Below are 56,588 nucleotides of genomic sequence, written 5' to 3'. Positions count from 1 at the left end.
GGGCCTGTGCAAAGGCCGCCACGGCGGCATCGCCGGGCGCGCGCAGCGTGACCGGCCAGCAGCGCCAGTCAGGCGCGGGGTTGTGGTTCATGCCGTTGGCGCTGTCGGCCAGGCGCCGGGCCTGGATCGCCTCGTAGCATGCGTGCGCGTGCAACGCGGTGCCGCCGCGCGCGCGAAAGGCGGCGCAGTCATCGAGCGCCGCGCGCGGCAGCAGCGCATCGCTGCGCTCCCATAGCCACCGCAGGATGGCGTAGCGCAGCGGCGTCAGCTTGACCCAGTCGATCTCGCTGCGGGCTTCCAGCGCTTGCAGCGACTCGCCCGCGCCGAGCGCGGCGACGGCCCAGTCTACCGCGGCCTGCCCGAATTGCACGGCGGGGTCGGCATAAAGCGGATTCAGGAACAGGCGGCTGGACGGCGCATACGGGCTATAGCGCTCGGGTAGGGCGGCAAAGCCGGCGTGCAGCGGGTTGATGGCGACGGCGTCGGCGCTGGCGCCGGCTGCGCTGATGCAGCACTGGGTCAGCGCGCTCAGGTCGCCCAGGCCGCAGGGCGCGCCGCGGCGCAGGCCGTAGAGCTGCACTGCCAGGCCCCAGGGCCGGGTCAGTTCGCCCGCGCGGCCGGCGTGCCGCAGCGCATCGGCAACGCCGTAGCAGCGCGGCGGCGCGATTGCCAGCACGGTGTGCGCATCGCCGAGTTCCAGGCGGTGGTAGCCGCATACGTCGATGGCGGGCAGCAGCATGGTGCCGTCGCTGTCGCGCGCGCTGCCATCGTTGCCACGCTCCGCGGTGCCGGTGACGATGGCGCCGTCTTCCAGCGTCAGCCGGTAGGACCGCTGCGGCAGGGTATGTGGCCACGGCACCGCCACCGGCTTGCCGCGCTCGGCGGTGACCAGCGGCGGCAGTGCATGCGCGGCGTCATCGGAGGCAAGCCATGCGCGCGACGCTTCGCACTGGCCAGTGGTGGCGCAAGGCAGGCCCAGGCCGTCCAGGACGCGCCGCAGTGCGGCGTCGGACACGGTCTGGGGCTGGTTCCAGGCATCCGTCCACCGGGGCAGCAGGCCCGCGCGCAGTGCCAGCGCATGCAGCGCCGTGGGCGTGTCGTGGCGGGTGGCGCGCCGGCTCATGCCTGTGCCTCCTGCGGCGCGCCCAGCGGCGGGCTTTCCTGGGGCGCGCTCTGGCGGCTGCGGGCCTGGGCCGCCAGCAGCACCAGCGAGTGGCCCGCCACCGCCTGGCTGTCGGCGACCGCCTCGCCCGCGAGTTCGGCCTCGGTGGCGTCGGGCCGGCTGCTGTCGAACAGCAGTTTCCAGGCCAGCGTGGGCCCGGGCAGCAGGAAGGAGGCCTCGGCATCGCCGGCGTTGAGCAGCAGCAAGGTTACCTGCACGGCGCCGGCATCGTTCTCTTCGTCCTGCGCCAGCGAGCCCAGCTGCGCGCGCTCCGGTTGGGGCGGCGCGGCCGCGCGGCGCAGCGCGAGCGTGCGGATCTCCGGGTCGGCCCATTCCTCGGGGGTGGGCGGTTTGCCGTCGGTATCGAACCAGGCAATATCGGCAATGCCCTGCGCCGGTTCCTCGCGCCCGTGCGCGAAGCGGTCGCCGGCCAGGGAGTGCAGCCGCCGGCGCAGGTCCAGCAGGCGGCGCACCATGTGCTGCAGCGGCTGGGCGCCGGGCGTCTGGGCCTGCTTCCAGTCCAGCCACGAGATCTCGTCGTCCTGGCAGTAGGCGTTGTTGTTGCCTTGCTGGCTGCGGCCCCATTCATCGCCGGCGGTCAGCATCGGCGTGCCCTGCGACAGCAGCAGCGTGGCCATCAGTGCCTGTGCCACGCGCGCGCGGCAGGCCAGGATAGCGGGGTCGTCGGTGGGGCCTTCGATGCTGCCGTCGGGGCTCCAGTTGGCGCTGGCGTTGTCGTCGGTGCCGTCGCGGTTGTCTTCGCCGTTGGCCTCGTTGTGCTTGCTGCTGTAGCTGACCAGGTCGGCCAGCGTGAAGCCGTCGTGTGCGGTGATGAAGTTGATGCTGGCCCACGGGCGCCGGTGGCGGCGGTCGAAGAGGTCGGCCGAGGCCGCCAGCCGCGCCGCCAGTTCGCCGCGGTGGCCGGCGTCGCCGCGCCAGAAGCGGCGCGCCACGTCGCGGAACTTGTCGTTCCACTCGGCAAAGCCGGGCGGGTGGTTGCCAAGCTGGTAGCCGCCCGGGCCCAGGTCCCACGGCTCGGAGATCAGCTTGACGCGGCTCAGCACCGGATCCTGCATCAGTGCATCGAAAAAGCCCGAGCCCGCATCGAAGCCGTTGCCCTCGCGCCCGAGGGTGGTGCCCAGGTCGAAGCGGAAGCCATCGACGTGGTAGCAGTGCACCCAGTAGCGCAACGAGTCCATCACCATCTGCAGCACGCGCGGATGCGACAGGTTGAGCGTATTGCCGCAGCCGGTGTCGTTGATGTAGTGGCGCTCGTCGCCCGGCACCAGCCGGTAGTAGCTGGCGTTGTCCAGCCCGCGCCACGACACCGTCGGCCCCAGCTCGTTGCCCTCGCAGGTATGGTTGTAGACCACGTCCAGGATCACTTCGATGCCGGCCGCGTGCAGGCGCCGCATCGCCACCTTGAACTCCTGCAGTTGCCCGGTGCCCAGGTAAGCGGGCTCCGGCGCGAAGTACGCCATGGTGTTGTAGCCCCAGTAGTTGCGCAGTCCGCGCTCCAGCAGGAAGCGGTCCTGCAGGATGGCGTGGACCGGCAGCAGCTCGACGGTGGTGATGCCGAGCTGCACCAGGTGGTCGATAAAGCGCGGGTCGCACAGCGCGGCGAAGGAGCCGCGCAGGTTGGGCAGCAGATCGCCGCGCAGCATCGACAGGCCCCGCAGGTGGGCTTCATAGATGACGGTGGACGGCCACGGCACCGCGGGCGGGCGGTCGTCGCCCCAGTGGAAGCTCTCGTCGACCACCACCGCCTTGGGCATGGTGGGGGCGCTGTCGCGGCGGTCCGGTGTCAGGTCGCCGCGCGCGCTTTGCAGGCGGTAGCCGAACAGCGCATCGGACCAGCGCACCGGGCCGCTCAACTGGCGCGCATACGGGTCGAGCAGCAGCTTGTGCGGGTTGAAGCGGTGGCCGTGCGCGGGATCGTAGGGGCCGTGCGCGCGGTAGCCGTACAGCGTGCCGAGCGCCGCATCGGGCAGGTAGCCGTGCCAGATCTCGTCGGTGCGTTCCGGCAGCTGCAGGCGCGCCAGCTCCTTGCGCCCGTTGTCGGAGAACAGGCACAGGTCGATGCGCGAGGCATGGGCCGAGAACACCGCGAAATTGACACCCAGGCCGTCCCAGTGGGCCCCGAGGGGATACGGCTTGCCCGGCAGCAGCCGGTCCGCGAACTGTCGGCTCATGTCGATGCGCCCTGGATGCCGCCACCAGGATCGAAGCGCAGCACCAGCGTGGCCAGCGGCGGCAGCGTCAGCGCGAGCGAAGCCGGCTGCCCGTGCGAAGGCACGTCCACTGCCGCTACCGCGCCGCTGTTGCCGACATTGGTGCCGCCATACACGGCGGCATCGGTATTCAGGCATTCCTGCCAGGCGCCGGCATACGGCACCCCGAGCCGGTAGCCATAGCGCGGCACCGGGGTCATGTTGACCACCACCAGCACCACTTCGCGGCTGTATGGGCCCGCGCGGCGCAGCCACGCAAACACGCTGTTATGGTTGTCGTCGCCCACCACCCACTGGAAGCCTTCCGGGCGGTGGTCCAGCGCATGCAGCGCGGGCAGCTCCCGGTAGAGGCGGTTCAGATCCCGCACCAGCGTGTGCATGCCGCGGTGCATGGGGTGGTCCAGCAAGGCCCAGTCAAGCTCGGCATCGTGGTTCCATTCCTGCCACTGCGCCAGTTCGCCGCCCATGAACAGCAGCTTCTTGCCCGGGTGCGCCCACATGAAGCCGTAGTAGGCGCGCAGGCCGGCAAAGCGCTGCCACTCGTCGCCGGGCACCTTGCCGATCATCGAGGCCTTGCCGTGCACCACCTCGTCATGCGACAGCGGCAGCACGAAGGCCTCGGACCACGCATAGACCAGCCCGAAGGTCATGTCCTGGTGGTGCCAGGCGCGATGGACGGGCTCGTGACCGAGATAATGCAGCGTGTCGTGCATCCAGCCCATGTTCCACTTGAAGTCGAAGCCAAGCCCGCCGCTGGCGACGCTGGCGGTCACGCCGGGCCAGGCGGTGGATTCTTCGGCGATGGTCAGCGCACCGGGGCAGCGTTCGTGGACCACGGCGTTCAGTTCGCGCAGGAAGTCGATGGCTTCCAGGTTTTCCCGGCCGCCGAAGCGGTTCGGCACCCACTGGCCGGGCTCGCGGCTGTAGTCGCGGTAGAGCATGGATGCCACCGCGTCCACGCGCAGGCCGTCGGCGTGGAAGTGCTCCAGCCAGTGCAGCGCGCCGGCCAGCAGGAAGCCGCGCACCTCGTTGCGGCCGAGGTTGTAGATCAGGGTGTTCCAGTCCTGGTGGAAGCCTTCGCGCGGGTCCTCGTGCTCATACAGGGCGGTGCCGTCGAAGCGCGCCAGCCCGTGCGGATCGGTCGGGAAGTGCGCGGGCACCCAGTCCAGGAGCACGCCGATGCCGGCCTGGTGGCAGCGGTCGATAAAGGCGGCGAAGGCCTGCGGCGGCCCCAGCCGCGCGGTGGGCGCATACAGCGACAGCGGCTGGTAGCCCCACGAGCCGCCGAACGGATGCTCGGTGATCGGCAGCAGTTCGATATGCGTAAAGCCCAGTTCCTGCACGTATGGCACCAGCCGCTCGGCCAGGATCTCCCAGCCGCGCTGCGTGTCGTTGGCCGCGCGCAGCCACGACAGAGCGTGGACCTCGTAGACCGACATCGGCGCTGCGTAGGGATCGGCGCCGCCGCGGCGCGCCATCCAGTCGGCGTCGTGCCAGGCGAAGGGGGGCGCGCCCTGGCCCGGTCCGGCCACCACCGAGGCGGTGGCGGGGGGCGCCTCGGTGGCCAGCGCGAGCGGGTCGGCCTTGTCCGGCAGCTCGGTGCCGTGCGGGTCGAGCAGGTCGTACTTGTAGCGGCTGCCGGGCTGCGCGCCCAGTGCGGCGGGGATGAACAGCTCCCAGATGCCGCTGGGGTGGCGCAGCCGCATCGGGTGCCGCGCCGGATGCCAGCCGTTGAAGTCAGCGATCACAGAGACCCGCCGCGCGTTCGGCGCCCATACGGCAAAGCGCACGCCGTCGATGCCGTCCACGCGCTGCCACTGCGCGCCCAGGCAGGCGCCGAGCTCGAAGTGGCGGCCCTCGGCGATCAGGTGCAGGTCCAGCTCACCCAGCAGCAGGCCAAAGGCGTAAGGGTCGGCGCCGCACTGCCCGCTGCCGTCGGACCATTGCACGCGCAGCCGGTAATCGGGCGCACCGCCCTTGTATTCGCGCGGCAGCCGCGCGGCGAAGACGCCGCCGCCATGCAGCCGTGCCATCTCCGCCAGTGGCGTGCCGCCCGCATCGGTCAGCTGCACCGACGCCGCCCCTGGCAGGCAGGCGCGCACCAGCGTGCCGTCGCCGTCAGGGTGCGGGCCCAGCACGGCAAACGGATCATGGTGGCGCGCACCAAGCAAGGCCTCGAACTCGTGGCCCGGCAGCATGCCGGGCTGCGTGCCATGGGCGGGGGTCATGGCTGGTCTCCCGGCGCCAGCAGCTTGCGCACCAGGCGCGCCAGGCCGCTGACCGGCAGGTCGATCCAAGCCACGCGGTTGGCGGCTTCGTAGTCGACCTCATAGGCTGCCCGTTCCAGCAGGAACAGGTCCAGCAATGGCTGCAGCTGGCCGGGCGCGGCCCAGGGTGTGCCCGAGTCCTGCATGTGCAGGTGGTAGCAGTTCAGGAGGGCTTCGCTGGCGGTGCTGCGGAAGCGCTCCAGCAGCACCGCGCGGCGTTCGGCCAGCTGCGGCGGCAGTTCGCTGTGGGTGCGCTCCTGGCGGTCGGTGCCGACCGTGGCCGCGGCGTAGTCAAGCGAGCGCAGCAGCCCGGCCACATCGCGCAGCGGCGAGGTCTTGCGCCGGCGCCAGTCCAGCGGCAGGCCGGGCTCGCCTTCGAAGTCGACCAGGTAGGTGTCGTTCTGCGCAATCAGCACCTGGCCCAGGTGGAAGTCGCCGTGGATGCGTGTCTGCAGGCTGCCCGGCGCGGCAGCGGCGAGCTGTTCGACCAGCGCGGGCAGCGCGTCGCGCGCGGCCAGCAGGGTCTGCACGTCGGCCTCGAAGCCCTGGCGCACCGGTCCCGGCACGGTGGCGGGCGCGGACTCCAGCCGCGTCAGGGCGCGCTGCAGCGCACGCAAGGCTTGCTCGGCCCACGCGCGCGCATCGCCTTCGGTGGCCGGCAACGGCGCGAACGCGTCGTCGCCGCTGGGCCGTGCCAGCACCGCATGGAGTTCGGCGAGCCGGCGGCCGAGCGTGCCAGCCAGCGCGGCATAGCCGTTCATGGCCTCGGCAAACTCGTCCTCGCTCTCCTGCGAGGGCAGCGCGTCATCGATGGCGCGGCCCAGGTAGTCCAGGGTCCAGTCCCAGCCATTGCCCTGGTTCAGGACATAGCCCTGCAGCAGCATCAGCGTATGCGGCACGCCATCCGGTCCGGTGCGCACCACCTCGCCCAGCAGCGGCGCCGCGTGCGCATAGCCCTGCACGGTCAGGTAGCGCGTCATCTCGGCCTCGGGGTGGATGCCGCCAGAGACCCGGCGCACCATCTTGAGCACGGCGGTGTTGTTATAGGACAGCGAGCTGTTGGACTGCTCTGCCGACATGTATTCGATCGGGTCGCGCTCCAGTTCCAGCGCGGCCAGGCCGGCTTCGGCGCGGAAGTGGATGATGTCGTTGCCGGCGTGCACCTGCACGTCATTGCGCAGCGCGCGCACCACCTCGCGCGCAAAGGGCTCGACCACGAAACCGTCGGTGGCCAGCCCCACGCGGCTGCCCTGGCGCACGCGCGCCATCGACAGTCCATGTGCCAGCTGCGACACGCTGTCGGCGCTCTCGCGGTCCCACAGGATGCCCAGCGGCAGCTGGTAGCGTTCGGTGCGGCCAGGCAGGGTCACCTCCACCTCGCCCAGGTAGACATCTTCGCCGCTGCTGCCGCGCGCAAATGGCAGCAGGTACGCCAGGTCGATGCGCTCGATGCGCTCGTGCTTGGCGCCGAACCAGCGGCGCCGGCTGATGTAGTGCGGCAGCACGTCGCTGGCCATGATGCGGCGCGAGGCGTCGGTCAGCTCCGGCCGGCTCGTGTTCTGCATCACCAGGGTGATCTGGTCCGGCATCTGCTCGGGTGCTTCCACGTGCCATGACGGGGGCTGCGCCTCGTCACTGAGTACGAACCAGTAGAAGCCGTAAGGCGGCAGCGTGAGCAGGTAGGTCAGCGTGCCGATGGCCGGGAACGGCGTGGCGCCCATCATCTCCACCGGCACGCGGCCGTTGAAGGCGGACAGGTCCAGTTCGACGGCCTGCGGCGCGCGCGACAGGTTGGCCACGCACATGATGTGCTCGTCCTCGTATTCGCGCAGGTAGGCCAGGATCTTGCGGTTGCCCGGAAACAGGAAGCGCAGCGTGCCGCGGCCGAAGGCGCGGTGCTTGCGCCGCAGCGCCAGCATGCGCCGCATCCAGTTCAGCAGCGAATGCGGGTCGCGCGCCTGCGCCTCGACGTTGACGGCTTCGTAGCCATACAGCGGGCCTTGCAGCGGCGGCAGCACCAGGCGCTCGGGGTCGGCGTGCGAGAAGCCGCCGTTGCGGTCGGGTGACCACTGCATCGGCGTGCGCACGCCGTCGCGGTCGCCCAGGTGGATGTTGTCGCCCATGCCGATCTCGTCGCCGTAGTAGATCACCGGCGTGCCCGGCATCGAGAACAGCAGGCTGTTCATCAGCTCGATGCGGCGGCGGTCGCGCTCCATCAGGGGTGCCAGCCGGCGGCGGATGCCCAGGTTGATGCGGGCGCGCCGGTCGGTGGCGTAGACCTCCCACAGGTAGTCGCGCTCGCTGCTGGTCACCATCTCCAGCGTCAGTTCGTCATGGTTGCGCAGGAAGATGGCCCACTGGCAGTTGGGCGGCACCTCCGGCGTCTGGCGCATGATGTCGGTGATCGGGAAGCGGTCTTCGCGCGCGATCGCCATGTACATGCGCGGCATCAGCGGGAAGTGGAAGGCCATGTGGCATTCGTCGCCTTCCGGCTCCGGCCCGGTCAGGCCAAAGTACTGCTGCGCGTCCTCCGGCCACATATTGGCTTCTGCCAGCAGCATGCGGCCGGGGAAGCGCGCGTCCAGGTGGGCACGGATATGGCGGATGACGGCATGGGTCTCGGGCAGGTTCTCGTTGCTGGTGCCTTCGCGCTCGACCAGGTAGGGCACCGCGTCCAGGCGCAGCCCGTCGACGCCCATGTCGAGCCAGTAGCGCATCACCGACAGCACCTCGTTGAGCACCTGCGGGTTGTCGAAGTTCAGGTCCGGCTGGTGCGAGTAGAAGCGGTGCCAGAAGTAGGCGCCCGCCACCGGGTCCCAGCTCCAGTTGGACTTCTCGGTGTCGCAGAAGATGATGCGGGTGCCGGCGTAGGCCTGGTCATGGTCCGACCACACGTAGTAGCGCCGTGCCGCCGAGCCGGGCTTGGCGGCGCGCGCGCGCTGGAACCACGGATGCTGGTCGGAGGTGTGGTTGATCACCAGCTCGGTGATCACGCGCAGTCCGCGCGCGTGCGCCGCGGCGATAAAGCGGCGCGCCTCGGCCAGCGTGCCGTAGTCGGGGTGGACGTTGCGGTAGTCGGCGATGTCGTAGCCGTCGTCGCGGCGCGGCGACGGATAGAACGGCAGCAGCCAGACCGTGTCCACACCCAGGTTGACCAGGTAGTCGAGCTTGGCCAGCAACCCGGCAAAATCGCCCACGCCGTCGCCGTTGGCGTCGTAGAAGGACTTGATGTGGAGCTGGTAGATGATCGCGTCCTTGTACCAGAGCGGATCGGCGTTGAGCAGGGCGGCACTGCCGGTTTCGGTAAGGCGTTTCATCCGTGTCTCCACGTATGCCTGTCAGGCGCCGTGCGGGTCGGTCGAGGCCGGCGCCGAGGGTGGGCGGGGAGCGGGGCGCTCCAGCGGGCGCACATGCCAGACCGTGAACGGCAGTTGCGCCGGATCGAGCCGGATGCGCTGGTGCTTGCCGCGCAGCTCGAAGCGCCGGCCGTGCATCAGGTCGTGCACCGCCAGGCCGGCCTGGTCGGGCAGCCCCCATTCCCACAACGGGATTTCGATGTCGGTCTCGTGCGCCGTGCGCGGATCCAGGTTGATCGCGGCCAGCAGCACGTCGTCGCCGAACAGGTAGTCGGTGCCCGGCATGAAGCGCGCGAACCACAGCACGGCGTCGCTGCCGGCATGGTAGAAGCGCAGCCCCAGGTGGTTCTGCAGCGCCGGGTGCCCGGCGCGGATCTCGTTGAGCCGTGAGATCTCCGCGACGATATTGCCGGGCTGCTGCCAGTCGCGCACGCGCAGCTGGTATTTCTCGGAATCGAGATATTCCTCGCGCACCTTGCCGTTCAGCACAAAGGGCGCGCTCTCGCACAACTCGAAGCCGCTGTACATGCCCCACAGCCCCGACAGCAGCGTGGCCAGCGCCGCGCGGATCAGGAACGCGGGGCGCCCGCCCTGGTGCAGGAAGTAGGGGTTGATGTCAGGGGTGTTGACGAAGAAGTGAGGCCGGAAGAAGTCGCGCAGCGGGCTTTGCGTCAGCTCGGTCAGGTATTCGGTCAGCTCCCACTTGGCATTGCGCCAGGTGAAGTACGTGTATGACTGGCTGAAGCCCAGCTTGGCCAGCCGCGCCATCATCTTGGGCCGGGTGAAGGCCTCGGCCAGGAAGATGGTGTCGGGGTGGCGCGCGCGCACGTCGGCGATCATCCACTCCCAGAACGGCAGCGGCTTGGTGTGCGGGTTGTCGACGCGGAAGATGCGCACGCCCTGGTCGGCCCAGAACGTCACCACGTCGCGCAGGGCCTGCCATAGCGCGGCGCCCGCGGGCGCTGCGGCGTAGAAATCGACGTTGACGATGTCCTCGTACTTCTTGGGCGGGTTCTCGGCATAGCGCAGCGAACCGTCCGGGCGGTGTGCGAACCATTCCGGGTGGTCGCGCAGCCACGGATGGTCGGGCGAGCACTGGATGGCGAAGTCCAGTGCCAGCTCCAGGCCATGTCTGGCCGCCGCGTCGCGCAGGCGGCGGAAGTCTTCAAAGGTGCCGAGCTCGGGATGCAGCGCATCGTGGCCGCCTTCCTTGCCGCCGATGGCGTAGGGGCTGCCGTGATCGCCCGGCTCGGCGCGCAGGCTGTTGTTGCGGCCCTTGCGGTGGGTGCGGCCGATCGGGTGGATCGGCGTGAAGTAGAGCACGTCGAAGCCCATCGCGCGAATCGCGGGCAGCCTGGCGATGACATCGTCGAAGGTGCCGTGGCGGGTCTCGTCGTTGCTTTGCGAGCGCGGGAACAGCTCGTACCAGCTGGCGTAGCGCGCGGCCAGGCGATCGGCCTCGACCGGCATGGCCACCGGATGACGCGAGGCAAACGGGCGACCCGCCGGGGTTGCCATCACTGCCTGCATCGCGGCCTCGGTGCGTGGCGACAGCAGGATCTCCTGCCGGCGAGCGTCATCGCCGGCAGCGGTGATCAGTTCGTCGACGATGGCTGAGAGCTCGGTGTCCGCGGTTGCCGTCCGGGTGTTCTTCCCGCCATTGCCCTGCTTCCCGTTCCTGGCAGGCTGCAGCAGCGCATCGGCCACCAGCCGCGCGCCTTCCTCGATCTCCAGCGCCACGTTGAGGCCGGCCGCGCGCTTCTTGCCGATCTCGTCGAGCCAGCTGGCGAAGGTGTCGCGCCAGGCCTCGACCGTGAATTCATGCCGGCCCAGCGCCACCAGCGGGAAACTGCCTTCCCAGCGGTCGTTGATCACGGGCTGCATCGGCGCCTGGTGCCAGCCAGTCTCGCCCGGCGCACGCCACAACACCGTGGCGGCAAGCTTGTCGTGGCCATCCATCCAGATATCGGCACTGACGGTCACGCGCTCGCCCACCACGCGCCGCACCGCGAAGCGGCCTTCGTTGCAGGCGGGCTCGACGTGCTCGATGGCGATCCGCGGGGCCTCCATTGCCGCCACCACGCTGCCCAGGCCGGTGGCGGCCAGCGTTTCATGGCCGTGCGGCGCGCGCGCGTCGGCTGCCGGCATGCCGGGCCGCGTCAGGGGCACCGGGGGCACTTCGTAGAGGCGGATATCGGCCGGTGCCAGCGTGATGCTGGCCAGCGCATCGAGCCGGTGGTTGGCATCGACCGTCCCGCCCGGGCCGCCCAGTGACGATTCCAGGTGCGCGCTGGCGTGCGGCAGCGCGCTCAGCACGCGGTCGGCGCCCAGCGTGCCGGGCGCCGCGGGGTCTGGATTGAGCACCACTGCCAGGGCGGGGGCACCGTCCGGTACCTCAGGGTCGCTACGGGTGCCGGCGGCGTCGGGAGCGGGGCAGGCGCCGTCCGGCACAGGCAGCCGTGCCAGCACCGTCAGCGGCGCGTCGGGTCCGCTCAGCAGGCGCACGGCCAGTGCCGGCGCCGGATCGCGCGCAGCCAGCCAGGTATTGGTTTCCAGCAGCTCGTGGGTGATGTCGTACGGCGCGCCCTGATGCGGGGCACCATCCGTGGCCAGCGGGTCGCGTGCCAGCGCGCCGCCGGTCTCGAAGCCGGCCGGCACCAGGATGCCGTCGCCGATCGCCGCGGCGGTCCACAGCGCACGCCGCGCGCTGAGTGCGTCATGGCTTGCCGGCGTCAGCGCTGGGGCGGCCAGCACCCGGCCGAAGGGGCGCAGCCGCGCGATTTCCTCGGTCAGCCAGGGGCTGCGAAAATCCCACCACGGCAGCGAGCAGAATGCGCCGTCGAAGCCGGCGGGCGCGAGATCGTCCAGTTGCGCCGGCGTCAGCCCGGGCGTCCATGCCAGGAAGCATGGCGCACCGCGCGCCTGTGCCGGCACAGCATCGCTGCGCAGCGTGCCGGTCACCGCGGCCCAATGCCTGCCGTGCACGCGTGCCGGCGCACGGCAGCAGAAGCCCGCCGCGCCTGCCACCCAAGCCTGGCGCAGCCGGGCCGCCCACCACTGCACCAGCGCCTCGGCCGCTTGCTGGTCATGCCAGCGCAGGCGCGCGCCGGGGATGTGGCTGTCGGTCTCGTGTGGGGCGAAGGCTGGGAGCGCACTGTCGATCCAGCCAGGGTCGGGTGCTGGCCCGGTGCCGTCGGCGGGGTCGACCGCATAGCGGTCCAGTGAGATGTCGAGCAGCGGGGCCAGCCCGTGCCGGGCGCAAGCCGCGAAAGCGTCTTCGCCGGGCAGGTGCGGCCAGCCGCCGATCAGTACGTGGTCGAAGCCCAGTGCCGCCACGCGCTGGAGCGCGTGTTCATCGGCATCGGACGTTCCGGTCAGGTCGATCTGGCAGATCCGCACAAAATCCTCCCGGTGTTTCGCTCCGACGGAGCAACAAAATCCCGCTCCGGCGCCTTGCGGCCAGCCGGCGGGATGGCACAGCCATGCGAAGTGCGTGCCAGCGCGCCCGGCCAGTCTCCAATTGCGCGCCCAGCCAAGGCACCTCAAGGGCAAGCGCCGCGGCATCTCATGTGCGCGATGCCTTACTGCTTGTAAAAACTACCGGCGCGCGCCGTGCCGATGGAAAGAACGCGCAGGGCAATGGGGCCGATGCGGGCGCGGTGTCCAGCCGGTACGCTTCTTGCCGCTGTCTGGCAGCGCGTGTTGTTCCCGGCACGGTGGGAAGGCCGCGGAAGGAGACGCATGGACTGGTGGCTGGAGGCAGCGCAATGGCCGGCGATGGTGGTGACGGTGGTGGCCACCTGGCTGGTCGGCTCACGCCGGAGCGCGCGCCGGCGCGCCGGCTTCTGGGTCTTTCTTGCCAGCAACGTGCTGTGGATTGCCTGGGGCTGGCACGGCGGCGCCAATGCGCTGGTGGTCCTGCAGCTGGCGCTGATCGCGATGAACCTGCGCGGCATGCGCGAGGCCCGCAAGGCGTGGCCGCCCGCCTCGCAGCGCGCGCTTGCGGCCACTGGCGGCGCGCGGGACGAGCCGCTATCCTTGCACGAGCCCGGCGTGCGGCGCACGTCCGGCGCGAGCGAGCAACCGCCGGCGGCAGCCGGCCCCGATCGGTGACTTCACGGGTCCGCGCGCGGACCAGGGCAGGTGTGTCATGGCGAAGAAGAAGATCCTGTTGCTCAATGCGCTGATTGCGGCATCGCGCGAAGGCGAGCTTGGCTGCCGCGTCGCAGCGCTGGCCGCGGCCAATCCCCACCTGAAATCGCTGCTCACCAGCCGCGCCAATGCGTTTGCGCAAGCGGCGCGGGAGCTGCAGGCGTGCCTGCTTGACCTGGGGCAGCTGCCCGACATGACGGCAGCCCCGGCTGCGTCGGCCGGAAGCGCGATCGGCAAGCACGGCTCGGACCGGTCCATCCTGCAGGCGGTCAGCAAGCGTGAACACGCCGTGCAGCGACGCTATGCGCGGGCGCTGCGCACACAGGTGCTGGGCTCGCGCCTGCGCGCCCTGGTGCGCCGCCAGTACCGTGGGGTGCAGGTCAGCCACGAGTTGTTTCGCGTGCTGCAGCAGCAGTACCGGACGCCGCAGGCAAGCCCGTAGCCGCCGGCCGAGACCGCATTTCTTACAAGGCAACGAACGAATTGCACGCGCGGCCGGCCGCCACGCAGGGCGCGGCGCGCAATGCATGCCCGCAGGGGATGGCGCTCATCTTGCATGTCTGCGGGACATGCATCCCGTACGGAGACCGTCATGCCCGAGCACCCGCCCAAGCCAGCCCGGCCATCGCAGGATGCGCCGCGTGCGCCGCGCCATCCCGGCAACCCGGAAGATGTGCGCAAGGGGCAGGTGACCACTCCCCTGGCGCGCGACACGTTCCGCCAGCGCTTTCTTGCGCGCTTCGCGGATCCCGCATACCGGCAGGAGGATGAGGCGCTGGACCGCCTCGAACACATTGCCTGGGATGCCTATCAGGAAGGCCGCAAGGCACCCCGCACGCATAAGGCCGGGCCAGGCTATGCCGATCCGGACTACGAGCTCTCCGACGAGTGGCGCGCCGCCAGCGAGGCCGTGCGCAGCGCACAGCAGCGCCAGGCAGATCCCGCCACACCGTCGCGCGTGTTGCTGGTGTGCGCCGCGGCGCGCAACGACTACACCTGCCCGGGCGAGGTGTCGAAATCCTGGCGCCTGGCCGGGCGCGCACGGGAACGGCTGGAGGCGGACGGCATCGAGGTCGACCTGCTCGACCTGAGCCACCTCGCTTCAGATGCCGACCTGCGCATCCATCCGTGCAAGGCGTGCGTGTCGACCGCAATGCCGTTGTGCCACTGGCCGTGCAGCTGCTATCCCAACCATGCGCTGGGCCAGGTCAACGACTGGATGAACGAAATCTATCCGCGCTGGGCGGCCTGCCACGGCGTGCTGATCGTGACGCCGGTGTACTGGTACCAGGCCGCCAGCCCGCTGAAGCTGATGATGGACCGGCTGGTCTGTGCCGACGGCGGCAATCCCGACCCCACCACCACGCATGGCAAGGACGTGGTGCGCGCCAAGGCGATGGAGCTGTCCGGCTGGGACTATCCCAAGCATCTGTCCGGGCGCGCCTACGGGCTGGTGGTGCACGGCGACGTGGCCGGCACCGAGGGCGTGCGCCGCGCGCTGGCCGACTGGCTCGACTGGATGGGCCTGATCGACGCGGGCCCGCAGGCGCGGCTGGACCGGTATATCGGCTACTACGAGCCCTATGCCACCAGCCACGTGGCACTGGACCAAGACACTGGCGTGCAGGGCGAAGTGGACAACGTGGCGCGCGCGCTGGCGTGCGCGGTGCGGCAGTTGCGCAAGGGCGAACTGCGCGCGCCGGACCGCGGGCTGGTGCCACCGCGGCAGAAGTAGCGGCACGCTGACTGACTGACGAATCGGGGCAAGCGGAGACGACGATGGATCGCAGAGACAACTGGCGCGGCCAGCCATGGCACGAGAGCGCGGTGCCTGAAGCCGATATGCGCAGTCACTACGTGGGCGCCTACGGGGTCTACGACTATGACGAGCCGGTGGACCCGGACGAGTCTGGCGGGCGCCGCGGGGCGTGGGAATGGCGGCCGGAGCGCTTGCCGCCGGACGCGCCGGCGCCGCGCGCCCGGGGCCAGACCGATCCTTACCGCCAGTTCACCGGCTACAACGAGCGCATGGATCTCTACCGGGGCGGGCCGCAGCGGGCGCGTCCGGTGGGGCCGCGCAATTACCAGCGCACGGACGAGCGCATTCTCGAAGACCTGTGCGAGCAGCTCTCGCGCAGCGCGCGGCTGGACCTCAACGATGTCGAAGTCCGGGTCGAGCAGGGCGTGGTGACGCTGGAGGGCAGTGTGCCGGACCGGCTGCAGAAGTACCGGATCGAGGATATTGCCGACGAGGTTTTCGGCGTGAAGGATCTGGTCAACCACTTGCACGTGGCGCGCACTGGCGCAGCGCAAGCGCATCCGGGCCACGGCATGCGTGCCTACTGAGGCGTTGTTCCCACGGACGGGAGAGTGCGCACATGACCGGTTCCCCGAACCCAGCCAATCACCGTGGCAATGCCGCGACGGCAGCGGATATGGCGCTGCAGGCGGCCCTGTGCTCGCGCCTGTGGGACGCCGGCCTCGACGTGAGCGAGGTTGCCGTGGACGTGGCGCAAGGCCGCGTGACGCTGCGCGGCGCGATCGGCGCGCAGGCCGACTGCGATGCAGTCGAAGCCTGCGTCCGCGGCTGTGACGGTGTGCGCGAGATCGTCAATCGCATCCAGGTTGCGCCGGACCGCACCGGCGGATGAGCGTCCGTGCAAGCGACAAGGCGGCCACTTCAGAGCCCGTAAGGCCAGGTCTCCGGCGCGCCCGGCGCGGGCTCCGCCGGCAGCGCCGGAACCGCGCGCGTACGGTCGAACCACAACAGCAGATCGAATTGCCGCGGCAGCGTGGCGCGCGCATAGTGGCTCTGCAGCTCGGTCTCGGGGCGGTAGATCACCCCGATAAAGCGCTCTTGCCGTGCCGGCATCAGCAGCTGACGCACTTCGGCCTGCACGCCGCCGTTGGCGCCGCCGGACGGACCGCGCAGGTCGATCCAGGCTTGCGCATGGCCGGCCGCATGGAACAGATGCTCGTAGCTGTCGGCACGGGCAGGGCGCACTTGCTTGATTTCCATCGGGCCGTCCCACGATGTCGCCGCGGCGACGGTGCCGTCGTAAGTGCTCAAGCCAACCAGCGCGGCGTCGTCGCCGAAGGACTCGCGGCACAGCTGGCCGATACTCAGCTGCCCCTGGCTGGCGCCCATCTCGGTCTGCGAAGCATCCCCGATATGCGAGTTGTGCGCCCATACCACCGCGCGCGCTTGCGGGCCATGCGCCTGCAGCAGATGCGCCAGGGTTTCAAACATATGTGTGTCGCGCAGGTTCCAGCTGTCGTCGCTGCCGTGATACATCACGCGGTAGTAGCGCTCGGCTGAAGCGACCAGGCGCGCGTTCTGCGCGGCATCGAGAAAGTCCTCGTGACCCGCCCGGGCATAGGCCAGCCGTTTGTCCAGCAGCGCCTGCAGCTGTGCGACGACGGCATCCTCGCAGTCGGCATGCGTGCCGTGCAGCACGGCACGCCCATAGCGCGCCGGATCCCGGCCCCACGGTTCCAGGCAGCCATAGCGCTCGCGCGCCGCTCGGGCGGCCTGTGGATCTACGCCCTCCAGGTAGGCCAGCACTGCAGCCATGGAAGCGCGCAGGCTGTAGATATCGAGGCCGAAGAATCCAGTGCGCTGCGCAGGCGCCAGGGTTTCATTGTGCGTGTGCAGCCAGCGGATAAAGCGCGCCACCTCCAGGTTGCGCCACATCCAGACCGGGAAGCGTGTAAAGGCTGCGCCGGGCGATTCGGCCGGCTGTGGCGGGCGGCCGCGCACGTGGCGGTCGACTGCCGCGGCATCTGGCCAGTCTGCCTCGACCGCGATGATGCGGAAGCCGTGCCGGGCCACCAGGTGCGCTGTCAGGGCAGCGCGGGCATGATAGAACTCGGCGGTGCCGTGCGTACTTTCGCCCAGGAGCACCACGCGGTGTCGGGCCAGCAAATCGGCCAGCACGCCGGTGGCATTGGCAAACGGACCGCGGAACGGGCTTGCCGCCGGGTCGTCGATGGGCGGCAATGGAACCGCCGCGGCCGCAATCGCGGCGGCGGCGCGGGGGTCAGCCCGGTGGTGTGGCATCTCGCATCGGTATCCGGGATTAGCAGCGCCGGAGTCTTCAGCGGGGCCTGACGAGTGGCCGGCGATCAGCCCGGAATGGTGCGCGGATCGTGGCCGAAGCTGCTGCGCGAGCGGATCTGCCCGTCGCGGCCGTGGATCAGCAACTCGACGTGCTCGCTTTGCGCCTTCGTGGTGCCGGCCGCAACCGCTTCTTCCTGGGTGGCGTGGTGCGATTCCGCATAGCGCGCACCCTCGTGGATCACATCCCAGCCTTCGTCGTGCGGTACGACGTGTATGTTGCTGCCCATGTCGGGTCTCCTCGATGATCGGTGCTTTCATTGTGGCGCATCTGCGCGCGCTGTCTATCCGGCGCCGTCTGACAGCCGCAAAGGGCACCGGGTTCCACTTTTCGATGGAAATCCCTGGTTATTTGTCGGGCCTCTTGTAAGCTGGACTTGGATCGCAAAAAGAGGAGCGGACCATGCGTGCAAGATTTGCCAGGGGGCTGACGCAGTCGCCGGTGACCGTGGTGGCCCGGGCGTTCGACGGAGAAGCGGTGCGCACTCCCCAGGTGGGCGACCTGGTGACGGTGTATAGCCAGGATCAGGACACCGAATTCAATATCCGCCTGTGCGAGGCCGTCGAGCCCGGCCGCTGGCGCGGCGTGGTCTACGCGATCGGCCGCGGACAGGACGTGCTGGTCACCGCCGAAGGGCTGGAGATCGACGACGTTGTCGAGGTGATGCGCGAGGAAATCGCCTCCGTCATCCCCTGCGGCCGATCCCACTGAACGCTGCACCCCGCGGGTGCGGACATTCCGGTTTTGAAGACGCCTGCGGCCCGGTTCAGGCCGGCCGCGCGGGCTGCCTTGGCACACCCAGCCACATGGCCAGTCCGCTGGCCAGCAGCAGCGCCGCCAGCAGGTAGAGGGCATGGTCCAGGCTGCCGGTCCGGGTCTTGATCTGTCCAATCACCCACGGGCTGACGATGCCGCTGGTGATGCCGATGCTGCTGATGAAGGCGATGCCGGCGGCCGTGCCCGCGCCCGGCAGGTAGCTGGGCGGCAGCGACCAGAACACCGGCAGCGCGGCAAAGATCAGCACCGCGGCCACCGACAGGATGGCCAGCATCAGCGCCAGGCTGGGCAGGTGCAGGGTCAGCGCCGCCAGGGCCAGCGCGCCGCCTGCCGTGCACAGCAGGAAGTGGCGGTGGCGCTCGCCGGTGCGGTCGGAGTGGCGCGCGATCAGGAGCAGGCCGACCGCGCCGACGGCATTGGGTACCACCGAATACAGGCTGACCGACATCACGTCGGTGATGCCGAAGTCGCGGATCATCAGCGGCATCCAGAAGCTCAGCGCCAGCGAACCACAGGTCAGCGAAAAATAGATAAACGCGAACAGGTACACGCGCGGGTTGCGCAGAACCTGCCGCAACGCGTGCAGCGAATGGCCGCCGGCATGTGCTTGCGCGGCGGTGTCGCGCGCCAGGTGGGCACGTTCGCCGTCGGTCAGCCAGCTGGCCTGCTGCGGGCCATCAACCAGGCAGCGCGCGGCCAGCAGGCCCAGCAGCACCGCGGGCGCGCCCTCGATCGCAAACATCCACTTCCAGCCCTGCAGCCCGAGCACGCCGGCCATGTCGCGCATGATCCAGCCGGACACCAGCCCGCCCAGCACACCCGCCACCGCCACGCCGGCAAAGAAGATCGCCATCACCGCGGCGCGGCGGCGCGCCGGGAACCAGTAGGTCAGGTAGAGCACGATGCCGGGGAAGAAGCCGGCTTCGAACACGCCCAGCAGGAAGCGCAGCGTATAGAACTGCGCCGGGGTGGAGACGCCCATCATCGCCACCGAGGCCAGGCCCCACAGCACCATGATGCGCGTGAACGTGCGCCGTGCGCCAAAGCGCGCCAGCAGCATGTTGCTGGGCACTTCGCACAGCACGTAGCCGACGTAGAAGACCGCGGCGCCCAGGCCGTACATGGCGTCGCTGAAGCCCAGGTCCTGCTTCATCTGCAACTGGGCGAAGCCGATGTTGATGCGGTCCAGGAACGACACCACGTAGCAGACGAACAGGAACGGGATGATGCGCAGCCAGACCTTGCGGTAGAGCGCATCCTCATCGTGCGCAGCCAGTGCTGCGGGAGGCAGGGTGGGGGACGTCAGGCTGGATAGGGACGAAAGATCCCCTGAGACCGGATGGCTCATGAACGTTGTCTCCGTACGGTGGTGGCTGCGGCGGCGGGCAGCCGGAGGGTTCCGCCAGTGGGCAGCGTCTTGCGCGCGTTGGCCCGCGATGGTGCCGGGAAAAGAACAGGACAGGCGCGGCGGTACCGCGCCTGTGTCAGGTCAGGCTGGCGTGGTGGCCGGCATTTCGGTCACGCCTTCGCGCGCGGCGGCCATGGCGGCCAGGAGCACATCGTGGTCGCCGATATGGTTGGCCAGCAGCAGGATCAGCTGCGCATTGGCGGCCTGGCTTTTTGCCTCGTCGAGGTCGCGGTGCATCTCGATCAGCGCTTCGTAGAAGTCGTCGGGCCGCGCCAGGTTGGGTTGGGTGTTGAGCGTATTGGGCATGGGAGTCTCCGCGGTGCAGGTCTGGCCGGTCTCAGGCGGCCATGCGGCCGGGCTGCGGGGCGCGCAGGTCGGCACCGGTGGCGCGCGCCAGCGCGGCGCGGATCGCGGCCGGGTCGGGGTGGTGCCAGCGGGCGCAGACATGCTGGTCCGGGCGGACCAGGTAGCAGGTGCCGGGCGTGGCACCGTAGCGCGCGGCGGCCAGGCCCTCGTCGTCGCGCAGCACGGTGGCATTGGTGCAGGTCACCGCCGGCTGCGCGGCGTCGGTCACGTAGACCAGCCGCAGCGGCACGCCGCTGTCTTTCGGCGCGGCGAGGCCGGCGAGCGTGGCTGCATCGATGGTGTCAGGGCTGCCGAACACCAGCACAGTGAAGTCCCCGCCCAGGTGCGACAGCAGCCAGCCCGCGCCCTGCGCGCCGGATACCGGCGCGTCGCAGCAGACCGCGCCAGGCACCAGCTTGCAGGCATAGTCCTGGGCATCGTCAGCGGTGTTCAGCGGCGAATCCTGCAGCACCGCGGGCACCGACAGCCGCCCGCTGTTGACCAGGGTGCGCGCAAACGCATGGCGCCTGGACAGGGTCAGCACCGCATCGCGGAACACGCGGCTGACCGCGCTCTTGGGCGTGATGAAGTCGGTGGAACGTGTGGAGTTGCGCAGGTTCTCGTCGGCGGCGTATTCGCGCTCGCTGGCGTAGGTGTCCAGCAGCTTGTCGCAGGCATGGCCCTGCAGCACATAGGCCAGCTTCCAGGCCAGGTTCTCGGCGTCCTGGATGCCGCTGTTGGCGCCACGCGCGCCGAACGGCGACACGCCATGCGCGGCATCGCCGGCGAACAGGATATTGCCGTGGCGGAAGCTGTCCATGCGAAGGCAGGAGAACGTATAGACGCTGACCCATTCCAGCTCGAACTTCACGTCCTTGCCCAGCAGCGCCTGCACCCGCGGGATCACGCGCTCCGGCGTTTTCTCCAGCTCCGGGTCGGCGTCCCAGCCGAGCTGGAAATCGATGCGCCAGACGTTGTCCGGCTGGCGGTGCAGCAGCACCGACTGGTTCGGGTGGAAGGGCGGGTCGAACCAGAACCAGCGCTCGCTCGGGAAATCCGCTTCCATCTTCACGTCGGCAATCAGGAAGCGGTCGCGGAAGGTGCGGCCCTTGCTGTCCAGGCCCAGCAGCTTGCGCATCGGGCTGCGCGAACCGTCGGCGGCCACCACGTAGCGCGCCGCCAGCGGGTAGCTGCCGTCAGGCGTCTCGATGGTCAGTATCACGCCGTCCTCGGACGTGCCGCGCTGTTCCAGCCCGACCACCTTGTTGCGCCAGCGGATCTCGATATTGGGCAGCGCCTGCGCGCGCTCCAGCAGGTAGCCTTCGAGGTAGTACTGCTGCAGGTTGATGAAGGCAGGGCGGCGGTGGCCGCTCTCGGGCAGCAGGTCGAAGCTGTAGACCTGCTGGTCGCGCAGGAACACCTTGCCGACGTGCCAGCGCACGCCCTTGTCGACCATGCGCTCGCCGCAGCCAAGCCGGTCGAAGATATCCAGCGTGCGCTTGGAAAAACAGATTGCTCGCGATCCGGTGGACAGCGTGCAGTCGTCATCCACCAGCACCACGGCCACGCCGCGCTGCGCCAGGTCGATGGCGGTGGCCAGGCCGACCGGCCCGGCGCCGACCACGACGACCGGGTGGACGGCCGGATCGGCCCCTTTCTGTTGCTCGGCGCAGGGCTGGTACTCGAACGACAGCCGCTGGTAATCGATGCTGCTCATGCCTGTGTCTCCATCCATAGCTTGTTGCCCGACTTATTCTTTTTGGAGGTCAGTCCTGCAGTGCGGCCCACATTTCCTTGTCGCGCTGGGCCGTCCAGATGCGCGGGTGGCGGACGCCGCTGGCCTCGTCATAGGCGCGCGAGACGTCGAAGGGCAGGCAGTGCTCGTAGATAAAGACCTGGCCAAACTTGGGGTCCATCGCGCGCCGGGTGTGCGCCATCGCGGCCTTCAGGTCGAGCTTCTCGGCCACGGCTTCCTTGCCGGCCTGGAACAGCGTGGTGACGAAGTCCTTGGTGTAGGCGATACCCTTGTCCACTTCCTCCGGCGTGGTCAGCGCGGGGCCGCGGCCGGGCACCAGCTTTTCCGGCTTGAGTGCCTGCAGCGCGTCCAGCGTGGCCGGCCAGTCTTCCAGCTGGGCGTCGCCGCAGTAGCAGGCGGCGTCGTACTCGACCAGGTCGCCGGAGAACAGCACCTTCTGCTGCGGCAGCCAGACCACGGTGTCGCCCTTGGTATGGCCCGAGCCCAGGTGGGCGATGCGCACTTCCAGCTTGCCCAGGAACAGCGTGATTTCCTTCTCGAACACCAGCGTCGGCCAGGTCAGGCCGGGCACGGTCTCGACGCCGGCGAACAGGCGCGGGAAGCGCTCGATCTCGGACTTCATGTCGGCCTCGCCGCGCTCGACGATCATCTCGTAGGTGCCGCGGCTGGCGATGACCTGCTGCGCGCCTTCGGCGAAGTAGGCCGACGCGCCCAGCACGCGCACCGCGTGGTAGTGCGACAGCACCACGTACTTGATGGGCTTGTCGGTGATGGTGCGGATGCGGGCGATCAGGTCCTGCGCCATGGCCGGCGTGGCGGTGGTGTCGACGATCAGTACGCCGTCGTCGCCGATGACCACGCCCGAATTGGGATCGCCTTCGGCGGTGTAGGCCCAGGCGTTCTCTGACAGTTGGGTGAAGGTGACCTGCTTGGCTTCCAGGTCGGCCTGCGATGCGAATGCCTTGGACATGGCGTCTTTCCTTTGTGTGGGGAGGCGAGACGGCACCGGCACGATGGCTGCGTTGCGCTGGCCGCGGGCTGTCTCGCCCCGTTTCTATGGATGTCTGACGGCGTGGGTCGCCGTGTTCGGACGGGGTAGTGCAATCTTAGGAAACGTTAAAAAATTAATCAATAGCGAAATGATTAGCCTATGACAAATAATTGAGGCATGCCGCGAACGCCATCGGAGGCAGGTGGAGTTTGTTCGGGTAAACCCCCGTGCGCACGGCAACGGGAGGCGTTCGATTAATATCCGGGTTTTCCGATCACACAGGATGGCAATGGCCAGGCGCAAGGCTGGGGAAGCAGGAACGCAGGCGGACGAGCCCGCTGCGCGTGCCGACAAGGCGCAGCGCGGCATCCAGAGCGTGGAGGTGGGCGGGCGCCTGCTGGTGGCGCTGGCGGTCGCGCGCGCGCCAATGCCGCTGGCCGCGCTGGCCGAGGCGGCGCAGCTGGCGCCGGCCCAGGCGCATGCCTACCTGGTCAGCCTGACGCGGCTGGGCCTGATCAAGCGCGACCACCTCTCCGGCCGCTACGAGCCCGGGCCGCTGTCGCTGCAGCTGGGCATGCTGCACCTGGAGCAGGACGCCGCCTGGCGCGCCGCGCAGCCCCGGGTGGATGCGCTGGCGCAGGCGTCCGGATTCAGCGTGGCAATCAGCATTGCCGGGCCGCAGGGCCCGACCATCGTGCGCTATGTGCCGGCCAGCGCGCCGCTGCATGTCAACCTGCACGTGGGCACGGTGATGGCACTGGCCGCCACGGCCACCGGGCGCGTGTTCTGTGCCTTCCAGCCGCCGGCACTGTGGCAGCCGCTGTGGCGCGCACAGCAGCCGGGCGCGGCCGAGTCCGACCTGGCCGCCTTCAGCGCCAGCCTGGGAGAAATCCGAGCGCGCGGCATCGAGCGCAGCATCGACACGCCCAGCCCGGCTGTCAGCAGCCTCAGCGTGCCGGTGCTGGACGCCGCTGGCGTGCTGCGGCTGGTGCTGACGCTGGTGGGATCGACCGGTGCCATCGAGGTGGACTGGCGCGGCGCTGCGGCGCAGGCCCTGCTGGCCGCGGCGGCGGACATCGGCGCCGCGCTGCGCGATGAAGAGGGGCGCCTGGCATGAGCGGCGCGACCGAAACCCAGCAAGACCTGGAAGGCGGCAAGCCGCAGCGCGGCATCCAGTCGCTGGACAGCACCGGCCAGCTGCTGGTGGCGCTGGTGGCTGCCGGCCGGCCGCTGGCGCTGCGCGACCTGGCGCTGGCCGCGGGCATGCCGCCGGCCAAGGCGTTCCCGCATCTGGTCAGCCTGCAGAAGACCGGCCTGCTGGCGCGCGATGCCGCGGGCAACTACCTGTGCGGACCGCTGGGACTGGAACTGGGGCTGATCGCGCTGCAGCGGCTGTCGCCGACGCGTGAGGCGGAACCGGAGGTGATCGAGCTGGCCGGCGCCACCGGCCTGAGCGTGGCCATGGCAGTGCTGGGGCCACTGGGGCCCACGGTGGTCCGGCTGGAGGAATCGGCGCGGCCCCAGCACGTAAGCCTGCGCGTGGGCACGGTGCTGTCGCTGGTCCATACCGCGATTGGCCGCACCGCCGCTGCGTACCTGCCAGCCAACGTGCTGGCGGGCTTGCTGGAAAAGGACGATTTGCGCATGGCCGGCGCCGCCGCGGCCGAAGTGCTTGAACCCGGCGGCAAGCTGGCGCCGGCCTACGCCGGGCGCCTGGCGCAGGTGCGCGCGGCGCGGCTCGACAATGCGCTGAGCCACCCGGTGCCGGGCATCGACACGCTGGCGGCGCCGGTATTCGACCACACCGGCAGCCTGGCGCTGGTGATCGCCGTGATGGGCTCGAGCGGCAGCTTTGACAGCAGCACCGCGGGCGCCACTGCCGCGCTGGTGCGGCAGGCGGCGCGCCGGCTGTCGTGGCGCTTCGGCGCGCCGGACACGGCCTGGGCTCAGGCTATCAGTTGTCCAGCTTGATGTTGGCCGACTTGATCAGGCTGTCCCACTTCTCGAACTGCGCGCGGATATAGCTGCCGAACTGCGCCGGCGTGGCGGGGAAGGGCACGGTGCCCTGGCTGGCCAGCCTGGCGGCCAGGTCAGGCTGCTTCAGCGCCGCCACGATCTCGCCGTTGAGGCGGTCGATCACTGCCTTGGGCGTGCCGGCCGGCGCGGCCACGCCAAACCACGCGGTCAGCTCGTAGCCGGGCACGCCGGCGGCGGCCAGCGTGGGCACGCCTGGGAGCTGGTCAGAGGGTTTCTGCGTCGTCACCGCCAGCGCGCGCACGCGGTTGTCGCGGATATACGGCAGCGCGGTCGAGACGCTGTCGAACATCATGGTGATGCGCCCGCCGATCAGGTCGGTCATCGACGCGGCGCTGCCCTTGTACGGAATGTGCGTGATATTGACAGCCGCCAGGTGGGTGAAGAGCTCGCCCGCCAGGTGCGACGACGAGCCGTTGCCGAACGAGCCATAGGTCAGCTTGCCCGGCTCCTTGCGCGCCAGCGCCAGCAGCTCCTGCACGGTGCGCGCCGGCACGCTGGGATGCACCACCAGCACGTTGGGCAGGTAGGCGACCGAAGCCACCGGCGCGAAGTCCTTCAGCGGATCGTAGCCAGGCTTGTCATAGAGGCTTTTGTTGACCGCCAGCGAGCCGAAGGTGCCGAACAGCAGCGTATAGCCGTCGGCCGGGGCCCGCGCCACCGCGATGGCCGCCAGGTTGCCGCCGGCGCCGGGCCGGTTGTCGATCACCACCGGCTGGTGCAGCCGCGCCGACAGTGCGTTGCCGATCTCGCGCGCCAGCAGGTCGGTGGCGCCGCCGGGCGGAAAGGGCACCACCAGCCGCACCGGCTTGTCGGGATAGTCCGCCAGCGCGGTACCGGCGGCCGTGGCCGCGAACGCAAATACCAGCCCCGCGGCTGCACGCCTGATCCAACCCTGCATCGCTGTCTCCTTTCTGTGATCTGTTGCGATGGAATGGCCGTCAGTGTGTAGCAGCGCCGGCAGGCGCGTGTTTGGAATTGGCGAAGGTCGGGTTCGGTGCCGGAACGGGTCATTCCGGCGGGCGCAGCCGGGCGATGGTGCCGAACAGCGTTTCCAGCTCCACCGGCTTGACCAGGTGTGCGTCGAAGCCGGCGGCCTCGGTACGCTGCCGGTCCGCCGGCTGGGCGAAGCCGGTCAGCGCCACGAAGCGCGTCAGCTCGGTGCCGGCCACGAGGCGCATGGCGCGCACCACTTCGAAGCCGTCCATGCCGGGCATGGCCAGGTCGATCAGCGCGATATGCGGGCGGCAGCGGGGCGCCACATGCAGGGCCTCGGCGCCGTCGTAGGCAATGGTCACCTCGTGGCCGCATATCTCGAGCAGCATGGCCAGGCTGTCGGCGGCGTCGCGGTTGTCGTCGACCAGCAGGATGCGCTGCGCCTGCAACTCGGGTGCGACCGGACCCTGGGCCGGCAGTGCGGCTCCTGGCCGGGGGTCCTCCTTGTGCGAGGCCGTCAGCGGCAGCCGCAGCGTGAAGGTGCTGCCTTGTCCCGCCCCGGCACTGGCGGCAGAGATGGTGCCGCCATGCAGCTCAACCAGTGACCGGCACAGCGACAGGCCGATGCCCAGCCCGCCATGCAAGTCGGTGCCCGGACGGCTTTCCTGCATGAACAGGTTGAAGATCTCGTCGATGGCCTGGGGCCCGATGCCACAGCCCTGGTCCATTACCTGGACCTGCAGTGTGCGGTTCTGGATGGTGGTGGCGATCGTCACCGACGAGCCGGGCGGCGAGAATTTCGATGCATTGAGCACCAGGTTCTGCATGACCTGCACCAGCCGCGTCTTGTCGGCACGCATTGGGATCGAGCCGGCATGGGTCCGCACTTCGACGCACTGCGACTTGGCATCCAGCGCCGGCTGCGCTGCCTCGACGCCGAGCGCGATGATCTCGTTGAACTCGACCGGCTCCATGCGCAGCTCGATCCGGCCGGAGGTGATGCGCCCGATGTCGAGCAGGTCGTCCACCAACCGGCTCAGGTGGGTCACCTGGCGCTCGATCATGGCCAGGCTCCGGTTTGCCAGCACCGCATCCTCCGGCGCCAGCCGCATCGCCGCGAGCGCGCTGTGCACCGGCGCCAGCGGATTGCGCAGTTCATGCGAAAGGGTGGCCAGGAACTCATTCATGCGCTGGCTGGAGCGTTCCAGCTCTTCGCGGCGGCGGCGCTCGCTCATGTCCCGCGTCACCTTGGCAAAGCCGCGCAGCGTGCGTGACTCGTCGTATACCGCTGTCAGGGTGACATTGGCCCAGAACAGCGACCCATCCTTGCGCACGCGCCAGCCTTCGTCTTCCACGCGCCCGACGCGCTGCGCCAGTGCCAGGTGCCGTGACGGCTTGCCAGCGGCAACATCCTCCTGCGGATAGAACACCGAGAAATGACGGCCGATGATCTCGTCGCGGCGGTAGCCCTTGATATAAGAGGCACCGGAATTCCAGCTGACGATATGGCCGCCGGGATCGAGCATGAAGATCGCGTAATCCTTGACCCCCTCCACCAGCAGCCGCAGGGTTTCTTCGCTCTGGTGCAGGGCCTCGGCGGCGCGGCGCCGCTCGGTCATGTCCCGCGTGACCTTGGCGAAGCCGATCAGCCGGCCCTCGGCGTCCTTCAGGGCGGTGATGACGACATTGGCCCAGAAGCGGCTGCCGTCCTTGCGCACGCGCCACCCCTCGTCCTCGAACCGGCCCTGTTCGGCCGCGGCCTTCAGTTCGGCTTGCGGCCAACTCCGGGCGATCGCATCCGGCGTGTAGAACTGCGAGAAATGCTTGCCCAGGATCTCCTCGCGGGCATAGCCCTTGATGCGCGCCGCGCCCTTGTTCCAGCTGGAGACATGGCCGCCGACGTCGAGCGTGAAGATGGCGTAGTCCTGCACGGAGTCCACCAGGGTCTGGTAAGGCACATCGGGCAGGTCGGCCCGGATCTCTTGCGAACGCCCGCCCGATGGCTCGCCAGCGTCGGGGCGAGGTACGCTTCCGGCGGGTTGCTGCGGGTCCTCGGGGTGTCTTGTCATGGCATGTCCTGAACGGCGTCCTGCCGGCGTGGCCCGCCAGCGCATCCGGTGCTGGTCTTGTAGCAAGGATACCCCGCAAGCAGCCTGGCAGGGCCAATGGCCGGGGATGCCGGTGGCCCCGGCAGCGCAGGTCCGGATCAGAAGCTTCTGTACTGCAAATCAGAATGTGCGGATTGTCTAGGGAAACTGGCTCCATAGAATGGTTGCACAAGGGCTTTCAGCTCTTCCATCCAGAGGCGCCAATGACACAGTTAGACGAATGCCACCTGCCGTGCGACGGCATGCCGTGCAGCGCAGATTGCCAACTGGCCCGCTTCTACCTGGGAGGCGCCCGGGGCTTGCCGGGCGGCGCCCGGGGCTTCCACCGCACGGTGCGCCTGCGCAAGGGCCAGTGCCTGTACCTGCTGGGCGACCCCGTGACCTCGCTCTACGCAATCCGCGTCGGCACAGTCAAGACCCACGTGACCACGGAAGACGGCCGCACGCAAGTGGTCGGCTTCCACTTCCCCGGCGACCTGGTCGGGCTGGACAGCCTGGCGCATCCGCACTATGCGTCCTACGCCACCGCGCTGGAGGACACCAAGCTGTGCATGCTCGGCATGGACGCGCTGCGCGGCGCCGCCGCCGGCATGCCGGAGCTTGCCAACCAGCTGTTCCTGGCGCTCGGCGGACAGGCGCAGCGCGCACGCGCGCTGCAGACCATGCTGGCGCTGATGACCGCCGAAGAGCGGCTAGTGACCTTCCTGCTGTGGATGGCTGAAGGCTTTGCGGCGCGCGGCTTCTCGTCCTCGGAGTTCGTGCTGCGCATGAGCCGGGAGGAAATCGGCAGCTATATCGGCCTGACGCTGGAAACAGTCAGCCGGCAGTTCTCGCGGCTGGCGGACTGCGGGCTGATCCGGGTGAGGCACCGCACCATCTCGCTGCTCGACAAGCCCGCCTTGCGGGCCATCGCCGAGCGCCCGATGATCTCCGCGCACGCGCCTGCGTGCGATCGGCAGGTGCCCCGGCGCGGCCCGCACGATGCCCGCCGGCTTGCACCGCGCACGGCCGGTGGCCAGGCTGTGGCAGCCGAATGACCAAGCCCGGCCAGCGCGAGGACCGAATGGAACATGCAACACCGGCCGGCACCGCGGCTGAAGAGACGGCCAGCGACCTGGTCGGCGAGAGCCTGCGGGAAATCACGGACCTGAACCTCTCCTACCTGCTGCTGGTGCAGCGGCTGATGCGCGAGAACGAGCCCGAGGCCCTGTTCCGGCTTGGCATCGAGCGCAAAGTGGGCCGTGTGCTGGCCGCGCTCACGCCGCAGCAGATGGTGGCACTGGCGCGCTCCAACCTGGTGCTGTGCCGTTTCAGGCTGGAAGACAGCATGCTGGTGGCCGCGCTGACCGGCGCCGAGCCGCTGCATGCCCTGCAGAACATGCACGCGGCCATCGTGATGGCCGCGCAGCGCGGGTAGTGGAACCAAAATCGGAGGCTGTATGACGGGCAATGCGATGACGCAAGTCGAATGGAAGCGGATGGCGCTCGACCGCGGCCGCAGGGGGGACCACCCGCCCGGGCCAACCCGCATGGAACTCTCTGGCACGCTGCAGATGCAGGATATTGTCCAGGCACTGGGGGCGGAGCCCGATGAGCAGCGCTGTGTCGAGGCCGGCCTCGAGGTGCTTGCGATGGCCGGGCACCCGCCTGCGCGCGCCGTGGTGTCGATGGACCACGGGCGGCCGCCGGCGCTGGAATTCTATGTCGATGCCGCTGTGCCGACCTGCTGCGAACTGGACTGCACCGTGCAGCACGCGATCGCCAGCCGTTTCACCAGCGTGCTGCCGCCGGGCCTGGCAGTCACGGTGCTGCCGCTGGCCGCCTATGCACAGGAAGCCACCGACGAAGTCAAGGCGTTTGACGCGGATACCTTGCGCACCTGCGCCCGCGAACTGCTGGGCCGCGGCGGGGAGATGAACCAGCGCCTGGCGGTGGTGTGCGCCTACCTGTCGGCGCTGCATGGCGCGCAGGCCGTTGCCGAGCAGCTTGGCTACCTTGAGCAGAGCCTGCTTGCGCGGGGCCAGGAGGCCTTGTCCTGGCGCCTGCGCCGGCACCGCAGCGTGGAAGGGCGGGAGCTGGCGCAGGCATTGGAAGGACTATCCCGCGCCGCGGCTGGCGCCCTGTATGAGTTCGGCGCCAGTTACAGCGCTGCGCGCGCCAGCTATCAGCTGGAGCAGATGCAGCGTGTCCATGACCGGATCGCGCGCTTTCGCGACACCTGCCGGCACGGCGGGCGCTGCCCCGAGCCCCGGCACGCCGTGTGCGCGGACACGGCGTACTGAGTCGCGGCAATCAGATGCCGGCCATGCAGGTGTACTTGATGACCAGGTAATCCTCGATGCCGTAGTGCGAGCCCTCGCGGCCCACGCCAGACTGCTTGACGCCGCCGAACGGCGCCACCTCGTTGGAGATCAGGCCGGTATTGACGCCCACCATGCCGTATTCCAGGCGTTCGGAGACGCGCCAGACCCGGCCCAGGTCGCGGGCATAGAAGTAGCTGGCGAGGCCAAACTCGGTGTCGTTGGCCATGGCGACGACGTCATCCTCGGTTTCGAAGCGGAACAGCGGTGCCAGCGGGCCGAAGGTTTCCTCGCGCGCGACCAGCATGCCGGCGCCGACGTCGGCCAGTACGGTCGGCTGGAAGAAAGAATGCCCCAGCGCATGGCGCTGGCCGCCCTGCAGCAGGCGCGCGCCCTTGCCGAGCGCGTCGGCGATATGCTCTTCCACCTTGGCCACGGCCTTGTCGTCGATCAGCGGGCCGATGCGCACGCCATCTTCCATGCCGTTGCCGACCTTCAGGGCCGCTACTGCCGCCACCAGCTTCTGCGCAAACGCCTCGTACACGCCCGTCTGCACGTAGATGCGGTTGGCGCAGACGCAGGTCTGCCCGGCATTGCGGTACTTGGACACGATCGCGCCTTCAACCGCCGCGTCCAGGTCGGCATCGTCGAACACGATAAAGGGCGCATTGCCGCCCAGCTCCATCGACACCTTCTTGATCGTCGACGCGGTCTGGGCCATCAGCACGCGGCCAACCTCGGTCGATCCGGTGAAGGTGAGCTTGCGCACCAGCGGGTTGCTGCTCATCTCGCCGCCGATGGCGCCGGCCGAGCCGGTCACCACCGACAACACCCCGGCCGGAATGCCCGCGCGCTCGGCCAGGGCCACCAGCGCCAGCGCTGTCAGCGGGGTTTGCGATGCCGGCTTGAGCACCATGGTGCAACCTACCGCCAGGGCCGGGCCGGCCTTGCGCGTGATCATGGCGGCGGGGAAGTTCCACGGCGTGATGGCTGCGCATACCCCCACCGGCTCCTTGGTCACGACTATGCGCTGGTTGCTGACCGGCGCCGGGATGGTGTCGCCATAGACGCGCTTGCCTTCCTCGGCAAACCATTCGATAAACGAGGCCGCGTAGGCGATTTCGCCGCGCGCTTCGGCGATCGGCTTGCCCTGTTCGGCGGTCATGATGCGCGCGAGATCTTCCTGGCTGGCCATGATCAGTTCGAACCATTTGCGCAGCAGCGCCGAGCGCTCCTTGGCGGTGCGGGCGCGCCATGCCGGCAGCGCGCGGTTGGCGGCTTCGATGGCCTGGCGGGTTTCATCGGCGCCCAGTTGCGGGACCTGTCCCACGCGCTCGCCGGTGGCCGGGTTGGTGACGTCGATGCGGCGCTCGCCGTCGACCCAGCGGCCGTCGATATAGCACTGCTGCCGCAGCAGCGAGGAGTCCTGGAGGTTCAGCATGGTTGTCTCGGTGGATGCCGGCGGTGCCGGACGTCTTGTGGAAGCCTGAGACAACGATTGTAATCCGGCGGTCTAGGTTGAGGTCTCTGGCGGACCGGCAGGTGCTTCGATACCCCAGTCGCCGTACTCCAGCCAGTCGTCGCCGAGCAGTTCAATCGGGTGCTGCGTGCGGCTGGAGCCGTTGCCGCAGCCCATGTCGTCTACGGAGCAGTACTTGTCGCAGCCCCAGCAGATGCGCTCGGGGTGGCGGGGATGAAGGGGAAATCTCTTGGCCATGGCTTGCGGTTGGGAACTGCTGAGACGATTATGCCCACACCCGCAAGCCGTCGATTTGCGCAACCGCAAGCACAAGTCAGCCGGGAGCCATCCCGCTTAGTCCCATCCGTCGGCATCCAGCCGGGTCCAGCGGTCGGGCGCCTCGCCATCGGGCGAGGCCAGCAGCAGTGTCTGGCCGCAGTGCGCGCAACGGTACACAAACGCATTCTGGCCGCTGGCGGTGCGCAAGGTCGCCGACATCACCAGCCTGGGATGCGGCGGCACGTGGCCCGGCCGGTCCAGCTGCGACTCGCACAGGTCGCAAATAGACATCATTGTTTTCCTCCGCACGATCCCCGGCGTAGCAAGAATGCTGTGGTGCAGCATTCGCTTTTCCAGTATAGCGGCGGATCGATAGTGCCGTTGGGCGATGGCGGGCGGCTATTCGCCAAGGAACTCTGCCACCACTTCGAGCCCTTCAATGTGATCGGCAACCACCTTGGCGATGGTGATCAGCGGGATGGCGAGCAACATGCCCCATACGCCCCAGAGCCAGGTGAACAGGAGCAGTGCAACAAATACGGCCACCGCGTTCATGCGCGCCATGCGGCCGGTCATCCAGGTGGTGACGACCGACCCGATCAGCGTGGCGATCAGCAGCGATCCGACCGTTGCCGCGGCTGCCATGCCGAGCGTGCCGAACTGCATGAAGGTCACCACCCCCAGGCAGACCGCGATTGCCAGGGCGCCGAAGTAGGGCACCAGGTGCAGCGCCGCGGCCGCGATTGCCCAGCTGCCGGCGTTGTGCACGCCCAGCCACTTGAGCAGCAGCCAGGTACAGGCGCCCAGGGCCGTATTGGTCACCAGCAGCATGCCCATGTAGCGGCGGATGGAGCGGTTGACCTCGTCCAGCATGTGCACGCTGATCTTCTTCTCGGAAATGGTATGCCCGACCATCTTGATGAACTTGCGCTTGAAGGTATCGCCGGCCAGCAGCAGGAAGTACAGCAGGAAGACCACTACCACCGCCTGTCCGGCCATGGTGAAGATGCTGACCGAGCCGGCCAGCAGCATGTTGTGGATCTGGGCGGGCGCTTGCTCCACCACCACCTGCGTGCCGCGTGCGGGCGGGGGCTGGCCGGTGCCGCTGAGGACGGTGGCGGCGCGACGTACCTTCTGCCACATGGAATCGTCGCCGCTCATCAGCGCGCCGACCGAGCGCGACAGCTTGCTGGCCGTCTCGGGCAGGCTGTTGACGATCGATTCCACCTGCCCCTGCAGCAGGTAGGCGCCGCTGAGCAGGGCGCTCAGCACGGCCAGCAACACCACGGTGCCCGCCAGCGCGCGCGGCAGGCCCAGCCGCTGCAACGCGCAGACCAGCGGGTCCAGCAGGTAGGCCAGGACGATCGCGAGCACCACCGGAATGAGGAATTCGCGTGCGATATGCACGGCGTACAGCGAAAAGAGCGTCGCCAGCACCACCAGTGCCACGCTGGCACGGTGCAGCGAGGCGGTGACGGCATCGGCCGGCACGACTGAGTCAGCCATCTCCGCCATCGTGCGGGACCCGGCGGCGCCCTCGGTGTCGGCGCCGGCATGCGGGCTGCCGTCGGCGGGCAACGGAACGGGCGAAGCAGGGGGCAGCGAAGAAGGCGCGGAATCGGGAATGGTCGACATAGTCGGGCGCCCTGGCAAAAGGCCTGGCGCTGCTATGAAGATAGCTGGCCGGCAGGCTGCGGCTGTCGGACGCCGCCGCCTGCGCATGTCAGACAAGCTCGGCAGCGAGGCGCCTTACAAGCGACACCGCCCGGCCGGCAGCATGGCGCTGCACGACCGGGCGGTACGGTGACTGCGGGCGGGAGCGCGCAGGCTCAACCTGTCACCGTCTTGGTTTCAAGGAACTCGGCAATGCCTTCGGGGCCGTATTCACGCCCGTTGCCGGACGTCTTGTAGCCGCCGAACGGTGCGGTGAGGTCCATTGTCGCGCCGTTGATGCGCACGCTGCCGGCGCGCAGGCGGGCGGCCAGCTTGCGTGCCCGCGCCGCGTCGGACGACGCGATGTAGGCGGCCAGGCCGAACTCGGTGTCATTGGCGATTGCCACCGCCTCTTCTTCTGAGTCGTACGGCAGCAGGCATATCACCGGCCCGAAGATCTCTTCGCGCGCGATGGTCATGTCATTGCGCACGTCGGCAAAGATGGTCGGGCGCGCATAGAAGCCGCGCTGCAGCCCGTCGGGGCGGCCGGGGCCGCCTGCGGCCACGCGCGCGCCTTCCTCGATGCCCACCCCGATGAGGCGCTGCACCTTGTCGTACTGGCCGCGGTTGGAGATCGGGCCCATCTTGGTTTCGGGGTCGGACGGGTCGCCCACCTTGACCGCGTTGGCGACGGCGGCGGCAATCTGCACGGCCTGCTCATAGCGCGAGCGCGGCACCAGCATGCGCGTCGGCGCGATGCAGGTCTGTCCGGTGTTGACCGTGCACTGCGCCACGCCGCTGGTCACCGCCGCCTGCAGGTCGGCATCGTCCAGGATGATCATCGGCGACTTGCCGCCCAGCTCCTGCGCCACGCGCTTGACCGTGGGCGCGGCGCTGATGGCCACTTCCACGCCGGCGCGGGTCGAGCCGGTGATCGACACCATGTCGACGTCGCGATGCGACGACAGCGCGGCCCCCACCGCGCGGCCCTCGCCATAGATCATGTTGAAGACACCCGGCGGCGTACCCGCGGCATCCATGATCTCGGCGAAGATCCGGGCGTCCAGCGGCGCGATCTCGGATGGCTTGAGCACCACGGTGCAACCCGCCGCCAGCGCCGGCGCCACCTTGGCCGCGATCTGGTTCAGCGGCCAGTTCCACGGCGTGATCAGCGCCGCCACGCCGATGGCCTCGCGCAGGATGCAGCTGTTGCCGCGGGTGGTTTCGAACTCGAAGTCGCGCAGCGCCTGCAGCGTTGCCTGCAGCTGTGCCAGGCCGATCGCGGCCTGCAGATTGGTGGCCAGCGTGATCGGTGCGCCGATCTCCTGGCGCACCGCCTGCGCCAGGTCGCCCATGCGCGCCTGGTAGGCGGCGATGATGCGCTCAAGCAGGGCGATGCGTGTTTCACGCGTGGACACCGACCAGGCCGGGAAGGCTGCGCGCGCCGCGCCCACGGCCTGGTCCACGTCCGCCGCGGTGCCCATGGCGAGCGTGCCCGCGACCGCTTCGGTGGCAGGATCGATGATGTCGGCCTGGGTCGCGCCCGCTGCGGGCTGCACCCACTTGCCATTGATATAGAACTTGTCGACGATGTTCATGCCGGTTGCCTCGGATTGGCTTTGGGTGGGGACGGTCAGACCGGGCGGTCGCCGATGATGGTGGCGCGGTTCATATGGCGCACGGCCGGGAAGTAATCCTGCACCGCGTAGTGTTGCGTGGAGCGGTTGTCCCAGAGCGCGATGGTGTCCGGCTGCCAGCGCAGGCGCACCTGGTACTCTGGCGCGGCGGCCTGGCGGTACAGGTACTGCAGCAGGTCCAGTTCGGCCGGGCGGTAGTCGGAGCCGATGCGATATGGCGCTTCCTTGACGAAGTTGGCGAAATGCGTGGTGAAGGCTTCGTTGACGAACAGGATCTTTTCGCCGGTTTCCGGGTGCGTGCGTACCACCGGGTGCACCATCGGCGGATACTTGGCGCGCATCTCCGCGTATTTTTCTTCGTTCAGCGCCGAGCCGAAGGTCGGCATGGCGTCGTGCACGGCCTTCAGGTTGGCGATGCGGGCCTTCATGTCCTGCGGCAGGTTTTCATAGGCCGCGGCCATATTGATCCACATGGTATCGCCGCCGACCTCCGGGCACTCCACGCAGCGCAGCATCGAACCCATCGACGGGATCTCACGCCAACTAACGTCCGAGTGGTAAAGGTTCTCGCGCCCGCGCGTCGTGCCATCGCGCCCGAATACAACCAGTTCGGGATGTTCCGGGTGGTTGGTAAACATCGGATGCACTTCCAGCTCGCCGAAGCGGCGCGCCACGGCCACGTGCTGGGCTGGCGTGATTGCCTGCTTGCGGAAGAACAGCACCTTGTACTTCAGCAGTGCGCGGCGCAGTGAGAGATAGGTGTCGTCGTCCAGCGGCTCGCGGAAATCGATGCCTTCGACATCGGCGCCGATCGTCGGCGTGCAGCGGCGCACGGCAAAGGGAAAGGCTTCATTGTCCAGCGCGCGGTAGGCTTCCGGGCTGATGGTGGTTGCGGCAGTGGCTTGCATGGGGTGTCTCCTCGGTGTGGTGGTTGCCAATGCAGGGGGATAGCCGGCTTAGCGGTGCGAGGCCTTGACCAGGTCCGCAGCCTTTTCGCCGATCATGATGGCGGGGGCGTTGGTGTTGCCGCCGATCAGCGTCGGCATGATCGATGCGTCAGCGACGCGCAGGCCCTCCACGCCTTGCACGCGCAGTTCCGGGTCGACTACCGCCATGTTGTCGACGCCCATCTTGCAGGTGCCGACCGGGTGGTAGACCGTGTCCGCGTGCGTGCGCACGAAGTCGCGGATGGCGGCTTCATTGCTGCTGTCGGGGCCGAAAGCGTCGGTCAGGATTTCGCGCCCGCCGTGCTGCGCCAGCGCAGGCTGCGCAAAGATGCGGCGGATTGCCCGCACGCCTGCGACCATGCCGGCCATGTCTTCCTCAGCCGACAGGAAGCGCGGATCGATCACCGGCGTCTCGCGCATGTCGGCGCTGCGCAGGCGCACATGGCCGCGGCTCTTCGGACGCAGCACGCAGGCGTGGCAGGAGTAGCCGTGGCCCAGTTTGCCCAGGTTGCGGTTGCCGAGCAGCGCCACGGCAAAGTGCAGCTGCACATCCGGGATGTCCAGCTCGGGGCGGCTGCGCAGGAACGCACCGGCCTCGGCGATATTGGACGACACCATGCCGGTGCGGTTGCGCCGGTAGCGCATCACCTCGCGCGCCAGCCGCAACATGCCGCGGCCGGTCTTGCCGAACAGCTCGGTCGTTTGCAGCTGCTTGTTGACGATGATGTCGAGGTGGTCCTGCAGGTTCTCGCCCACGCCCGGAAGGTCATGGACCACGTCGATGCCGAAGTTGCGCAAGTGCGCGGCCGGGCCGATGCCGGATGCCAGCAGCAACTGCGGCGAGTTGAAGGTGCCGCCGCTGACCACGATCTCGCGCCGTGCGCGCAGGGTCTGCACCGCCCCGCCGCGCACGACTTCCACGCCGACAGCGCGCCTGCCTTCGAACACGATGCGCAGCGCTTGCGTATCGGTCAGCACCGCCAGGCCGCGACGGCCGCCATTGAGCGCCGTGTCCGCGGCATTGCCGTTGTGCAGGTAGGCCCGCGCCGAGTTCCAGCGCTCGCCGTTGCGCTGCGTCACCTGGTACAGGCCGACGCCTTCCTGGCTGTGGCCATTGAAGTCGTCGTTGTGAGGCAGGCCGGCCTGGATCGCTGCCTGGACAAAGCGCTGTGCAAACGGATTGGGCGAGCGCAGGTCGCTCACATGCAGCGGCCCGTCATTGCCGTGCAGCGGATGTTCCTGGCCGGCCAGGCTAGGATTGCGCTCGCTGCGGCGGAAGTAGGGCAGGACGTCGTCGAAGCCCCAGCCCCGGCAACCGAGCGCGGCCCAGTCGTCGTAGTCGCGCCGATGGCCGCGGATATAGACCATGCCGTTGATCGAGGAGCTGCCGCCCAGGCCGCGCCCGCGCGGCTGGTAGGAGCGGCGGCCGTTCAGGCCCGGTTGCGGTACCGTGTAGTAGGCGTAGTTGCGCGGGCCGGCCTTGGGCACCACCGCGGCAATGCCCACCGGCGCCCAGATCGAGAAGTGATGATCATGCGGCCCGGCCTCGAGCAGCGCCACGGTCGCACTCGGGTCTTCTGCCAGGCGCCCCGCCACGGCGCACCCCGCCGATCCCGCGCCGATCACGATGTAGTCGAACTCCGCCGCCGCGCTGGCGGTGTCTTGTGATGTCTTGGTATTCAATTTACGTGTCTCCTGAGTTGCCAGCATGCGGTGATCTGCGGGGGCGCGCGCATATCTGGTGACGACGGATACTGCCATTACCTGTTATAACAGGTCAATAGGGTTACGCCGCAGGCTGTTATGATAGGTATAATCCCTTCCACCCAGTTCGGAGCCGCCGCCAAGGCGGAACATAAGTGGCGCTGCCCAGGTTCAAAGAGATCGAAAACGAGATTCGCCAGCGAATCGCCAGCAACACATGGGGGCCGGGCGCCAAGCTTCCGTCCGAGGCGGAGCTGGTGGCGGAATTCGCGGTCAGCCGGATCACCGTGCGCCAGGCCCTGTCCGGGCTGCACAACGCCGGCCTGATCGAGAAGGTCAACGGCAAGGGCAGTTTCGTGACTCGTCCCTCAGACACGCCCAGCCTTGGCGCGCTGACCGGTTTCTATGAAACCGCACGCGCCCGTGGCCAGCTCGCCTACGGCAAGCTGGCGTCGGTACGGCTGGTGCGCGCGCCGGCCCATGTGGCGGCGGCGCTGCGTCTTCAACCTGGCGAGAAAGTGCTGAGCGTGGCCACCGTGCGGTACTGGGATGACGCGGCCGTCGCGCATTTCACCCTGATGGGTCCTGAGCCGCTGATGCGCCGCCTGGTGCAGGAGGACCTGGAAACCAACGACGCCATGTCGCTGTTTGAAAGCCGGCTCGGGTACCGGTTCAAGGAAGTGGCGATGGAAGCTACCGCCGTTGCCGCGCCCGCGGACGTGGCGCGCCGGCTCGGTGTTGCCGAGGGCGAACCGCTGTTGCGCCTGCGCAGCACGCCGCATGATATCGATGACACACCGTTGTTCTGCGGCGAACTGCTGTTCCGCCCGGACCGCTATGCCTACAAGTGGACACTGACGCGCTAGCACGGATGCCTGCCATCTTCAGTCGATACTGAACTGCGCCGGCGCGGTAACTTTTACCCGCGGCGCGCACTTCTTACTGTGGCCGGACCGCAGTCATGTCACTTTCCCGCATTGCCGGGCGCCGCGTTGCCAACCCGGCCCGCGCCGCTCGTCGTATGGCGCCGCTGGTACGTCAGTTGCGTCTTCCGCAGCAGAGCTGCGTTCCAGCGCGCTCACCGGCAGCCTGCGCCGTGCAGCAAGGCTTGCCGCCAACCTGCTAGATGGAGGAAGACATGAAAACAACACTAGGCATCGGCACAGCCCTGCTCGCACTTGGCATCCTGGCGGGTTGCTCCGCCACCGGCAGCACCACCGGCTCTGGCTCGCTGTCCGGCTCCGGTTCGGTCACCGAACAGAGCCGCAGCCGCAGCGCCACCCCTGGCTCAAGCACTTCTACCGGCACGTCCGGCGCTACCAGCACGACCAGCCCGAGCGGCACCTCCAGCGGCAGCAGCGGTGCAGCCAGCGGCTCGGGCACGGCCCGCTGACGCCGGCGCCGCCGCCGGTGGCCTGGCACCGGAGGCGGCGCGGCTTCACTATCGGTCCCGGCCGGTAACAACGCGCGCGTCGCGGCGCGCGGGAATGATGTCCTCGTCGGCCAGCCGTTGTTGCAGGTCGTTGTTGGGCACGTGGGTAAAGTCCTTGCCAATTTCCTTCGTGATGACGTCGGTGACGCCGGCGGGAAGGGCTTTGCGCAGCAGGCCCAGGAAACGCGGCGCCGCGATCAGCGCCAGTGAGTCAAAGCGCTGCTTGTTGCGCGCATCGGCAAGGTAGTCCGCCACGCGGCGGGCAAACAGCTGCGCTTCCTGGTGCAGTTCATCCTCGCCGGCCGACGATGTGACGGTGGACGGCCCGGCCTGGTGGGCACCGGGGTGCCCGGCGTCGCCCTGTACGGCGGCGTGGCCGCGCCGGCCGTAGGCGTCGCGACGCAGGTTGGCGCGGTCGCCATGTGCTGCCGCGTCAGTGATTTCCTCAACCAGAGCCATTGGCGCGGTTGAGGCGTGCGAGGCAAAAATGCGGGCGAGGGATTCGTCCGCCACAAGAATCCAGGTGTGTTTCATGATCGCTCCGGTTGCCGGTGCGAACACCGGTCCCCCATCCCTCGCTTCAAAGGATACGCCATCCGGGCAGGGGGACGTCACCGGACCGCAGATGACGCCGGGCGTAGTCACCACACGCCAAAGAACACGCCGGCCTGCTTGTACACATTGGTCTTGGCCGCCACCTCTTCGTTGGTTACCGTCACGCGCGGCTTGAGCGTGCAGAACCACTCCAGCAACCGCAACCGCATGGCGCTGCGCACGGCTTCGTGGCCGGGGTCGCTGCCCAGGTCGAAATACTCCTGCGGATCGTTCTGGAGGTCGAACAGCTGTGGCCGGAACCCTTGCCAGTGCACATATTTCCAGCGCGCGTCACGCACCATCCAGGCGCGGCACTCGCCGGGATGGCGGCCCAGCGCCACGCGAGCGCCGCGATAGGCATAGTCCAGCTCGGATACGACGAAATCGCGCCAGCTGCCGGCATAGGCACGCTCGCCCGCGCGCGTCAGGCCCAGCAACGAGCGGCCCTCGACGCGGTGGTCGGCCGGCGGCAGGCCCAGTGCGTCCAGCACCGTCGGCACCACGTCGACCGCGCTGACCATGCTGGCCTGCGCGCTGCCGCGCGTGGCATCCGCTGCCGGCGAGGGGTCGTAGACGATCAGCGGGATGTTCTGCACAGTGTCGTAGAACTGCTCCTTCTCGCCCAGCCAGTGGTCGCCCAGGAAATCGCCGTGGTCGGCGGTGAAGACGATCAGAGTGTCCTGCCAGCGGCCCAGGCGTTCGAGCTGTTCCCAGAGCTGGCCGAGCCGGTCGTCGATCTGCTGGATCAGGCCCTGGTAGGCGGGGCGCACCGTGTCCGAGACTTCCTGGCGCATGAAGTTGGCGCATTCTTCCTGCGTGCGGTAGGCCGACAGCACCGGGTGCGGGTCTTCCAGCTCGGCGTCGTGGCGCTGCAGCGGCATGCAGTCATCGAGCGAATACGCGGCGTGGTAGGGCGCGGGCGCCAGGTAGGGCCAGTGCGGCTTGACCAGCGACAGATGCAGCACCCACGGATCGTCGCCGCGCGTGGCGATGTACCGCATCGCCTGGTCCACCGTGTACGCGGTCTCGGAATGCGGCTCGGCCACGCGCGCGGGCAGGCCGGCGTTGCGCATGTGCCAGCCGGAGACTATCTCGCCGCGTTCGTTCTCGGCGCTGATCACGTAGTCGGTCCACGGATCCGCGCTGTCGTAGCCTTGCTGGCGCAGCCAGTCGGCGTAGGCGCTGTGCGGCTCGGCGTGGTGGCCGTCATGGCGGTCGACTTCGGTGAAGTGGCCGCTGCGCAGCAGCGTTTCCAGCTCAGTGCCGCCGTCCAGGTGCAGCCGCTTCAGGTTGGCGTTGTCGGGCATCACATGGGTCTTGCCCGCCAGCGCCAGCGCGCGGCCGCTGTGCTTCAGGTATTCGCCCAGCGTGACTTCGCCGACCGACAGCGGCACGCGGTTCCAGGTGGCGCCGTGGCTGCTGACATGGCGGCCGGTATAGAAGCTCATGCGGCTGGGGCCGCAGACCCCGGAGGTGACGAAGGCGCGGTCGAAGCGCACGCCGCGCGCGGCCAGCGCATCGATATTGCGCGTGCGCAGCGCCGGATGCCCGTAGCAGCCCAGGTGGTCGCGCCGCAGCTGGTCGCACATGATGAAGAGGGTATTGCGGATCGTCATGGTCGGTTTGCCGGGTTTCAGTCGCCGGTATAGCCGGACGCCTTGACCACCGGTGCCCACTTGCCGGCGTCGGCCTTGAGCACGCCGGCAAAGGCGTCGGCCGGGCCGGTTGCGGGTTCCAGCCCCAGCTTGAGGAACTTGTCGCGCACGTCCGGCGACTGCACGGCCCTGACGATGGCGGCGTTGAGCTTGTCGAGCACCGGGCGCGGCGTGCCCGCGGGTGCCAGCAGGCCGTAGCGGCCTTCACCTTCGATGCCCTTGTAGCCAAGCTCGGTGAAGGTCGGCACATCGGGCAGCGCCACCGAGCGGTGGGTGCCGGAAGTCGCCAGCACGCGGATCTTGCCGGCGCGGTGCATTTCGGTCAGGTCGGCAAGGGTGTCGACCGAAGCCGGCACCTGCCCGCCGACCAGCGCGCTCATCAGCGGCGCAGAGCCGTTGAAGGGGACGTGCAGCATGTCGATGCCAACCTGCTTGCCGATCATCAGCCCGAAGAAATGCGGGATGCTGCCCAGCGCCGGCGAGGCGTAGGAGTTGTTCTGCGCACCGGCCTTGAGCCATGCCACATAGTCCTTCAGCGTGCGCGCCGGGCTGGCCGGCCCGGTGGCGAGCGCCAGCTGGAAGTTGGCGGCCTGCGCCACGGGCGTGAAATCGCGCTGGATATCGTAGTTGAGCTTGCGGTAGACCAGCGGCGCAATGGTCATGACCGCCGAGTTGGCCACCACCAGGGTATTTCCGTCGGCCGGCTGCGTGCGCGCGTAGTCCATCACCAGCCGCCCGCCGGCGCCGGGCTTGTTCTCGATGACCACGGTCTGGTTCAGGGTCTCGCGCAGCTTGTCGCCGACCAGGCGTGCGGCGAGGTCGGCGGTGCCGCCGGCCGGGTAGCCCACCAGGATGCGCAGCGGACGGTCCGACTGCGCGCTGGCGGGCGCGGACCATGCAGCGGCAACCGCCAGCAGGCACGCGGCGAAGCGGGGAAGGAAGGTGCGAGGGCTCACGATGTCTCCAGTTTGTTGTCCGCCGGCGAGCGGCGTCGATGCAAGCTAACACCCGTCGATATAATTGACAAAGTCAACTAATTGGCAGGTGTGGCATGGCACACGACAACAGCGGCAACCGCCTGCAGCGGCCGCAGCGGCTGGCGGATTTCATCAACTACCGGATCTACCACCTGAACCGCGTCGCGCTGGGCGCCACGGCGCTGCACCTGCGCGCCAGGGCGGGCGTCACGCGGCGCGAATGGCGCATGATCTCCTTCCTTGGCGAGCAGCCAGGCACCCGGCTGACCGAACTGGCCGAAAGCGCCGGCCTGGACAAGGTGCTGGCCAGCCGCGCCGTCCACGCCCTGGTGGAACGCGGTCTGGTCCGCCGCGAAACGCGTACCCAGGACCGGCGCGCAGCAGCCTTCACGCTGACCGAGCAAGGCGAAGCCGTCTACCGTGCAGCGTTCGCACAGGCGCGGGACTTCAATACGCGGCTGGCTGCCTGCCTGACGGCGGAAGAGGCGCGCGTGCTGTCGCGCTGCCTGGACAAGCTGCAGGCGCAGGCCGGCGCGATGCTGGTCGAGGCGCAAGCGTTGCCACAGCCGGAAGGGGAAGCGCCGGCGTGGGATCTGCTGCAGGTGTGGCGGGGAGGGAAGGGCTAGCGGCTGGGCGGTGCCGGTCACGCCTGCACCGCAGCGTCGCGCAGCCACAGCGCGAAGCGCCGGATCAGCGCCTGCTTGGGATTGTCCCCACGCCAGACGATGTAGCAGTTGTGGCTCGCGGGAAAGCTGGCGGCCAACGGCTGCACCAGCCTGCCCGCGGCGATAGCCTCCCGTGCCAGCAAGGCGCGCGTCAGCGCCAGCCCCAGGCCGCTGGCGGCGGCTTCGATCAGCAGTGCGCGGCAGTCGAAGACGATGCCGTCTTCCGGCTCGTCCAGCACCACCCCCGCCGCCGCGCCCCATTGCGCCCAGCGAAAGCGCGCGTGCCGCAGCCGCGGCAGGTGCGCGGCGTCTGCGGCCGTCATGCCCGCGTGCCGCTGCGCGAAGTCGGGGCTGCATACCGCGATGATGTCGTCGTCCAGCAGCTTCACGCACTGGTAGCCGGTGAAGGGCGCGGGACCGTAGCGCAGGCTGACGTCGAGGTCGGAGCGGGCGAAGTCCGGGTCGTCGGTGCTGGCTGCGATAGACAGGTCCAGGCCGGGCAGGGCTTCGCGCAACCGCGGCAGCTTGGGTACCAGCCAGGCGCCGGCCAGCTCGGGGCTGACATTGACGCTCAGCGACTGGCGTTCACGCGCGCGGCGCTCGGTGGCACCGGCCAGCGACAGTTCGACCGCGCGCAAGGCATTTTCCAGTTCATCGGCAAGCTCGCGCCCGGTGGCGGTCAGTTCCAGTTGCCGGCCGGCGCGCAGGAACAGGGTGCAGCCCAGCTGTGCCTCCAGCGCACGGATATGGCGGCTGATGGCGCCGTGCGTCACGCACAGCGCATCGGCGGCGCGCGTCATGTTGCCCGTGCGCGCGGTGGCGGCAAAGGCCTGGAGGACTTGCATCGAGGGGAGCCTGCGGATCATGGCTGTGATCTTGCCTCACAGGTCATGGCAAAACAAGTCGATTGTCCTGCCATGCCGCGCGGCCGATACTGGGCCGCACCGAACCGGCCACTGCGAAGCCGGTGCGCGACGAGGAGACCCCCAATGAAACTGCAGCTGAAGATCAACGGCAAGCGCCATGCCGTCGATGCCGACCGCGACATGCCCCTGCTGTGGGTATTGCGCGACTACCTGGGCTATACCGGGACCAAGTTCGGCTGTGGTGCCGGCCTGTGCGGGGCCTGCACCGTGCATGTCGACGGCAAGGCCGTGCGCGCCTGCATCACGCCCGTGGGCAGCGTGGCACGTGCCGACATTACGACCATTGAGGGATTGTCGGCCGACAATTCGCATCCGGTGCAGCGTGCGTGGATTGTCGAGCAGGTGCCGCAGTGCGGCTACTGCCAGTCCGGCATGATCATGGCCGCCTGCGCCTTGCTGAAGGAGAACCCGGAGCCCGCGCCTGAAGACATTCGCGCCGGCATCACCAACCTGTGCCGCTGCGGCACCTACCCGCGCGTGGAGCGCGCCATCCTGCGCGCCGCCAGGGGACAGAACATGGCCGATACCGACGGGAGGGCGCAATCGTGAGCGAATGCCACACCAGTCGCCGCCGCTTCCTGCAGGCTGCCAGCGCCGTGCCGGCAGCGTTCGTGCTGGGCTTCCACCTGCCGCTGGCAAAGGCCGCGGATGCGCCCGCGCGCGATCCCGACGATATCAACGCGTGGCTGCGCATCGATGCCGATGGCAGCGTGACCATCATGGTGCCTTCCGCCGAGCTGGGGCAGGGCGTGATGACATCGGCGCCGATGCTGATTGCCGAAGAGCTGGAGTGCGACTGGAAGCAGGTGCGCGCGGAGCTGGCGCCCACCGATCCGGTCTACAACAACCGCATGTTCAAGGTACAGGCGACCGCCAGCAGCACCTCCGCGCGCTGGTCGTTCGAGCCGCTGCGGCGCATCGGCGCTACGGCGCGCGAGATGCTGCGCGAAGCCGCGGCGCAGGGCTGGAAAGTGCCGGTCGCGGAGTGCCGTGCCGTACAGGGCGTGGTGCGTCATGAGGCCAGCGGCCGGACGCTTGGCTACGGTGCGCTGGCAGCGCGGGCTGCCGCCTTGCCGCGCCCGGCCAGCGTGGCGCTGAAGGATCCGCGCGACTGGAAGCTGCTGGGCCGCCCGACTGACCGGCTCGACATTCCGCTGAAGACGCGCGGTGCTGCGGTGTTCGGCGTCGATGTCAAGGTGCCGCGCATGCTGGTGGGCTCGGTGATGGCCTGCCCGGCATTCGGCGGCAAGCTGCACCGTGTCGAGGCCCGGCCGGCGCTGGCCGTGCGCGGCGTGCGGCGCGTGGTGCCGTTGGACGACGCCGTGGTGGTGCTGGCCGACAGCTACTGGACCGCGCGCAAGGGCCTGGCCGCGCTCAGGCCGGACTGGAAACTGCCGCAAGGCGAACCCGTCGGCGATGCTGCCTTGATGGCCGGCTACCGGGAAGCCGCGCGGAGCGCTTCGGCGCTGGCGTTGCGCAATGGCGACCCCGATGCGCACATGCAGGCCGGCCAGGCCTATACCGCCGAATACGAGGTCCCGTACCTCGCGCACGCGACCATGGAGCCGATGAATGCCACGGCCGACGTTCGCGCCGACCGTGCCGAGATCTGGGGGCCGACCCAGGTCTGCGGCGAGATCGCGCATCGGCTGGCGCCTGTGCTCGGCCTGCCGGCCGAACGCATCGTTGTGCATTCGACCTTTGTCGGCGGCGGCTTCGGCCGGCGCGAGGAGTTCGACGTCTTTTTGCAGGCGGCGCTGGCATCGAAAGCGGCAGGACAGCCGGTCAAGCTGATCTGGTCGCGCGAGGAAGATATCCAGCACGACTTCTACCGCCCCGCGGCGGCGGCGCGCTTCAGCGCCGTGCTGGCACCCGGCGCGGCAGGCATCCGCGCGCTGGATGCGCGGCTGGCGTGTTCATCGATCTACATCCGCAATTTCCCGGACCGGGTCAAGGGCGGCGTCGATCCCAAGTCGGTCGAAGGCGTGGTGGACCTGCCTTACGCGCTGCCCAATATCGCCGTGCGCCATGCGATGGTCAATACCGCCGTGCCGGTCGGTTTCTGGCGCGGCGTGGGCTATACCCAGAACACGTTCTTTGCCGAGAGCTTCGTCGACGAGCTGGCCCACCATGCCAGGACTGATCCGCTGCAGTTCCGGCTGCGCCTGCTGGCCGAGCGCCCGCGCCAGGCGGATTTGCTGCGCCGGCTGGCGCAGCAGGCCGGCTGGGGCGGCGCACCGGCGGGGCGCTTCCAGGGCGTGGCGCTGTCGCAGGCATGGGGCTCGCTGTGCGCGACGGTAGTGGAGCTGTCGGTGCGGGACAAGCGCATCACGCTGCACCGCATCGTCAATGCTATCGACTGCGGCACCGTGATCAACCCCGCCACGGTCGAGCGCCAGCTTGAGGGCGCCAGCATCTGGGGCCTGAGCGCGGCGCTGTCCGGCGTCATCACGATTGGCGACGGGCGCGTGCAGCAATCCAATTTCCACGACTACCCACTGCTGCGCCTGGCCCAGACGCCGCGCTTCGAGGCTGTGCTGGTGCAGAGCGGCGAGCGCATCGGCGGCGTGGGGGAATCGGCGGTGCCGACGCTGGCGCCGGCGCTGGCCAATGCGCTGTTTGCTGCCACGGGCGAGCGCATCCGTTCACTGCCGCTGGCGCGGCATGGGTTCGAACTGGCGTAGCCGCGGCGCCGGGCCCTCAGGACGCCATCGCCGCTGCCGTGGCGCCGAAGGTTGCGACGCAATTGCGCCCGGAGCGCTTGGCCAGGTAGAGCGCTTCGTCGCCGGCACGGAGAAAGGCGCGCAGCTCGGCGAAATCCTTTTCGTTGCCGGGGCCGTTGGCATCGGTCACCGCACCGATGCTGACCGTCAAGTGCCCGTCGGCACCGGCAGCATTCGGAATCTGCAAGGCCTGGACGGCAGCGCGGATGGCCTCCGCCATGGCGGCCGCGCCGGCAGCGTTGGTGTGCGGCAGCAGGATGGCAAACTCTTCGCCGCCATAGCGCCCCGCATAGTCGCCCGGCCGCCGCACCTGGCGCTGGATGCAGGCGCCCACCGCTGCCAGCGCATCGTCACCGGCCTGGTGGCCGTAGCGGTCATTGAATTCCTTGAAGTGGTCGACGTCCAGCATCAGCAGCGACAAAGGCTGGCTGTGGCGGCGCGCGCGCCGCCATTCCACGTCGGCGGCATCGTCCAGCGCACGGCGGCTGCCAAGGCCGGTCAGGCCATCGGTGTTGACCATCCAGCGCAGGTGCTCTTCCATCTCGACACGGCGCCGCCATTGGCGCGACAGCAATACCGAGAGCGCGATGATGGCAGCGTCCAGCGCGATGATCATCGCCCCGAACACCCAGGCGCGCTTGTGCCAGGGTGCCAGCACGTCGTGGGTGGCGCGTCCCACCACGACCAGCAGCGGAAAGCCCGGAGTGCGCCTGAAGCTGTAGAGCCGCTGCACCCCGTCGACTGCCGCGACGCCGATAAACGTGCCTTGCGTGCCTTGCAGCAGCGGTGCAAATGACGGGCTGCCGGAGATGTCGCGCCCGATCGATTCGGCTTCATAGGGCCGCCGCATGATGATGGTGCCGTCCGTGCTCAGCAGCGTCAGGGTGCCGCCCGCGCCAAGGCTTACGCCATCGAACAGCTTGCGGAAGTAGTTCAGGCGCAAGGTGCCGACCACGGTGCCGGCAAAGCTGCCGTCGGGTGCGGAAAGCCGCCGGCTGATGCCGATGGACTTGTTCTCCGGCGCCAGGCGCGGCTGGAACGGCCGGCTCAGGAACAGGCCGCTGTGATCGCCGCTGCGGTGGGCCTGGAAGTAGTCGCGGTCAGAAACGTTGACCGGGCGCGGCGGCCACTGGTGCGAGTCGAACACCAGCGTGCCGTTGGCGTCGGTGACCAGCAGCGAGCCCATGTCTTCGGCGTTGATCAGGCGGTCGAACAGCAGCCGCTGGCGCAGCGCCGGCGGTTGCGCCAGCAGTGCGGGATCGTGCATGGCTTCCACTATGCCCCCGATCGCCAGCTCATGGATCTGCAGGTTGCGCGTGATGCTGCGTTCCAGCGTCAGCGCCAGGTTGGCCGAGGCCTCGCTGGCATTGTCCAGTGCATCCCTGCGCATCTGCACCAGGGCGAGCGCACCAAGGGCCGCGATCATGCAGACCAGGACAAGGCTGGCGGCAACGATCAGGGAGGCCGGGCGGGAAATGGCTTTGCGGGCCGGAAAGTGAGGTATTTGACGCACGAAGGAAAGCTGTTCTGCTTTTATGCGGCCATTGTAGTACCTGGCCGCAGCCTGGCTCAGTTGCGTTATGCGCCAGCGCATCGTCCCGGAGCTTGCGGCCCTGGGCCTGCCCGGCCAGGGCACACGTGCTGTGTGCCGCTGCGCGCGTCCGGCACTACGCTGCACGCACAGTTCTTCCCTACACTTGAGCATGGCGGGTTGCCGCCGCTGAAGGGAAGACCGCATGCAGCCAGAGCCTGCACAACCCAAGCCTGTGGCGCTCGCCCTGCAGGGCGGCGGCATGCATGGCGCCTTTACCTGGGGCGTGCTCGACCGGCTGCTGGAGGACGGCAGGCTGGCGATCGAAGGCGTCAGCGCCACCAGCGCCGGGGCCATGAACGCCACCGTGCTGGCCTACGGGCTGCTGCAGGGCGGCAGTGACGGCGCGCGCCTGGCCTTGCATGATTTCTGGGAGGCGATCGCGCACTCGGCGCAGCGCTACAACCCGTTCCGGTGGCTGCCTTGGTTCAAGAGCAGCCATACGCTGGGGCTGAACCATTCGCCGATGTATGCGATGGCCGACATCGCGCTGCGCCTGCTGTCGCCGTACCAGTTCAACCCCAACAACCTCAATCCGCTGCGCGACGTGCTCGGCAGCCAGGTCGACTTTGCGGCACTGCGCGAGCATTGCCCGATCCGGCTCTACCTGTGTGCGACCAATATCGAGACCAGCCGGATACGCATCTTCCCGCCCGAGGAACTCAGCATCGACGCCGTGCTGGCCTCGGCCTGCGTGCCCACGCTGTTCCAGGCGGTCAGCATCGACGGCCAGCACTACTGGGATGGCGGCTATGTCGGCAACCCGGCGATTTTCCCGCTGATCTATCACTGCCAGACCCACGATGTGGTGATCGTCCATATCAACCCGATCGTGCGCCACGGCGTGCCGACCACGGCCGCGGATATTCTGAATCGCGTCAATGAGGTCAGCTTCAACTCGTCGCTGATGCGCGAGATGCGCGCCATTGCCTTCGTCACGTCGCTGATCCAGCAGGGCAAGCTCGACGGCACGGAGATGAAGGAGGTGTGGATCCATTCGATCCGCTCGGACCAGACCATGGCCGCGCTGGGGGTTTCCACCAAGTACAACGCCGACTGGAATTTCCTGTGCTCGCTGCGCGACAAGGGCCGCGCAGAAGCGAGCCGGTGGCTGGAGCAGCACTACGACAGCGTGGGCCGGCGCTCCAGCATCGATATCAGCGGGGAGTTCCTGTAGGCCAGGCCGGCTGCGCCAGCCGCCACGTCAGGTTGGCGCGTGCCTGCGCCTCGTAGCGCGCCTGGAACAGGTCGGTGGTGTAGATGCGCGGGCTGGCCAGCAGCGCACTCAGGAAGGCGCGCTCGGCGGCGTCATAGGCGGCGTCGTCCAGGTCGGTGCGTTCGGCCCGCAGGTTGGCGCCATTTTCCTGGAAGCGCGCGCGGCTGCAGCCCAGCGCCGCCAGGTCGATGTCGGCGGTGAAGCGGCCGGCCAGGCTTGCCGGCACTTCGGCGTGGGTGGTTTCCAGGATAAGGGCGGCCACGCGCGCGGCGGCGGCGATGCTGCCGCCCGACCAATGGCGCAACCATGCGGCGCTGCGTTGCTCGTTGTCCGTGGCGCCGGGCACGTAGATGACGTCGTGGCACCAGAGCGCCAGTTCCACCTCGTCGGTATCCGGTATCGCGCTGCGCGCCCAGTCCAGGTCTTGCAGGCAGCGACGGACATGGTCGAGGGTGTGGTAGTGCCGCGTCGGCTCACCGTAGCAACGAGCGAGATCGGCATAGGCGTCGGCCGCGTGCGTGCCGCCCGCACGTGTCCACAGCGCGACGAAGCGGTCTTGCAGGGGGAGGCCTGGCGTCGAGGTCATGCGTGGGGGCGCTCCGGGGTATTGGCCTGGTCGGCCGCCAGCGCTGCAAGCAGCGCCTGGGCCTCCTGCCAGTCCGCGGTGTCGGTGCCCTCGCTGAAGCTGCCGTGGACCCGCGCCAGCACTTGACGCGCCGCGTCGACCTTGCCTTGTTGCCGCCACAGCCGGGCCAGGCTCAGGGTGGCCTGCAGCTCCAGCGGCTTTGCACCTTGTTCGTGGGCGACCGTGATGGCCCGGTGCAAGCAGGCTTCGGCTTCCTCCTGCGCGGCCGGCGGCGCAGGGCGCTCTGCCGACAGCTGCAGCAGCGTCTCGGCGCGCAGCCGGTACACGGTTGCCTCATCCAGCCGTTCTCCGGTCTCTTCCACCAGCGCTTGTGCCTGCGTGAGCACGTCCAGCGCGGCGGTGGTCTGGCCTGCCTTGCCGCAGGCCTCGGCAACCAGGGCCAGCAGGTTCGGCATGCCCAGTCTGCCGCCGGTGGCCTCATAGGCGGCCACGCCCTGGCGCATCAGCGCAACGCCTTCCTGGTGACTGCCCAGCGCCGCCATCGCCCAGCCCTGCAGGACGGTGCCCCACGCCAGGTAGATCGGAAAACCCTGTTCGCCCGAGATGGCGATGGCGGCTTCGGCGTACTCCTGTGTCAGCCGGACTTCGTGCCGGCATTGATGCTGTTCCGCGGCAAAGACCAGGCACAGGGCAAGGTTGTACGCATCCGGGCGGGCACGGGCCATGGCCAGCGCCTCCTGGCAGCGCGCCAGTGCCTGGTCCGCCAAGCCCTGGTACCACAGGATCCAGCCCAGCGTGCTGGTGGCGTGGACGGCCGGGTCGCGCCCGTAGCCCGTGAGGAAGTCGTACGCCGGTTGCTCAGGATGCGGCACCGCGAGCACCGCCTCAACATGCTTGCGCGCGGCGTCCAGCATGCCAAGGCGGAACAGCGTGGCGCCGATCGCGCGATGGCCCTCCGCCAGCTGCTTGGGCTTCTGCGACTTCATGGCCAGCGCAAGCAGCCGCTTGCCCAAAGGCAGCGAGACCTCGTATTGCGCACGAAGCTGATAGAACGCCCACAACCCCAGCTGTGCCGAGAACAGGTAGGGCGTCTGCTGGCCTTGCTCGCACAAGGCCAGCGCCCGCCGGTAATTGCCCTCGACTTCGGGCGATGCCTGGCCCCGGGCCGCAATCAGGGCCGGCCCGAGCGCAAGCAGCAGCGTCAGTTCCTGGCGCGCGCGTTCGGCACTGTCGGGTTGCCGCTTGAGCAGGTCGATGGCCATGCTCAGGTGCCGGATCGCTTCGGCCTGCGCCGAGCGCAGCAGGGCTTGCTGGCCGGCGCAGTGCAGGTACTCGACCGCCTTCGGGATGTTGCCGCTGTTGCTGTAGTGGTGCGCCAGTTCGCTGCAGTAGTCCTTGAGCCGGCCATGGAAGAGCGCCTCGATGGCCTGGGCGGAGCTTTCATGCAAGGCGCTGCGCCGCTCGGTGAGCAGCGAGCTGCCGGCCACCTCCTGGGTCAGCGCGTGCTTGAAGGCGTACTCGACCTCAGGGAATGCCGGCCGTTCGTAGATGAAATCCGCAGCCTGCAGGTCGGACAGCAGCGGATGCAGGTGGTCTTCCGGCAAGCCGGTCACGCGCAGGACCAGGCTCAGCGGGAACTCCTTGCCAATCACGGCCAGGGTCTGCAACAGCTCCTTCTGGGCCAGCGGCAGCCGGTCGATACGGGCGGCCAGCACGCCTTGCACGGTGGTGGGGATATGGAGCAGGGCCGGCGCGGTCTCGATACGGTAGCAGCCGGGCTGGCCGAGCAGCGCGCCTTCCTCGGCCAGGGTCTGGACCACTTCCTCCATGAAGAAGGGATTGCCTTCGGTCTTGTCGAGGATCAGCCGCTTCAGCGGCACCAGGCTGCGGTCGTCCCCGAGCAGCGCGGTCAGCAGTTCCTGCGCCTCCGCCTGCCCCAGCGGCTGCAGCTGCAGCTGCGAATAATGCCCGTCCGCATTCCAGCGATGGCTGTACTCCGGCCGGTAGTTCACCAGCAGCAGGATGCGCGCGCCGGGCACATGGTCGATCAGCATATTGAGGAAGGCCTCGGTCTCGCCGTCCAGCCATTGCAGGTCTTCGAAAATGACTTCCAGCGGCTGGTTGAGGCTTTCCCGGACCAGCAGCCGCGCAATCGCCTCGAAGGTGCGCTGGCGCCGGATGGTCGGGTCCATGGTCGGCAACGGCGAGTCGGGCTCGATGGTGCCGAGCAGGTAGAGCAGGTAGGGCAGGTGTTCTTCCAGCGAACGGTCCAGGGTCAGCAGCCTGCCGGTCACCTTTTCGCGGCAGCTGCGGTCGCCGTCCTGCGCCGTGATCTGGAAATAGCTCTTCAGCATCTCGATCAGCGGCAGGTAGGCAAACGCCTTGCCGTGCGAGACCGAGAAGGTCTCCAGCGCCAGGCAGCCCTGCTGCGATCTGACCTTGAACTCATGGAACAGCCGGGACTTGCCGACCCCCGCTTCGCCGACCACCGCAACAATGCGCCCGTGTCCAGCCTTGGCCTGCCCCAGCGCCGCGTGCAAGTGCGCCAGCTCATCCTGGCGCCCGACAAACCTGGCGAGGCCGCGGTGCGCGGCCACCTGCAGGCGCGTGCGCAAGGCTCCCAGGCCGACGACTTCATATACCGCGAGCGGATCCCGCACGCCCTTGACATGGGTGGTCCCCAGCGCCGTGAACTCGAAATAGCCTTCGGTGAGCTTGTGGGTCGATTCGCTGACAAGGATCGACGCCGGCGTGGCAATCCCCTCCATGCGCGAAGCGATATGGATGGTGTGCCCGACCGGATCGTAGTCGGTGTGCAGGTCATCCTTGCGGATCGAGCGCACCACGACTTCGCCGGTATGGACGCCGATCCGGATCTGCAGCGGGATGCCTTGCTCCAGCCGCACGCGGTCGCTGTGGCGATGCATCGCGTCCTGCATGCGCAGCGCCGCGTAGAGCGCGCGCAAGGCATGGTCCTCGTGGGCGATCGGGGCGCCGAACAGCGCCAGGATGCCGTCGCCGAGGAACTTGGCCACATAGCCCTCATAGTGGTGGACGGCTTCCATCATCAGCGTCACCACGGGGTCGATCAGCCGGCGCGCGTCTTCGGGGTCGAGGTCCTGCGTCAGCGCGGTCGAGCCGGCCATGTCGGCAAACAGCGCGGTGATGGTCTTGCGCTCGCCGGCGGTCTCGCCCCTGGCCTCCATTGCCGCCTGTTCGGCCAGGATGCGCCCGGCAAGGTGGGGCGGGGTGTAGAGGACCGGGGCCGTGGCCGCGGGCGGCGCTGGCGTGGCAGCGGTGCCGACCGGGGCGTCGGTCAGCGCAAAGCCGCAAGCGCGGCAGAACTTCGCGGCTGCAGTGGCTTCCTCACCACACTGAGGGCAGGCTCGGCCAAGCTTTGCTCCGCACGCCTCACAGAAGTTGGCTCCCGCGAGGTTCGCGAAACCGCAACTGGTGCAGCGCATTTCGCCTCCTGGCCGTCGTTGGTTGCCTGGACGGTACTCAAGACTATTAGAGATGGGATCGGCGGGGATGGCAAGGCGGCGCAGCCTGGCGACAGTGCGTCCAGACCCGCCCCCGGCCAAGTGACTGATCGGGGTTGTACGCTTATTCCCCGCGCTCGTCCCTGACCTGCACCTTGCCGTCCGCCACCCGGACCGGGAACGTCGCCACCGGCTCGTAGGCGGGCGGGGACAGCGCCTCGCCCGTCAGCAGGGAAAAGTGCGAGCCGTGGCGCGGGCAGACGACTTCCTGGCCTTCCACGTCGCCGCCGCAGAGCGGCTCGGCCTCATGCGAGCAGAGGTCCTCGATGGCGTAGTAATTGCCATCCACATTGAATACCGCGACCTGGACGCCATCGATATCGACGCTGCGGCAAGTGCCGGGCGCGAAGTCCTCGGCTCGGGCGACATCGATCCACTCGCTCATCTCAGAGCAGCCCCAGTTCCAGGCGTGCCGCCTCGCTCATCCGTTCTCTCGACCAGGGCGGGTCCCACACCAGTTCTACCTCGACCGCGTCCACCCCGCTGGCTTCCATCACCGCGCTCTCCACCACGCCGGGGAAGGTCTGCGCCACCGGGCAGCCCGGCGCGGTCAGCGTCATGCGGATCCCGACCTTGCCGCTGGCTTCGTCCACCGATAGCTGGTAGATCAGGCCAAGGTCGTAGATATTGACCGGGATCTCGGGGTCGTACACCGTGCGCAAGGCCGCTATCACCCGCCCCTCGAGGCTGTCCGGCTCAGCCTCGAACCTGTCTTCGTGTTCCCTGGCCTTGTGCAGCCAATCGATCATGCTCATGGGGTTCTACTCCGTCGAGACCGGCCTGGCGCTGTTCTCCAAAGCGGCTTGCATGGTATGCCAGGCCAGGGTGGCGCACTTCACGCGCGCCGGGAACTCGCGCACGCCGGCCAGGACTTCCAGCTTTCCCATCGGCACTTCGGACTGCCCCGGCTTTTCGGTGACCAGCGCGTGGAAGCCGCAGAACAAGGCCCGCGCCTGCGCCTCGGTCTTGCCTTTGAGCGCTTCCGTCATCAGCGACGCAGAGGCAGTGGAGATGGCGCAGCCCGAGCCCTCGAAGCTGGCGTCTTCGATCACCGCGTCGCGGATTCTCAGGTACAGCGTCAGCCGGTCGCCGCACAGCGGGTTGAAGCCCTCGGCGCGGCGGTTCGCTGCCGCCAGCCGCCCGAAATTGCGCGGCGAGCGGCTGTGGTCGACAACCACTTCCTGGTAGAGGTTGCGCAGGTCAGACATCAGGCGAATACCTCCTGTGCCGCGCGCACGGCAGCAAACAGTGCATCCACCTCTTCACGCGTGTTGTACAGCGCGAAGGAAGCGCGCACCGTGGCGGGCACGCCGAAGCGCTCCATCACCGGCATGGCGCAATGGTGGCCGGCACGGACCGCGACGCCGTGCTGATCGAGGATGGTGCCGACATCGTGGGGATGGATGCCGTCCAGCGTGAACGAGAGGATGCTCGCCCTGTCGGCAGCCGTGCCGATCATGCGCAGGCCGGCGATCCTTGCTGCCTGCGCGCTGGCGTAAGCGAGCAGCGCGTGCTCGTGGGCGGCGATGGCTTCCAGGCCGAGCGCGCGCACGTACCCGATGGCGGCGCCAAGGGCGATGACGCCGGCGATATTGGGGGTGCCCGCCTCGAACTTGTAGGGCAGCTCGTTGTAGGTGGTCTTGCGGAACGTGACCTCGCGAATCATGTCCCCGCCGCCCTGGTAAGGCGGCATGGCATCGAGCAGCGCGGCCTTGCCGTAGAGCACGCCGACGCCGGTGGGCCCGTAAAGCTTGTGCCCGGAGAACGCGTAGAAATCGCAATCGAGGGCCTGCACGTCGACCTTTAGGTGCGGCACGGCCTGGGCGCCATCGATCAGCACCGGGATGCCATGGTCATGCGCCAGCTCGATGATGTGCCGCACCGGGTTGACGGTGCCAAGCGCGTTGGAGAGGTGCGTCAGCGCGACCAGTCTGGTGCGCGGGCCGAGCAATCGCGCGAACTGCTCCAGCATCAGCTCGCCGGCATCGTTGATCGGCGCCACCTGCAGCAAGGCGCCGGTGCGCTGGCACGCCAGTTGCCACGGCACGATATTGGAGTGGTGCTCCATCGCGCTGATCAGGACCTCGTCGCCCGGGCGCAGGCGCTGGCCGAAGCTTGCCGCCACCAGGTTGATGGCCTCGGTGGTGCCGCGCACGAACACGATTTCCTCGCGCCCGGCGGCGTTGATCAGGTCTCGCACTGCGTCGCGCGCGGCCTCGTAGGCATCGGTGGCGCGCTGGCTCAGGGTATGCACGCCGCGGTGGATATTGGCGTTGAGCGCGGCGTAGTAATGCGCTTCGCAATCGATCACGCTTTGCGGCTTCTGGGTGGTGGCGGCGTTGTCCAGATAGACCAGCGGCCTGCCGTTGATGGTCTGGCGCAGGATCGGGAAATCCTTCCGCAACCGCTCCACCTCCAGGCTGGCGGCCGGCACCGCGTGCTCCACGGCCATCCGTTCATGCGCAGCCGTGTTCATGGCAGCTCCTTCACAGGCTCCGGCAGCTTGCCGCGCAAGAGCGTTTCCAGCCGCGTGCGCAATGGGGCCGGGCCGAGCCGCCTGACGACCTCTTCGGCGAAGGCAAAGGTCAGCAGCGCACGCGCCGCGGCATCGTCCATCCCGCGCGAGCGCAGGTAGTAGATCTGCTCGGCGTCGAGCTGGCCGACGGTGGCGCCGTGGCCGCATTTGACGTCGTCGGCATAGATCTCCAGTTGCGGCTTGGTGTCGACCTCGGCCTGGTCGGACAGCAGCAGATTGCGGTTGGACTGGTGCGCATCGCTGTGCTGGGCATCGGCATGCACCACCACCTTGCCGTTGAAGACGGCGCGCGAGGCGCCCGCCAGTACGCCCTTGTACAACTCGCGGCTCTTGCTGTGCGGGCTGGCGTGGTCGACGCGGGTGTGGTGGTCGACATGCTGCCGCCCGGCGGTCATATACAGCCCGTCCAGCGAACACTCGGTATGCTCGGCATTCAGCCCGACATTGATGTCGACCCGCGCCAGGGCGCCGCCCAGGGCAAAGGAACTGGAGGCGCAGCGGCTACCCTGCCGCTGGTCCAGGTTC

49 protein-coding genes (2 of these 49 running past the window's edge) are annotated in these 56,588 nt (G+C 68.7%); 17 read left to right on the top strand and 32 right to left on the bottom strand.

Going from position 1 to position 56,588, the window contains the following annotated elements:
• The 5 genes in view from malQ to C265_RS12465 are tightly spaced (at most 21 nt apart) and all read right to left on the bottom strand, a layout consistent with a single transcriptional unit that may run on beyond the window.
• On the bottom strand, positions 1–1,123 hold the start of the coding sequence (malQ, locus tag C265_RS12485; protein ID WP_010814547.1) for a 4-alpha-glucanotransferase. Its footprint begins 1,127 nt before the window's first position; the window shows 1,123 of its 2,250 coding nt (coding positions 1–1,123); the start codon lies at positions 1,121–1,123; the stop codon falls past the left edge of the window.
• Positions 1,120–3,354: a glycogen debranching protein GlgX gene (gene glgX / locus C265_RS12480; RefSeq protein WP_010814546.1), complete on the bottom strand. Its 2,235-nt coding sequence runs from the start codon at positions 3,352–3,354 to the stop codon at positions 1,120–1,122. The genes malQ and glgX overlap by 4 nt, the downstream gene beginning before the upstream one ends.
• Complete coding sequence (gene glgB / locus C265_RS12475) at positions 3,351–5,621, bottom strand: 1,4-alpha-glucan branching protein GlgB (RefSeq protein ID WP_010814545.1); 2,271 nt, start codon at positions 5,619–5,621, stop codon at positions 3,351–3,353. Before glgB ends, glgX begins: the two co-directional genes overlap by 4 nt.
• Positions 5,618–8,977, bottom strand: a complete 3,360-nt coding sequence (gene treS, locus C265_RS12470) for a maltose alpha-D-glucosyltransferase (RefSeq protein WP_010814544.1) — start codon at positions 8,975–8,977, stop codon at positions 5,618–5,620. The genes glgB and treS overlap by 4 nt, the downstream gene beginning before the upstream one ends.
• Positions 8,978–8,998: 21 nt before the next feature.
• Positions 8,999–12,415 carry a maltotransferase domain-containing protein gene (locus tag C265_RS12465; RefSeq protein ID WP_010814543.1) on the bottom strand — a complete coding sequence of 1,139 codons (3,417 nt, stop codon included), beginning with the start codon at positions 12,413–12,415 and terminating at the stop codon, positions 8,999–9,001.
• Positions 12,416–12,757: 342 nt separating this feature from the next.
• On the opposite strand from C265_RS12465, the gene C265_RS12460 reads away from it, so the two are divergent.
• The 5 genes from C265_RS12460 to C265_RS12440 all read left to right on the top strand — a co-directional run bounded on the left by C265_RS12460 (position 12,758) and on the right by C265_RS12440 (position 15,819).
• Positions 12,758–13,129: a hypothetical protein gene (locus tag C265_RS12460; protein ID WP_010814542.1), complete on the top strand. Its 372-nt coding sequence runs from the start codon at positions 12,758–12,760 to the stop codon at positions 13,127–13,129.
• Positions 13,130–13,166: 37 nt separating this feature from the next.
• Positions 13,167–13,610, top strand: coding sequence for a PA2169 family four-helix-bundle protein (locus tag C265_RS12455; RefSeq protein WP_010814541.1), 444 nt, complete (start codon positions 13,167–13,169; stop codon positions 13,608–13,610).
• Between the two features lie 150 nt (positions 13,611–13,760).
• Positions 13,761–14,903: a flavodoxin family protein gene (locus tag C265_RS12450; RefSeq protein ID WP_010814540.1), complete on the top strand. Its 1,143-nt coding sequence runs from the start codon at positions 13,761–13,763 to the stop codon at positions 14,901–14,903.
• Positions 14,904–14,947: 44 nt separating this feature from the next.
• A complete protein-coding gene (locus C265_RS12445; protein ID WP_010814539.1) occupies positions 14,948–15,514 on the top strand; it encodes a BON domain-containing protein in 567 nt (188 codons plus the stop codon).
• Positions 15,515–15,546: 32 nt separating this feature from the next.
• A complete protein-coding gene (locus tag C265_RS12440) occupies positions 15,547–15,819 on the top strand; it encodes a BON domain-containing protein (RefSeq protein ID WP_010814538.1) in 273 nt (90 codons plus the stop codon).
• Between the two features lie 29 nt (positions 15,820–15,848).
• Here the strand turns inward: C265_RS12440 and C265_RS12435 are convergent, their stop codons facing one another.
• Positions 15,849–17,168, bottom strand: coding sequence for an erythromycin esterase family protein (locus tag C265_RS12435; RefSeq protein ID WP_305728164.1), 1,320 nt, complete (start codon positions 17,166–17,168; stop codon positions 15,849–15,851).
• A gap of 125 nt (positions 17,169–17,293) precedes the next feature.
• Complete coding sequence (locus C265_RS12430; protein ID WP_010814536.1) at positions 17,294–17,515, bottom strand: DUF2188 domain-containing protein; 222 nt, start codon at positions 17,513–17,515, stop codon at positions 17,294–17,296.
• A gap of 173 nt (positions 17,516–17,688) precedes the next feature.
• Here C265_RS12430 and C265_RS12425 point away from each other — a divergent pair, with 173 nt between their 5' ends.
• On the top strand, positions 17,689–17,997 hold the full coding sequence (locus tag C265_RS12425; protein WP_010814535.1) for a hypothetical protein: 309 nt from the start codon (positions 17,689–17,691) through the stop codon (positions 17,995–17,997).
• Between the two features lie 55 nt (positions 17,998–18,052).
• Here C265_RS12425 and C265_RS12420 read toward each other — a convergent pair whose 3' ends face one another.
• The 4 genes from C265_RS12420 to C265_RS12405 all read right to left on the bottom strand — a co-directional run bounded on the left by C265_RS12420 (position 18,053) and on the right by C265_RS12405 (position 22,542).
• A complete protein-coding gene (locus C265_RS12420; protein WP_010814534.1) occupies positions 18,053–19,411 on the bottom strand; it encodes an MFS transporter in 1,359 nt (452 codons plus the stop codon).
• 141 nt (positions 19,412–19,552) lie between these two features.
• Positions 19,553–19,777, bottom strand: coding sequence for a DUF2783 domain-containing protein (locus C265_RS12415; protein ID WP_010814533.1), 225 nt, complete (start codon positions 19,775–19,777; stop codon positions 19,553–19,555).
• 31 nt (positions 19,778–19,808) lie between these two features.
• The gene (locus tag C265_RS12410) at positions 19,809–21,533 is read right to left on the bottom strand and encodes an FAD-dependent oxidoreductase (RefSeq protein WP_010814532.1); all 1,725 of its coding nucleotides are present in this window, start codon (positions 21,531–21,533) and stop codon (positions 19,809–19,811) included.
• Positions 21,534–21,582: 49 nt separating this feature from the next.
• Entirely contained in the window at positions 21,583–22,542 is a 960-nt protein-coding gene (locus C265_RS12405; protein WP_010814531.1) for an MBL fold metallo-hydrolase, read from the bottom strand.
• Positions 22,543–22,852: 310 nt separating this feature from the next.
• On the opposite strand from C265_RS12405, the gene C265_RS12400 reads away from it, so the two are divergent.
• Positions 22,853–23,680: an IclR family transcriptional regulator gene (locus C265_RS12400; RefSeq protein ID WP_010814530.1), complete on the top strand. Its 828-nt coding sequence runs from the start codon at positions 22,853–22,855 to the stop codon at positions 23,678–23,680.
• Positions 23,677–24,534, top strand: a complete 858-nt coding sequence (locus tag C265_RS12395) for an IclR family transcriptional regulator (protein WP_010814529.1) — start codon at positions 23,677–23,679, stop codon at positions 24,532–24,534. Before C265_RS12400 ends, C265_RS12395 begins: the two co-directional genes overlap by 4 nt.
• Here the strand turns inward: C265_RS12395 and C265_RS12390 are convergent.
• Both C265_RS12390 and C265_RS12385 read right to left on the bottom strand, forming a co-directional pair.
• Positions 24,518–25,498, bottom strand: a complete 981-nt coding sequence (locus C265_RS12390) for a tripartite tricarboxylate transporter substrate binding protein (protein WP_010814528.1) — start codon at positions 25,496–25,498, stop codon at positions 24,518–24,520. The genes C265_RS12395 and C265_RS12390 overlap by 17 nt on opposite strands.
• Positions 25,499–25,607: 109 nt before the next feature.
• Positions 25,608–27,602 carry a PAS domain-containing sensor histidine kinase gene (locus C265_RS12385; RefSeq protein WP_037024225.1) on the bottom strand — a complete coding sequence of 665 codons (1,995 nt, stop codon included), beginning with the start codon at positions 27,600–27,602 and terminating at the stop codon, positions 25,608–25,610.
• Positions 27,603–27,844: 242 nt separating this feature from the next.
• Between C265_RS12385 and C265_RS12380 the strand changes: the two genes are divergently transcribed.
• From C265_RS12380 to C265_RS12370, 3 genes are read left to right on the top strand one after another with little or no spacing between them, the layout of a single operon-like run.
• Positions 27,845–28,678, top strand: coding sequence for a helix-turn-helix domain-containing protein (locus C265_RS12380; RefSeq protein WP_246840202.1), 834 nt, complete (start codon positions 27,845–27,847; stop codon positions 28,676–28,678).
• 26 nt (positions 28,679–28,704) lie between these two features.
• Positions 28,705–29,058 (top strand): flagellar transcriptional regulator FlhD, encoded by a 354-nt coding sequence (gene flhD / locus C265_RS12375; RefSeq protein WP_051398604.1) that lies wholly within the window; start codon positions 28,705–28,707, stop codon positions 29,056–29,058.
• 22 nt (positions 29,059–29,080) lie between these two features.
• The gene (locus C265_RS12370) at positions 29,081–29,923 is read left to right on the top strand and encodes a hypothetical protein (RefSeq protein ID WP_010814524.1); all 843 of its coding nucleotides are present in this window, start codon (positions 29,081–29,083) and stop codon (positions 29,921–29,923) included.
• Positions 29,924–29,933: 10 nt separating this feature from the next.
• Here C265_RS12370 and gabD read toward each other — a convergent pair whose 3' ends face one another.
• The 7 genes from gabD to C265_RS12335 form a co-directional block, all read right to left on the bottom strand.
• Positions 29,934–31,382: an NADP-dependent succinate-semialdehyde dehydrogenase gene (gabD, locus tag C265_RS12365; protein WP_010814523.1), complete on the bottom strand. Its 1,449-nt coding sequence runs from the start codon at positions 31,380–31,382 to the stop codon at positions 29,934–29,936.
• A gap of 72 nt (positions 31,383–31,454) precedes the next feature.
• A complete protein-coding gene (locus C265_RS12360; RefSeq protein WP_037024223.1) occupies positions 31,455–31,658 on the bottom strand; it encodes a DUF3079 domain-containing protein in 204 nt (67 codons plus the stop codon).
• Positions 31,659–31,754: 96 nt separating this feature from the next.
• Positions 31,755–31,970 (bottom strand): hypothetical protein, encoded by a 216-nt coding sequence (locus tag C265_RS12355; protein ID WP_010814521.1) that lies wholly within the window; start codon positions 31,968–31,970, stop codon positions 31,755–31,757.
• Between the two features lie 108 nt (positions 31,971–32,078).
• Positions 32,079–33,185 (bottom strand): AI-2E family transporter, encoded by a 1,107-nt coding sequence (locus C265_RS12350; protein ID WP_246840201.1) that lies wholly within the window; start codon positions 33,183–33,185, stop codon positions 32,079–32,081.
• Between the two features lie 323 nt (positions 33,186–33,508).
• On the bottom strand, positions 33,509–34,930 hold the full coding sequence (locus C265_RS12345) for an aldehyde dehydrogenase family protein (protein ID WP_010814519.1): 1,422 nt from the start codon (positions 34,928–34,930) through the stop codon (positions 33,509–33,511).
• A 35-nt stretch (positions 34,931–34,965) separates the two neighbouring features.
• Entirely contained in the window at positions 34,966–35,877 is a 912-nt protein-coding gene (locus C265_RS12340) for a TauD/TfdA family dioxygenase (RefSeq protein ID WP_010814518.1), read from the bottom strand.
• A 48-nt stretch (positions 35,878–35,925) separates the two neighbouring features.
• Positions 35,926–37,626, bottom strand: a complete 1,701-nt coding sequence (locus C265_RS12335; protein WP_011617294.1) for a GMC family oxidoreductase — start codon at positions 37,624–37,626, stop codon at positions 35,926–35,928.
• 149 nt (positions 37,627–37,775) lie between these two features.
• On the opposite strand from C265_RS12335, the gene C265_RS12330 reads away from it, so the two are divergent.
• Both C265_RS12330 and C265_RS32505 read left to right on the top strand, forming a co-directional pair.
• Complete coding sequence (locus C265_RS12330; protein WP_010814516.1) at positions 37,776–38,486, top strand: GntR family transcriptional regulator; 711 nt, start codon at positions 37,776–37,778, stop codon at positions 38,484–38,486.
• A gap of 272 nt (positions 38,487–38,758) precedes the next feature.
• The gene (locus C265_RS32505) at positions 38,759–39,013 is read left to right on the top strand and encodes a hypothetical protein (protein ID WP_168163311.1); all 255 of its coding nucleotides are present in this window, start codon (positions 38,759–38,761) and stop codon (positions 39,011–39,013) included.
• A gap of 48 nt (positions 39,014–39,061) precedes the next feature.
• Here C265_RS32505 and C265_RS12320 read toward each other — a convergent pair whose 3' ends face one another.
• From C265_RS12320 to C265_RS12310, 3 genes are all read right to left on the bottom strand, one after another.
• Positions 39,062–39,613 (bottom strand): host attachment protein, encoded by a 552-nt coding sequence (locus tag C265_RS12320; RefSeq protein WP_234788113.1) that lies wholly within the window; start codon positions 39,611–39,613, stop codon positions 39,062–39,064.
• An 80-nt stretch (positions 39,614–39,693) separates the two neighbouring features.
• Positions 39,694–41,262 (bottom strand): sulfatase-like hydrolase/transferase, encoded by a 1,569-nt coding sequence (locus C265_RS12315; RefSeq protein WP_010814513.1) that lies wholly within the window; start codon positions 41,260–41,262, stop codon positions 39,694–39,696.
• A 17-nt stretch (positions 41,263–41,279) separates the two neighbouring features.
• Positions 41,280–42,257, bottom strand: coding sequence for a Bug family tripartite tricarboxylate transporter substrate binding protein (locus C265_RS12310; RefSeq protein WP_010814512.1), 978 nt, complete (start codon positions 42,255–42,257; stop codon positions 41,280–41,282).
• A gap of 95 nt (positions 42,258–42,352) precedes the next feature.
• Here C265_RS12310 and C265_RS12305 point away from each other — a divergent pair, with 95 nt between their 5' ends.
• Positions 42,353–42,904, top strand: coding sequence for a MarR family winged helix-turn-helix transcriptional regulator (locus C265_RS12305; RefSeq protein ID WP_010814511.1), 552 nt, complete (start codon positions 42,353–42,355; stop codon positions 42,902–42,904).
• 17 nt (positions 42,905–42,921) lie between these two features.
• Here C265_RS12305 and C265_RS12300 read toward each other — a convergent pair whose 3' ends face one another.
• Complete coding sequence (locus C265_RS12300; protein WP_246840200.1) at positions 42,922–43,788, bottom strand: LysR substrate-binding domain-containing protein; 867 nt, start codon at positions 43,786–43,788, stop codon at positions 42,922–42,924.
• 144 nt (positions 43,789–43,932) lie between these two features.
• Between C265_RS12300 and C265_RS12295 the strand changes: the two genes are divergently transcribed.
• Both C265_RS12295 and C265_RS12290 read left to right on the top strand, forming a co-directional pair.
• Entirely contained in the window at positions 43,933–44,418 is a 486-nt protein-coding gene (locus tag C265_RS12295) for a (2Fe-2S)-binding protein (protein ID WP_010814509.1), read from the top strand.
• Complete coding sequence (locus C265_RS12290) at positions 44,415–46,553, top strand: xanthine dehydrogenase family protein molybdopterin-binding subunit (RefSeq protein ID WP_010814508.1); 2,139 nt, start codon at positions 44,415–44,417, stop codon at positions 46,551–46,553. The genes C265_RS12295 and C265_RS12290 overlap by 4 nt, the downstream gene beginning before the upstream one ends.
• Before the next feature lie 16 nt (positions 46,554–46,569).
• On the opposite strand, the gene C265_RS12285 is transcribed toward C265_RS12290, so the two are convergent.
• The gene (locus C265_RS12285) at positions 46,570–48,018 is read right to left on the bottom strand and encodes a sensor domain-containing diguanylate cyclase (protein WP_010814507.1); all 1,449 of its coding nucleotides are present in this window, start codon (positions 48,016–48,018) and stop codon (positions 46,570–46,572) included.
• A 310-nt stretch (positions 48,019–48,328) separates the two neighbouring features.
• On the opposite strand from C265_RS12285, the gene C265_RS12280 reads away from it, so the two are divergent.
• Positions 48,329–49,360, top strand: a complete 1,032-nt coding sequence (locus tag C265_RS12280; RefSeq protein ID WP_010814506.1) for a patatin-like phospholipase family protein — start codon at positions 48,329–48,331, stop codon at positions 49,358–49,360.
• Here the strand turns inward: C265_RS12280 and C265_RS12275 are convergent.
• From C265_RS12275 to sufD, 7 genes are all read right to left on the bottom strand, one after another.
• Positions 49,341–49,985, bottom strand: a complete 645-nt coding sequence (locus tag C265_RS12275; protein ID WP_010814505.1) for a hypothetical protein — start codon at positions 49,983–49,985, stop codon at positions 49,341–49,343. The two genes, C265_RS12280 and C265_RS12275, sit on opposite strands and share 20 nt — an antisense overlap.
• Entirely contained in the window at positions 49,982–53,449 is a 3,468-nt protein-coding gene (locus C265_RS12270; protein ID WP_037024220.1) for an adenylate/guanylate cyclase domain-containing protein, read from the bottom strand. The genes C265_RS12275 and C265_RS12270 overlap by 4 nt, the downstream gene beginning before the upstream one ends.
• Before the next feature lie 142 nt (positions 53,450–53,591).
• Entirely contained in the window at positions 53,592–53,912 is a 321-nt protein-coding gene (locus tag C265_RS12265) for a non-heme iron oxygenase ferredoxin subunit (protein WP_010814503.1), read from the bottom strand.
• Between the two features lies 1 nt (position 53,913).
• A complete protein-coding gene (locus C265_RS12260) occupies positions 53,914–54,282 on the bottom strand; it encodes an SUF system Fe-S cluster assembly protein (RefSeq protein WP_010814502.1) in 369 nt (122 codons plus the stop codon).
• A gap of 6 nt (positions 54,283–54,288) precedes the next feature.
• A complete protein-coding gene (sufU, locus tag C265_RS12255) occupies positions 54,289–54,735 on the bottom strand; it encodes a Fe-S cluster assembly sulfur transfer protein SufU (protein WP_010814501.1) in 447 nt (148 codons plus the stop codon).
• On the bottom strand, positions 54,735–56,003 hold the full coding sequence (locus tag C265_RS12250) for a cysteine desulfurase (RefSeq protein ID WP_010814500.1): 1,269 nt from the start codon (positions 56,001–56,003) through the stop codon (positions 54,735–54,737). The genes sufU and C265_RS12250 overlap by 1 nt, the downstream gene beginning before the upstream one ends.
• On the bottom strand, positions 56,000–56,588 hold the final stretch of the coding sequence (gene sufD, locus C265_RS12245) for a Fe-S cluster assembly protein SufD (RefSeq protein WP_010814499.1). It continues 743 nt past the right edge of the window; only the last 589 of its 1,332 coding nucleotides appear in the window; its start codon lies off the right edge, out of view — the gene reads right to left on this strand; its stop codon occupies positions 56,000–56,002. Before sufD ends, C265_RS12250 begins: the two co-directional genes overlap by 4 nt.

The sequence above is a fragment of the Cupriavidus sp. GA3-3 genome (assembly GCF_000389805.1).
GTDB lineage: Bacteria > Pseudomonadota > Gammaproteobacteria > Burkholderiales > Burkholderiaceae > Cupriavidus > Cupriavidus necator_D.
Note: the sequence above shows the minus strand (reverse complement) of the source record. Positions and strands in the feature narration are given on the sequence as shown.

What these genes read in the sequence shown, in the direction of transcription:
- glgX (WP_010814546.1), bottom strand. Translation starts at nt 3,354, where the DNA reads ATGAGCCGACAGTTCGCGGACCGGCTGCTGCCGGGCAAGCCGTATCCC.
- glgB (WP_010814545.1), bottom strand. Translation starts at nt 5,621, where the DNA reads ATGACCCCCGCCCATGGCACGCAGCCCGGCATGCTGCCGGGCCACGAG.
- treS (WP_010814544.1), bottom strand. Translation starts at nt 8,977, where the DNA reads ATGAAACGCCTTACCGAAACCGGCAGTGCCGCCCTGCTCAACGCCGAT.
- C265_RS12460 (WP_010814542.1), top strand. Translation starts at nt 12,758, where the DNA reads ATGGACTGGTGGCTGGAGGCAGCGCAATGGCCGGCGATGGTGGTGACG.
- C265_RS12455 (WP_010814541.1), top strand. Translation starts at nt 13,167, where the DNA reads ATGGCGAAGAAGAAGATCCTGTTGCTCAATGCGCTGATTGCGGCATCG.
- C265_RS12450 (WP_010814540.1), top strand. Translation starts at nt 13,761, where the DNA reads ATGCCCGAGCACCCGCCCAAGCCAGCCCGGCCATCGCAGGATGCGCCG.
- C265_RS12445 (WP_010814539.1), top strand. Translation starts at nt 14,948, where the DNA reads ATGGATCGCAGAGACAACTGGCGCGGCCAGCCATGGCACGAGAGCGCG.
- C265_RS12440 (WP_010814538.1), top strand. Translation starts at nt 15,547, where the DNA reads ATGACCGGTTCCCCGAACCCAGCCAATCACCGTGGCAATGCCGCGACG.
- C265_RS12430 (WP_010814536.1), bottom strand. Translation starts at nt 17,515, where the DNA reads ATGGGCAGCAACATACACGTCGTACCGCACGACGAAGGCTGGGATGTG.
- C265_RS12425 (WP_010814535.1), top strand. Translation starts at nt 17,689, where the DNA reads ATGCGTGCAAGATTTGCCAGGGGGCTGACGCAGTCGCCGGTGACCGTG.
- C265_RS12420 (WP_010814534.1), bottom strand. Translation starts at nt 19,411, where the DNA reads ATGAGCCATCCGGTCTCAGGGGATCTTTCGTCCCTATCCAGCCTGACG.
- C265_RS12415 (WP_010814533.1), bottom strand. Translation starts at nt 19,777, where the DNA reads ATGCCCAATACGCTCAACACCCAACCCAACCTGGCGCGGCCCGACGAC.
- C265_RS12410 (WP_010814532.1), bottom strand. Translation starts at nt 21,533, where the DNA reads ATGAGCAGCATCGATTACCAGCGGCTGTCGTTCGAGTACCAGCCCTGC.
- C265_RS12405 (WP_010814531.1), bottom strand. Translation starts at nt 22,542, where the DNA reads ATGTCCAAGGCATTCGCATCGCAGGCCGACCTGGAAGCCAAGCAGGTC.
- C265_RS12400 (WP_010814530.1), top strand. Translation starts at nt 22,853, where the DNA reads ATGGCCAGGCGCAAGGCTGGGGAAGCAGGAACGCAGGCGGACGAGCCC.
- C265_RS12395 (WP_010814529.1), top strand. Translation starts at nt 23,677, where the DNA reads ATGAGCGGCGCGACCGAAACCCAGCAAGACCTGGAAGGCGGCAAGCCG.
- C265_RS12390 (WP_010814528.1), bottom strand. Translation starts at nt 25,498, where the DNA reads ATGCAGGGTTGGATCAGGCGTGCAGCCGCGGGGCTGGTATTTGCGTTC.
- C265_RS12385 (WP_037024225.1), bottom strand. Translation starts at nt 27,602, where the DNA reads ATGACAAGACACCCCGAGGACCCGCAGCAACCCGCCGGAAGCGTACCT.
- C265_RS12380 (WP_246840202.1), top strand. Translation starts at nt 27,845, where the DNA reads ATGACACAGTTAGACGAATGCCACCTGCCGTGCGACGGCATGCCGTGC.
- flhD (WP_051398604.1), top strand. Translation starts at nt 28,705, where the DNA reads ATGGAACATGCAACACCGGCCGGCACCGCGGCTGAAGAGACGGCCAGC.
- C265_RS12370 (WP_010814524.1), top strand. Translation starts at nt 29,081, where the DNA reads ATGACGGGCAATGCGATGACGCAAGTCGAATGGAAGCGGATGGCGCTC.
- gabD (WP_010814523.1), bottom strand. Translation starts at nt 31,382, where the DNA reads ATGCTGAACCTCCAGGACTCCTCGCTGCTGCGGCAGCAGTGCTATATC.
- C265_RS12360 (WP_037024223.1), bottom strand. Translation starts at nt 31,658, where the DNA reads ATGGCCAAGAGATTTCCCCTTCATCCCCGCCACCCCGAGCGCATCTGC.
- C265_RS12355 (WP_010814521.1), bottom strand. Translation starts at nt 31,970, where the DNA reads ATGTCTATTTGCGACCTGTGCGAGTCGCAGCTGGACCGGCCGGGCCAC.
- C265_RS12350 (WP_246840201.1), bottom strand. Translation starts at nt 33,185, where the DNA reads ATGGCTGACTCAGTCGTGCCGGCCGATGCCGTCACCGCCTCGCTGCAC.
- C265_RS12345 (WP_010814519.1), bottom strand. Translation starts at nt 34,930, where the DNA reads ATGAACATCGTCGACAAGTTCTATATCAATGGCAAGTGGGTGCAGCCC.
- C265_RS12340 (WP_010814518.1), bottom strand. Translation starts at nt 35,877, where the DNA reads ATGCAAGCCACTGCCGCAACCACCATCAGCCCGGAAGCCTACCGCGCG.
- C265_RS12335 (WP_011617294.1), bottom strand. Translation starts at nt 37,626, where the DNA reads ATGCTGGCAACTCAGGAGACACGTAAATTGAATACCAAGACATCACAA.
- C265_RS32505 (WP_168163311.1), top strand. Translation starts at nt 38,759, where the DNA reads ATGAAAACAACACTAGGCATCGGCACAGCCCTGCTCGCACTTGGCATC.
- C265_RS12315 (WP_010814513.1), bottom strand. Translation starts at nt 41,262, where the DNA reads ATGACGATCCGCAATACCCTCTTCATCATGTGCGACCAGCTGCGGCGC.
- C265_RS12305 (WP_010814511.1), top strand. Translation starts at nt 42,353, where the DNA reads ATGGCACACGACAACAGCGGCAACCGCCTGCAGCGGCCGCAGCGGCTG.
- C265_RS12300 (WP_246840200.1), bottom strand. Translation starts at nt 43,788, where the DNA reads ATGCAAGTCCTCCAGGCCTTTGCCGCCACCGCGCGCACGGGCAACATG.
- C265_RS12295 (WP_010814509.1), top strand. Translation starts at nt 43,933, where the DNA reads ATGAAACTGCAGCTGAAGATCAACGGCAAGCGCCATGCCGTCGATGCC.
- C265_RS12285 (WP_010814507.1), bottom strand. Translation starts at nt 48,018, where the DNA reads ATGATCGCGGCCCTTGGTGCGCTCGCCCTGGTGCAGATGCGCAGGGAT.
- C265_RS12280 (WP_010814506.1), top strand. Translation starts at nt 48,329, where the DNA reads ATGCAGCCAGAGCCTGCACAACCCAAGCCTGTGGCGCTCGCCCTGCAG.
- C265_RS12275 (WP_010814505.1), bottom strand. Translation starts at nt 49,985, where the DNA reads ATGACCTCGACGCCAGGCCTCCCCCTGCAAGACCGCTTCGTCGCGCTG.
- C265_RS12270 (WP_037024220.1), bottom strand. Translation starts at nt 53,449, where the DNA reads ATGCGCTGCACCAGTTGCGGTTTCGCGAACCTCGCGGGAGCCAACTTC.
- C265_RS12265 (WP_010814503.1), bottom strand. Translation starts at nt 53,912, where the DNA reads ATGAGCGAGTGGATCGATGTCGCCCGAGCCGAGGACTTCGCGCCCGGC.
- C265_RS12260 (WP_010814502.1), bottom strand. Translation starts at nt 54,282, where the DNA reads ATGAGCATGATCGATTGGCTGCACAAGGCCAGGGAACACGAAGACAGG.
- sufU (WP_010814501.1), bottom strand. Translation starts at nt 54,735, where the DNA reads ATGTCTGACCTGCGCAACCTCTACCAGGAAGTGGTTGTCGACCACAGC.
- C265_RS12250 (WP_010814500.1), bottom strand. Translation starts at nt 56,003, where the DNA reads ATGAACACGGCTGCGCATGAACGGATGGCCGTGGAGCACGCGGTGCCG.